General features: G+C 41.7%; 54 protein-coding genes (2 of these 54 running past the window's edge). 44 read left to right on the top strand and 10 right to left on the bottom strand.

Going from position 1 to position 57,671, the window contains the following annotated elements; genetic code table 11:
* From B1K52_RS17070 to B1K52_RS17035, 8 genes are all read left to right on the top strand, one after another.
* Nucleotides 1-4,932, top strand: the 3' portion of a protein-coding gene (locus B1K52_RS17070; RefSeq protein WP_077310412.1) for a lamin tail domain-containing metallophosphoesterase family protein. 921 nt of this gene lie to the left of the window's left edge; only the last 4,932 of its 5,853 coding nucleotides appear in the window; its start codon lies off the left edge, out of view; its stop codon occupies nucleotides 4,930-4,932.
* Nucleotides 4,933-5,244: 312 nt separating this feature from the next.
* Nucleotides 5,245-8,091 (top strand): 2-oxoglutarate dehydrogenase E1 component, encoded by a 2,847-nt coding sequence (locus tag B1K52_RS17065; protein WP_077310411.1) that lies wholly within the window; start codon nucleotides 5,245-5,247, stop codon nucleotides 8,089-8,091.
* Nucleotides 8,088-9,344 carry a 2-oxoglutarate dehydrogenase complex dihydrolipoyllysine-residue succinyltransferase gene (odhB, locus tag B1K52_RS17060; protein ID WP_077310410.1) on the top strand — a complete coding sequence of 419 codons (1,257 nt, stop codon included), beginning with the start codon at nucleotides 8,088-8,090 and terminating at the stop codon, nucleotides 9,342-9,344. The genes B1K52_RS17065 and odhB overlap by 4 nt, the downstream gene beginning before the upstream one ends.
* 114 nt (nucleotides 9,345-9,458) lie before the next feature.
* The gene (locus tag B1K52_RS17055) at nucleotides 9,459-10,952 is read left to right on the top strand and encodes a spore germination protein (protein ID WP_077310409.1); all 1,494 of its coding nucleotides are present in this window, start codon (nucleotides 9,459-9,461) and stop codon (nucleotides 10,950-10,952) included.
* A complete protein-coding gene (locus B1K52_RS17050; RefSeq protein WP_077310407.1) occupies nucleotides 10,942-12,048 on the top strand; it encodes a GerAB/ArcD/ProY family transporter in 1,107 nt (368 codons plus the stop codon). The genes B1K52_RS17055 and B1K52_RS17050 overlap by 11 nt, the downstream gene beginning before the upstream one ends.
* A complete protein-coding gene (locus B1K52_RS17045) occupies nucleotides 12,045-13,169 on the top strand; it encodes a Ger(x)C family spore germination protein (RefSeq protein WP_077310405.1) in 1,125 nt (374 codons plus the stop codon). Before B1K52_RS17050 ends, B1K52_RS17045 begins: the two co-directional genes overlap by 4 nt.
* An 81-nt stretch (nucleotides 13,170-13,250) precedes the next feature.
* A complete protein-coding gene (gene yhbH, locus B1K52_RS17040) occupies nucleotides 13,251-14,414 on the top strand; it encodes a sporulation protein YhbH (RefSeq protein WP_077310404.1) in 1,164 nt (387 codons plus the stop codon).
* A gap of 211 nt (nucleotides 14,415-14,625) precedes the next feature.
* On the top strand, nucleotides 14,626-15,699 hold the full coding sequence (locus tag B1K52_RS17035) for an undecaprenyldiphospho-muramoylpentapeptide beta-N-acetylglucosaminyltransferase (protein ID WP_077310643.1): 1,074 nt from the start codon (nucleotides 14,626-14,628) through the stop codon (nucleotides 15,697-15,699).
* A gap of 175 nt (nucleotides 15,700-15,874) precedes the next feature.
* Here B1K52_RS17035 and B1K52_RS17030 read toward each other — a convergent pair whose 3' ends face one another.
* Entirely contained in the window at nucleotides 15,875-16,444 is a 570-nt protein-coding gene (locus B1K52_RS17030) for a beta-class carbonic anhydrase (RefSeq protein ID WP_077310402.1), read from the bottom strand.
* Between the two features lie 508 nt (nucleotides 16,445-16,952).
* Between B1K52_RS17030 and B1K52_RS17025 the strand changes: the two genes are divergently transcribed.
* The 5 genes from B1K52_RS17025 to B1K52_RS17005 all read left to right on the top strand — a co-directional run bounded on the left by B1K52_RS17025 (nucleotide 16,953) and on the right by B1K52_RS17005 (nucleotide 24,672).
* Nucleotides 16,953-18,704: an ABC transporter ATP-binding protein gene (locus B1K52_RS17025; RefSeq protein ID WP_077310400.1), complete on the top strand. Its 1,752-nt coding sequence runs from the start codon at nucleotides 16,953-16,955 to the stop codon at nucleotides 18,702-18,704.
* Nucleotides 18,701-20,734 carry an ABC transporter ATP-binding protein gene (locus B1K52_RS17020; protein WP_077310398.1) on the top strand — a complete coding sequence of 678 codons (2,034 nt, stop codon included), beginning with the start codon at nucleotides 18,701-18,703 and terminating at the stop codon, nucleotides 20,732-20,734. Before B1K52_RS17025 ends, B1K52_RS17020 begins: the two co-directional genes overlap by 4 nt.
* Nucleotides 20,735-20,997: 263 nt before the next feature.
* A complete protein-coding gene (gene sigI / locus B1K52_RS17015) occupies nucleotides 20,998-21,729 on the top strand; it encodes an RNA polymerase sigma-I factor (RefSeq protein WP_077310396.1) in 732 nt (243 codons plus the stop codon).
* On the top strand, nucleotides 21,729-23,036 hold the full coding sequence (locus tag B1K52_RS17010; RefSeq protein ID WP_077310394.1) for an anti-sigma-I factor RsgI family protein: 1,308 nt from the start codon (nucleotides 21,729-21,731) through the stop codon (nucleotides 23,034-23,036). The genes sigI and B1K52_RS17010 overlap by 1 nt, the downstream gene beginning before the upstream one ends.
* Nucleotides 23,037-23,127: 91 nt before the next feature.
* Entirely contained in the window at nucleotides 23,128-24,672 is a 1,545-nt protein-coding gene (locus tag B1K52_RS17005) for a bifunctional GNAT family N-acetyltransferase/carbon-nitrogen hydrolase family protein (RefSeq protein WP_077310392.1), read from the top strand.
* A gap of 47 nt (nucleotides 24,673-24,719) precedes the next feature.
* Here the strand turns inward: B1K52_RS17005 and B1K52_RS17000 are convergent, their stop codons facing one another.
* Nucleotides 24,720-24,956 carry a YhdB family protein gene (locus B1K52_RS17000; protein WP_077310391.1) on the bottom strand — a complete coding sequence of 79 codons (237 nt, stop codon included), beginning with the start codon at nucleotides 24,954-24,956 and terminating at the stop codon, nucleotides 24,720-24,722.
* A gap of 160 nt (nucleotides 24,957-25,116) precedes the next feature.
* On the opposite strand from B1K52_RS17000, the gene B1K52_RS16995 reads away from it, so the two are divergent.
* The gene (locus tag B1K52_RS16995) at nucleotides 25,117-25,737 is read left to right on the top strand and encodes a YhcN/YlaJ family sporulation lipoprotein (RefSeq protein ID WP_077310389.1); all 621 of its coding nucleotides are present in this window, start codon (nucleotides 25,117-25,119) and stop codon (nucleotides 25,735-25,737) included.
* A gap of 30 nt (nucleotides 25,738-25,767) precedes the next feature.
* On the opposite strand, the gene ltaE is transcribed toward B1K52_RS16995, so the two are convergent.
* Entirely contained in the window at nucleotides 25,768-26,799 is a 1,032-nt protein-coding gene (gene ltaE / locus B1K52_RS16990; protein ID WP_077310387.1) for a low-specificity L-threonine aldolase, read from the bottom strand.
* 195 nt (nucleotides 26,800-26,994) lie between these two features.
* Between ltaE and B1K52_RS16985 the strand changes: the two genes are divergently transcribed.
* The 4 genes from B1K52_RS16985 to B1K52_RS16970 are packed head-to-tail and all read left to right on the top strand — an operon-like array spanning nucleotide 26,995 to nucleotide 30,182.
* Nucleotides 26,995-27,633 carry a class I SAM-dependent DNA methyltransferase gene (locus tag B1K52_RS16985; RefSeq protein ID WP_077310385.1) on the top strand — a complete coding sequence of 213 codons (639 nt, stop codon included), beginning with the start codon at nucleotides 26,995-26,997 and terminating at the stop codon, nucleotides 27,631-27,633.
* A 15-nt stretch (nucleotides 27,634-27,648) separates the two neighbouring features.
* Nucleotides 27,649-28,113, top strand: a complete 465-nt coding sequence (locus tag B1K52_RS16980) for an S-ribosylhomocysteine lyase (RefSeq protein WP_077310384.1) — start codon at nucleotides 27,649-27,651, stop codon at nucleotides 28,111-28,113.
* Nucleotides 28,114-28,122: 9 nt separating this feature from the next.
* Nucleotides 28,123-29,049 carry a PLP-dependent cysteine synthase family protein gene (locus B1K52_RS16975; RefSeq protein WP_077310382.1) on the top strand — a complete coding sequence of 309 codons (927 nt, stop codon included), beginning with the start codon at nucleotides 28,123-28,125 and terminating at the stop codon, nucleotides 29,047-29,049.
* A complete protein-coding gene (locus tag B1K52_RS16970) occupies nucleotides 29,046-30,182 on the top strand; it encodes a bifunctional cystathionine gamma-lyase/homocysteine desulfhydrase (RefSeq protein WP_077310379.1) in 1,137 nt (378 codons plus the stop codon). Before B1K52_RS16975 ends, B1K52_RS16970 begins: the two co-directional genes overlap by 4 nt.
* A gap of 16 nt (nucleotides 30,183-30,198) precedes the next feature.
* Here B1K52_RS16970 and B1K52_RS16965 read toward each other — a convergent pair whose 3' ends face one another.
* Entirely contained in the window at nucleotides 30,199-30,969 is a 771-nt protein-coding gene (locus tag B1K52_RS16965; RefSeq protein ID WP_077310377.1) for a type 1 glutamine amidotransferase domain-containing protein, read from the bottom strand.
* A 111-nt stretch (nucleotides 30,970-31,080) separates the two neighbouring features.
* Here B1K52_RS16965 and B1K52_RS16960 point away from each other — a divergent pair, with 111 nt between their 5' ends.
* The 7 genes from B1K52_RS16960 to B1K52_RS16930 all read left to right on the top strand — a co-directional run bounded on the left by B1K52_RS16960 (nucleotide 31,081) and on the right by B1K52_RS16930 (nucleotide 39,030).
* On the top strand, nucleotides 31,081-32,448 hold the full coding sequence (locus tag B1K52_RS16960) for a dipeptidase (protein ID WP_077310375.1): 1,368 nt from the start codon (nucleotides 31,081-31,083) through the stop codon (nucleotides 32,446-32,448).
* A gap of 405 nt (nucleotides 32,449-32,853) precedes the next feature.
* Nucleotides 32,854-33,729 (top strand): DUF4097 family beta strand repeat-containing protein, encoded by an 876-nt coding sequence (locus B1K52_RS16955; RefSeq protein ID WP_077310373.1) that lies wholly within the window; start codon nucleotides 32,854-32,856, stop codon nucleotides 33,727-33,729.
* Nucleotides 33,730-34,072: 343 nt separating this feature from the next.
* Nucleotides 34,073-35,005: an ABC transporter ATP-binding protein gene (locus B1K52_RS16950; protein WP_077310372.1), complete on the top strand. Its 933-nt coding sequence runs from the start codon at nucleotides 34,073-34,075 to the stop codon at nucleotides 35,003-35,005.
* A gap of 31 nt (nucleotides 35,006-35,036) precedes the next feature.
* Nucleotides 35,037-35,741 (top strand): DUF2705 family protein, encoded by a 705-nt coding sequence (locus B1K52_RS16945; RefSeq protein WP_077310371.1) that lies wholly within the window; start codon nucleotides 35,037-35,039, stop codon nucleotides 35,739-35,741.
* 128 nt (nucleotides 35,742-35,869) lie between these two features.
* Nucleotides 35,870-36,565 carry a response regulator transcription factor gene (locus tag B1K52_RS16940; protein WP_143588911.1) on the top strand — a complete coding sequence of 232 codons (696 nt, stop codon included), beginning with the start codon at nucleotides 35,870-35,872 and terminating at the stop codon, nucleotides 36,563-36,565.
* Complete coding sequence (locus B1K52_RS16935) at nucleotides 36,562-37,500, top strand: sensor histidine kinase (protein WP_077310369.1); 939 nt, start codon at nucleotides 36,562-36,564, stop codon at nucleotides 37,498-37,500. Before B1K52_RS16940 ends, B1K52_RS16935 begins: the two co-directional genes overlap by 4 nt.
* Nucleotides 37,501-37,620: 120 nt before the next feature.
* Nucleotides 37,621-39,030 carry a SpoVR family protein gene (locus B1K52_RS16930; RefSeq protein WP_077310367.1) on the top strand — a complete coding sequence of 470 codons (1,410 nt, stop codon included), beginning with the start codon at nucleotides 37,621-37,623 and terminating at the stop codon, nucleotides 39,028-39,030.
* Between the two features lie 28 nt (nucleotides 39,031-39,058).
* Here B1K52_RS16930 and B1K52_RS16925 read toward each other — a convergent pair whose 3' ends face one another.
* A complete protein-coding gene (locus tag B1K52_RS16925; RefSeq protein ID WP_077310365.1) occupies nucleotides 39,059-39,424 on the bottom strand; it encodes a thiol-disulfide oxidoreductase DCC family protein in 366 nt (121 codons plus the stop codon).
* A 169-nt stretch (nucleotides 39,425-39,593) separates the two neighbouring features.
* Here B1K52_RS16925 and B1K52_RS16920 point away from each other — a divergent pair, with 169 nt between their 5' ends.
* The 4 genes from B1K52_RS16920 to B1K52_RS16905 all read left to right on the top strand — a co-directional run bounded on the left by B1K52_RS16920 (nucleotide 39,594) and on the right by B1K52_RS16905 (nucleotide 41,815).
* Complete coding sequence (locus B1K52_RS16920; RefSeq protein WP_077310363.1) at nucleotides 39,594-39,899, top strand: MGMT family protein; 306 nt, start codon at nucleotides 39,594-39,596, stop codon at nucleotides 39,897-39,899.
* Nucleotides 39,886-40,485, top strand: a complete 600-nt coding sequence (locus B1K52_RS16915; RefSeq protein ID WP_077310361.1) for a nucleotidyltransferase family protein — start codon at nucleotides 39,886-39,888, stop codon at nucleotides 40,483-40,485. The genes B1K52_RS16920 and B1K52_RS16915 overlap by 14 nt, the downstream gene beginning before the upstream one ends.
* Complete coding sequence (locus tag B1K52_RS16910) at nucleotides 40,478-40,999, top strand: GNAT family N-acetyltransferase (RefSeq protein WP_077310359.1); 522 nt, start codon at nucleotides 40,478-40,480, stop codon at nucleotides 40,997-40,999. The genes B1K52_RS16915 and B1K52_RS16910 overlap by 8 nt, the downstream gene beginning before the upstream one ends.
* A 156-nt stretch (nucleotides 41,000-41,155) precedes the next feature.
* Complete coding sequence (locus tag B1K52_RS16905) at nucleotides 41,156-41,815, top strand: class I SAM-dependent methyltransferase (protein ID WP_179106595.1); 660 nt, start codon at nucleotides 41,156-41,158, stop codon at nucleotides 41,813-41,815.
* A gap of 32 nt (nucleotides 41,816-41,847) precedes the next feature.
* Here B1K52_RS16905 and B1K52_RS17765 read toward each other — a convergent pair whose 3' ends face one another.
* On the bottom strand, nucleotides 41,848-41,982 hold the full coding sequence (locus B1K52_RS17765; protein WP_101896434.1) for a small, acid-soluble spore protein L: 135 nt from the start codon (nucleotides 41,980-41,982) through the stop codon (nucleotides 41,848-41,850).
* 135 nt (nucleotides 41,983-42,117) lie between these two features.
* On the opposite strand from B1K52_RS17765, the gene B1K52_RS16900 reads away from it, so the two are divergent.
* The 4 genes from B1K52_RS16900 to B1K52_RS16885 all read left to right on the top strand — a co-directional run bounded on the left by B1K52_RS16900 (nucleotide 42,118) and on the right by B1K52_RS16885 (nucleotide 44,455).
* Complete coding sequence (locus B1K52_RS16900; protein WP_256855948.1) at nucleotides 42,118-42,873, top strand: C39 family peptidase; 756 nt, start codon at nucleotides 42,118-42,120, stop codon at nucleotides 42,871-42,873.
* An 80-nt stretch (nucleotides 42,874-42,953) separates the two neighbouring features.
* Entirely contained in the window at nucleotides 42,954-43,484 is a 531-nt protein-coding gene (locus tag B1K52_RS16895; RefSeq protein WP_077310355.1) for a mismatch-specific DNA-glycosylase, read from the top strand.
* Nucleotides 43,481-44,236 carry an SDR family NAD(P)-dependent oxidoreductase gene (locus B1K52_RS16890; protein WP_077310354.1) on the top strand — a complete coding sequence of 252 codons (756 nt, stop codon included), beginning with the start codon at nucleotides 43,481-43,483 and terminating at the stop codon, nucleotides 44,234-44,236. The genes B1K52_RS16895 and B1K52_RS16890 overlap by 4 nt, the downstream gene beginning before the upstream one ends.
* A gap of 81 nt (nucleotides 44,237-44,317) precedes the next feature.
* Complete coding sequence (locus B1K52_RS16885) at nucleotides 44,318-44,455, top strand: YjcZ family sporulation protein (protein ID WP_077310352.1); 138 nt, start codon at nucleotides 44,318-44,320, stop codon at nucleotides 44,453-44,455.
* Between the two features lie 49 nt (nucleotides 44,456-44,504).
* Here the strand turns inward: B1K52_RS16885 and B1K52_RS16880 are convergent, their stop codons facing one another.
* Nucleotides 44,505-46,139 carry a putative ABC transporter permease subunit gene (locus B1K52_RS16880; protein ID WP_077310351.1) on the bottom strand — a complete coding sequence of 545 codons (1,635 nt, stop codon included), beginning with the start codon at nucleotides 46,137-46,139 and terminating at the stop codon, nucleotides 44,505-44,507.
* Nucleotides 46,132-46,854, bottom strand: a complete 723-nt coding sequence (locus tag B1K52_RS16875; protein ID WP_077310349.1) for an ABC transporter ATP-binding protein — start codon at nucleotides 46,852-46,854, stop codon at nucleotides 46,132-46,134. The genes B1K52_RS16880 and B1K52_RS16875 overlap by 8 nt, the downstream gene beginning before the upstream one ends.
* A 144-nt stretch (nucleotides 46,855-46,998) precedes the next feature.
* Between B1K52_RS16875 and psiE the strand changes: the two genes are divergently transcribed.
* On the top strand, nucleotides 46,999-47,421 hold the full coding sequence (gene psiE, locus B1K52_RS16870) for a phosphate-starvation-inducible protein PsiE (RefSeq protein ID WP_077310347.1): 423 nt from the start codon (nucleotides 46,999-47,001) through the stop codon (nucleotides 47,419-47,421).
* Nucleotides 47,422-47,518: 97 nt separating this feature from the next.
* Nucleotides 47,519-48,274, top strand: coding sequence for a type I methionyl aminopeptidase (gene map, locus B1K52_RS16865; protein ID WP_077310345.1), 756 nt, complete (start codon nucleotides 47,519-47,521; stop codon nucleotides 48,272-48,274).
* Nucleotides 48,275-48,316: 42 nt separating this feature from the next.
* On the opposite strand, the gene B1K52_RS16860 is transcribed toward map, so the two are convergent.
* Complete coding sequence (locus B1K52_RS16860; RefSeq protein WP_077310343.1) at nucleotides 48,317-49,177, bottom strand: cation diffusion facilitator family transporter; 861 nt, start codon at nucleotides 49,175-49,177, stop codon at nucleotides 48,317-48,319.
* Between the two features lie 119 nt (nucleotides 49,178-49,296).
* Here B1K52_RS16860 and B1K52_RS16855 point away from each other — a divergent pair, with 119 nt between their 5' ends.
* The 6 genes from B1K52_RS16855 (at nucleotide 49,297) to B1K52_RS16830 (ending at nucleotide 54,176) form a co-directional block, all read left to right on the top strand.
* Entirely contained in the window at nucleotides 49,297-49,518 is a 222-nt protein-coding gene (locus B1K52_RS16855; protein WP_077310341.1) for a hypothetical protein, read from the top strand.
* A gap of 92 nt (nucleotides 49,519-49,610) precedes the next feature.
* Complete coding sequence (locus tag B1K52_RS16850) at nucleotides 49,611-50,873, top strand: MFS transporter (protein ID WP_077310339.1); 1,263 nt, start codon at nucleotides 49,611-49,613, stop codon at nucleotides 50,871-50,873.
* 82 nt (nucleotides 50,874-50,955) lie between these two features.
* Nucleotides 50,956-51,195 carry an IDEAL domain-containing protein gene (locus B1K52_RS16845; RefSeq protein ID WP_077310338.1) on the top strand — a complete coding sequence of 80 codons (240 nt, stop codon included), beginning with the start codon at nucleotides 50,956-50,958 and terminating at the stop codon, nucleotides 51,193-51,195.
* A 124-nt stretch (nucleotides 51,196-51,319) separates the two neighbouring features.
* On the top strand, nucleotides 51,320-52,159 hold the full coding sequence (locus B1K52_RS16840) for a M15 family metallopeptidase (protein ID WP_077310336.1): 840 nt from the start codon (nucleotides 51,320-51,322) through the stop codon (nucleotides 52,157-52,159).
* Between the two features lie 334 nt (nucleotides 52,160-52,493).
* The gene (gene fumC, locus B1K52_RS16835) at nucleotides 52,494-53,879 is read left to right on the top strand and encodes a class II fumarate hydratase (RefSeq protein ID WP_077310335.1); all 1,386 of its coding nucleotides are present in this window, start codon (nucleotides 52,494-52,496) and stop codon (nucleotides 53,877-53,879) included.
* A 90-nt stretch (nucleotides 53,880-53,969) separates the two neighbouring features.
* Nucleotides 53,970-54,176 (top strand): alpha/beta-type small acid-soluble spore protein, encoded by a 207-nt coding sequence (locus tag B1K52_RS16830; RefSeq protein ID WP_077310334.1) that lies wholly within the window; start codon nucleotides 53,970-53,972, stop codon nucleotides 54,174-54,176.
* Between the two features lie 146 nt (nucleotides 54,177-54,322).
* Here the strand turns inward: B1K52_RS16830 and B1K52_RS16825 are convergent, their stop codons facing one another.
* On the bottom strand, nucleotides 54,323-55,201 hold the full coding sequence (locus B1K52_RS16825) for a PucR family transcriptional regulator (protein ID WP_077310333.1): 879 nt from the start codon (nucleotides 55,199-55,201) through the stop codon (nucleotides 54,323-54,325).
* Nucleotides 55,202-55,293: 92 nt separating this feature from the next.
* Here B1K52_RS16825 and B1K52_RS16820 point away from each other — a divergent pair, with 92 nt between their 5' ends.
* The 3 genes from B1K52_RS16820 to B1K52_RS16810 form a co-directional block, all read left to right on the top strand.
* Entirely contained in the window at nucleotides 55,294-56,421 is a 1,128-nt protein-coding gene (locus B1K52_RS16820; RefSeq protein WP_077310332.1) for a DUF445 family protein, read from the top strand.
* A gap of 72 nt (nucleotides 56,422-56,493) precedes the next feature.
* Entirely contained in the window at nucleotides 56,494-56,847 is a 354-nt protein-coding gene (locus tag B1K52_RS16815) for a YlbF/YmcA family competence regulator (RefSeq protein WP_077310331.1), read from the top strand.
* Between the two features lie 111 nt (nucleotides 56,848-56,958).
* Nucleotides 56,959-57,671, top strand: the 5' portion of a protein-coding gene (locus tag B1K52_RS16810) for a metallophosphoesterase family protein (protein WP_179106594.1). The gene runs 517 nt beyond the window's last position; only the first 713 of its 1,230 coding nucleotides appear in the window; it begins with the start codon at nucleotides 56,959-56,961; its stop codon lies off the right edge, out of view.

The following is a 57,671-nucleotide window of genomic DNA, read 5'->3' as shown; positions in this document are numbered from 1 at the left end:
AAAGGCGGCGAGGATCTTACTATTCGGGCAGTTGTTGAGAATAGTGACGATGCGTCTGTAATCCTTACGTATACAACCGCACCAGGCATGAGCGAACAAACAGTGAATATGACGGATAAAGGGGACGGAAATTGGGAAGCGGTTGTGTCGAAACACGCACTTTGGAGCCCGGTTTTTCAATACAGCATTGAAGTGCAGGGGGCAGCGTCTGAAATGCGCTACCCAGAAGACGGCTATCAGCAAACGGAAATAGAGCAAACAGAAGCTGATCCGCAAAAACAGCCGCCAGTTCTTATTACCGAGATTACACCGGACAGTGATAATGTTGGTGGATCTGATGCATATGAGTTTGTTGAAGTGTACAACAACTCTGATCAACCGCTGAATTTACAAGATTATAAACTAGCTTATCAATATCCAAATGGTTCGTCTGCGGATTGGGATATTGATCGTGCAGTACAGCTGGAGCCAAAAGGGAAGGCTATTTTTTGGATTAAGAATGATGCAAACCAGTCATTAAACCTTGCTGATTTTAACAGCCATTATCATACCAGCTTGAGTGAGGATCAAGTTATTGAGCTTGCTAATAGCGGTATGGCCAACGGATCTGAACGGACAATTGCCTTTCAATCCGATAGCGGAGCAGAGCTTGTATCAGCAAGCTACAATGATGCAGAAGGAATCGATGATACAAAAGTGAATCAAGGTATCACATTTAAAGCCTCCGGGACGGCAGAGATGACAAAGGTTGGCTTACAGACATTTGCTTCTCCAGGAGAAGTGATTGACGGCCAAGTCCCTGCGGAAACTGTCAAAGTGGAAAAAGATGAGACTGCGCCTGCAATCTCACATGAAGCTGTAAAGAAGGTTACAGTCCCTAACCCTTTATCTATTAAAGCGAAGGTAACAGAGGAAAACTTTATTCAGCATGTAACGCTTTTCCTTAAGAAACAAGGCGACGCAGAATTCCAGCAGGTTAACATGCAGCAAGCAGGAGAGTTTTACGAAGCGGAAATTCCTACTGTTGGCTTAAAGGAAGGCACACTGGAGTATTACATTGAAACATCTGATGGTTTTAATAGTGCCAAAACAGACACATACAAAGTGAACGTAGAGGAGCCAGACACGGACTTCACTTCTTTGCCTGGACTCTTGGTTACAGAAGTTACGCCGGACTCTACTAATGTCAACGGTGCAGATGGTTACGAGTTTATGGAAGTATACAATAATACAACTGCTCCAATTGATATGCAGAACTATCATTTGACTTACACGTATCCTGATACGAGAGTGACAACGTGGGTTCCAGATGAATACCCAGTAATTCAGCCGGGAGAAACAGTCGTATTCTGGGTTGACAATGGTGCAAATAGTGATTTAACAGCAGAAGACTTTAATGCCAACTACCATACATCACTTACATTGGGTGAGAATTTATTCAAGGTCCAGACTGGGGGAATGGCAAACGGGAGCCAGCGCAGTCTGGGTGTGGCTACCAAAGCTGGCAGTCCGATCGTAAATGCCACATATAATGAAGTTGATGGTACGGATGATACAGTTGCTAATATGGGAATCAACTTTAAGTACCCGATGGATGACTCTGCAAATATGCTGAAGTTAGATGCTGGCACAAAGGTTGGAACTCCTGGAACTGTTACAGCAGATCAAGTCCCTGGAAGTCCAGTTCAAATCGAGGAAGACAAAGAAGTCCCAATAGTGACAGATTTGACGAATAAAGAAACAGTTAAGCAAACGGAAAACTTAGATATAACAGTAGAAGCTTCTGACGATAAAGCTATTAAGCGTGTAACGGTATATTATCGTACAGATGATCAAGCAGATTTTAATCAAACAGACTTAATTTGGAATGAGCAGTCAGGCAATTATCACCATACAGTTTATACGCCGGAACTGATCGGGAAAGATTTTGTAGAATACTATGTGACAGCTACAGATGGATTCAATCAGACAAAAACGGAAACGAAGCGCGTGACCATTGAACAGGAGCAAAAAGAAAGCAGTCCGCGTCTGAATGTAGAGGAAGGGCAGCTACTGTCTGGAACTTACAAACTGAAGGCTACTTCCGACAAAATGAAGCAACATGACATCTCTTTACTAATTGATGGTAAGAAAGTGGAGCAAACCGACAAAGCGTTAGAAACACAAGCATACTTTGCTTTTGATGTAAATGGTATCAATACGTATTTCCAAAATGCTGTCGTACAAGATGGAAAGGTCCTGCATGTATTTGATGACTGGATTGATACGTATACAACGATCACAGTACCAGTTGATCCAAATACATTAAATCCTGGTAAAAATACAATTAGTATCCACTCTGGAAACAAGGCATCTCCATTCCAGCTTGAATCTCCAGAGAATAGAGATGACTTTGATGCGAAAAATGTGCGGCTCGTATTAGGCGATGGAACTGTGCTCTATGATCCGGCGTTTGCCGACCCAGCTCAAGTAATAGATGTTGGGGATAACGGTAATTATCGCCCAGTACAGGATTTCACTTTTACCATTGATGAGGAGAAGTTCCAATCCAATGCTTATGAATGGGATACTGCAGCAGCAGAAGATGGCGTGCATACGATTGAAGCAAATGATGGACAAGCTACTGATAAAGTGTCTGTAACAGTAGACAATACAGCACCGNCTATAGAAGATGGGAAGTCATATAAAGGCGCATTTACTATTGACGGCAACGCTGAAGATGCTGGCAGTGGTTTGAGCGGCTTGTCTGCTGAATTGGATGGAGAAAAAATTGATCTTCCATATGAAACTTCATCGGCCGCATTAACTGCCGGAGACCACCAGCTTGTCCTGCGTGCAGTGGATAAGGCTGGAAATGAAGAAGTGCGTACAATCAAATTTGTTACTCCAGCAGAGCATCCTATCGCACCGCAATTAATCAAGCCGGAGGATGAAGCGGGAGATGTTGGAAGAAATCCGGAGCTAGAAGTGAAAGTAACGGACCCTACCGATGATGAAATGGATGTTACCTTCTATCAAGGGCATAAGTACAAAGTAAGCCAAGACAGTGACATAAAAGCATTCAAAAATGCTGCAGATTATGAACCGCCATCTGACTACGCGCCAAAAGGAGAACAAGCCTTCACAGATACGGACATCGACAAAGTTGCGAATGTGGACGACAAGTATCTGATCAATGATAGTACGGAACAATTCCCTTATCATCGGTTTGAGGTACCTGTTTCCAAAGATGTAGACAATAAAAATGTCGTTGAAGTTAATTGGAGCGGTAACTCGCTGCCAGGCCGGAAAGTTTCCATGTACGCATGGAACCATAAGGTAGAAGATTGGCAGCTTGTCAATTATAAAGTGGCCGGTGATGAAGACTTTGATTTGCAAGGAACAGTTAATGTGGATAATTTCGTGAGAGACTACAAAATTAATGTTTTGATCCAGGATGAGATCGCCATAGAGGAAGAAGATTATGATTACTCGTTCGTTTGGATGTCAGATACTCAATATTACTCAGAGAGCTACCCGCATATTTATAACGAACAAGTGAACTGGATTGCGGAAAACAAAGACAATTATAATATTGACTATGTACTCCATACTGGTGACTTAGTCAATTTCTCCAATCAGGAATATCAATGGGAAGTTGCAGATAAAGCGATGCAAGTTCTTGATGATGCGGGCATTCCTTACGGTGTATTAGCAGGAAACCATGATGTAGAACAAAAGAGCAACGATTACACGGATTATTACCGTTATTTCGGAGCAGACCGCTTCGAAGATAAGCCTTGGTACGGAGGTTCCTATAAGAATAATAGAGGACATTATGACTTGATCTCCTCTAATGGAAATGACTATATCATGGTCTATCTTGGCTGGGGTATAGAAGAAGAGGGTATTGCCTGGGCAGATGCAGTGCTGAAGGCCCATCCTGACCGGAAAGCGATTCTGAATTTCCATGAGTATCTATTATCTTCCGGAAATCGTCATCCTATTGGTGAGCAGCTGTATCAGGAGCTTGTCCTTGAGAATGAGAATGTCTTTGCTGTTCTTTGCGGGCATTATCATGCAGCGGATATGCTTATTGATGAAATTGATGATAATGGCGATGGCGTAACCGATCGAAAAGTATATCAAATGCTGGCTGATTATCAAGCTGGACCTGAAGGTGGACAAGGATACATGCGCATGCTGCTCTTTGACGCGGAGACAGACCAAATCAAAGTGAAGACATACTCCCCGTATATGGATGATTACAACTATTACGATGAAGAAGATTTCCCAGGCACTGATGAATTTACAATTGGACTGGAACTGGATGCACAGAAGAAGCGCGTAGCTACTAACTATGTGGAAGTAAATGTATTTGGTACAAAGGAAATTGGCACTGCAGATAATGTGAAAAGCGGTGATACAGCTTCTGTTACATGGGAAGGCTTAACTGACGACCATGCGTACGCTTGGTACGCTGTTGCAGAAGATGCTCATGGCGGAAAGACAAAATCTGATCTTTGGACATTCACGACAAGCGGTGGTGCACCGTCACCTGAAGATAATGGGAACGAACCGCCGGCAGATGACACGAATGGAAATAATGAAGAGCCAGATCCAGAACCAATTAGCGGCGGAGAGACCCCGCCAACAGGCGATGATAACACGAATGATGGAGTTACGAATCCAGGCGATGATAATAAAAAGCCTACAGGTCAACATGACGATGGAGAAGCGCCTGTTAATACGGTGCCGCAGACACCTTCAGGAATCGATGATGCAGCAAGTATAAAGCCTGTTTCGAGTGATAGCGGTAAAACGACAACATTCGGCAGTATTTTACCGCAAACAGCAAGTCAGCTGTTTAATTACCTCTTGGCTGGAGCTGGACTTTTAGTTCTTGGAGCAGCGTTATTCTGGGTAAACAAACGTAAGGCAGCAAGCAAATAAATAGTTGGCGGATAACTGGAAAAAAGATCTTCCGGTTATCCGTTTTTTAATTAAAAAAAGCAATGATTTTTTCTTATAAAAAGAAAAATGTAAAAACGCTTTCAAAATGTTGATATTTATGTAAAGTACTTGTACAAATCCTTTTAAATCAATGAAGAAAGCGTTTTAAAAATTTTCTCATTTTAGTTGTAAGTTTCGTTTCGTTACGGTATATTGAGAGTGTAAATTCATAATAAGTTACTTAAAATAATTTCCAATTCAAAAAGCCTTTTCGATTTTAAAAAAAGTTACTTCTATTGGGGGGGAACAGTCGTGGGACAAAAGGAATCTAGTGAAAGATTCTGGGAGAACTTCCATGGCCCAAACATGGGTTATGTAGAAGAGCAATACGACAAATACAGGCAAAATCCGGAATCAGTGGAAGCTTCATTGAAGGAATTGTTTGAAACGCATGGAGAACCGCGCCTGATGCAGCGTCAAGGGGAAGACGCTCCATCCGCACAGTCGGCGCACGCTCCAATCAAGAAAATCACAGCAGCTATACAGCTTGTAGAAGCAATCCGCCGCTATGGTCATCTGGAAGCAGATATATATCCGGTCGGCGGAGATAATGGAGAATCATCTGTACTTACGAAAATGGAAGATTTCGACTTGACGGAAAGTGACTTACGAGATATACCAGCTAACTTCGTCTGGGAGGAAGCGCCGGGTAATGTGCATACGGCACTGGATGCCGTACAGCTTTTGAAGGAAAGGTATGCAGGAACAACTTCTTTCGAATATGACCATGTTGGCAACCATGATGAGCGCAAATGGCTGCAGGAGCAAATAGAAACTGCTTCCTATGTGCCGAGATGGAGCGACGATGATAAAAAAGCAATTCTAAAACGGCTTACAGATGTGGAGGGCTTTGAATCATTTTTGTCTCGTACTTTTGTTGGCCAAAAGCGTTTTTCCATTGAGGGTGTCGAATCAATGGTGCCGATGCTTGATGAAATTATTAAAGAAGCATGCCTTGCAGATACAGACAATGTAATGCTTGGTATGGCACATAGAGGAAGATTATCCGTTCTGGCGCATGTTTTAGGCAAGCCTTTTGATCTCATCTTCTCCGAGTTTAATCATACGGGAGAAAAAGCACTTCTGCCTTCAGAAGGCTCTAAAGGATTGCATGGCGGCTGGGCTGGGGATGTAAAGTATCATTTTGGTGCGGTAACAGAGCATCACGAAGGACAAGAGAAGCATACAACCGTCACGTTGGCGAATAACCCTTCTCATCTTGAATTCGTTAACCCGGTCGTAGAAGGTTTTACAAGAGCAGTTCAGGATGACACTTCAAAGCCAGGCTATCCGGATCAAGACCCATCCAAGGCGCTAAGCATACTCATCCACGGGGACGCTGCTTTTATCGGGGAAGGAATTGTAGCTGAAACGCTCAATTTAGGTGATTTGCCGGGATATAGCACTGCCGGTACCGTTCATATAATCGCGAATAACCAGGTTGGGTTTACGACGAACCGCCGTGATGGGCGCTCTACTCGATATGCAAGTGATTTGGCGAAAGGTTTTGAAATTCCGATTGTACATGTAAATGCTGATGATCCATTGGCCTGCTCCGCTGCAGCGCTGCTAGCATTCCAATACCGTCAGCGTTTCCATAAGGATTTTCTAATTGATCTTGTCGGATACCGCCGTTATGGACATAACGAAATGGATGAACCGCGTTCGACGCAGCCAATTCTTTATCAGGATATTGACGCACATGATACAGTTGCGAAAATATTTGCTGCTAACTTGGAAAAAGAGAAAGTCATCTCTGACCAGGAAGGCTATGATACACTCAGTGCTCAAGTAGGTGATCATCTCAAAGAAATCTTCCAAAATATGAAAGAGGAAGAGATGAAAGAGAAAATGCCAAAGGATGAGCCGGAAGCATTGCGTTGTGATTTGCCACAGATGCAGACTTCTGTTCCAGCTGATACGCTGTTTTCGCTTAACAGACAGCTGCAAAAACGGCCGGAAGGATTCCAGGTGTTTAAAAAACTGACAAAGATTATTTCTAAACGCCACCAAGCATTTGAGGAAGAAGGAAAAGCAGACTGGGCTGTCGGTGAAATTCTAGCGTATGCCAGTATCCTGCAGGAGGGTACGCCAATTAGATTGACAGGTCAGGATTCCGAGCGAGGCACGTTTGCTCACCGCCATATGGTGCTGCATGATGTGGAGACGGATGCCACTTATTCACCGCTGCACGGACTGGAGGATGCAAAATCGTTTGCTTTACACAATAGTCCATTATCAGAAGCAGGCGTAATAGGCTTTGAATATGGCTACAGTGTCCAAAACCCGGATGCTTTTGTACTATGGGAAGCGCAATTCGGCGACTTTGCCAATACTGGACAGGTTCTGTTCGACCAGTTTATTGCTGCGGGCCGAGCAAAATGGGGAGAAGCATCTAATATGGCAATGCTGCTGCCGCACGGGTATGAAGGTCAGGGCCCGGAGCATTCAAGCGGCAGAGTAGAGAGATTCCTGCAGCTTGCAGCTGAGAATAACTTAATTATCGCGAATGTAACAAGCTCTGCCCAGCTGTTCCATCTGCTGCGCAGGCAGGCTAAACTTGGTGGAAGAGAAGAAGCAAGACCACTTGTTCTAATGACACCGAAAAGCTTGATGCGAAGTGCGCGCTTGGCTAGCAAACTAGAAGAATTTACAGAAGGAAGTTTTTCTTCTATACGTGTGCAGCCGAATAACGAAGCAACATCAGAAACAGCAAAAACACTCGTATTAGGCAGCGGGAAAGTGATGGTCGATATCGAAGAAGCGATGGAGAAAGAAGCGGGTGCATTTGAAGCGCTGCATATCGCTCGCGTTGAACAGCTTTATCCATTCCCGGCTCAGAAGATTAAGCAGATTCTAGCAGATTATCCTTCTATCCGTGAAGTGAAATGGGTGCAGGAAGAACCGCGAAATATGGGGGCGTGGACATTTGTTCGTGACAGAATCGAAGCAATTCTTGCAGAAGATCAGACACTAGAATACATCGGGCGTCCAGATCGTGCATCACCTGCAGTAGGTAAGCCTGACATCCATAAAACAGAACAAAAGCAGATTATCAATCAAGCCTTAAAGTTGTCTAAGGGAGGAGTAAGCGTATGAAGGAACTAAAGGTACCAGAGCTGGCAGAATCAATTACAGAGGGAACAATCTCCGAGTGGTTAGTCAATCCGGGTGAACGTGTTGAAAAAGGGGATCCTGTTCTGGAATTGGAAACAGATAAGGTAAATGTTGAAGTGAATGCAGAATACAGCGGTGTGCTCAAAGAAATCTTAAAGGATGCTGGTGACGACGTGGAAGTAGGCGATATTATCGCTACGGTTGATGAAAATGGGGAAGCTGGCGAAGAGTCAAAAGATTCATCTGCTGCAGAAGAGACAAAAGCAGAAGCAGCGGCTGTAGCAGAAGCTCCGGCTGAAGAGAAGAAAACAGAAACCGCTGAACCGGCAGCTTCTAATAAGAATACACTAGCTTCTCCGGCAGCACGTAAACGTGCTCGTGAGCTTGGCATCAGTCTTGATGACATTACAGCACGCGATCCATTTGGACGTATTCGTCCAGAAGATGTTGAGGAAGCAGCGAAACCAAAAGAAAAACCTGCTAAGCAGGCAAAGGCTGATAAGCCGAAACAGTCGGAGAAGACGGAATTTGAGAAACCGATTGAGCGTGTGAAAATGACTCGCCGCCGTCAGACGATTGCCAAGAGGCTAGTAGAAGCGCAGCAAACTTCCGCGATGCTGACTACTTTTAACGAAGTCGACATGACAGCAGTTATGAAACTTCGCAGTGAACGGAAAGATAAATTCCTAGAGAAGCATGATGTAAAGCTTGGTTTTATGTCTTTCTTCACGAAAGCAGTTGTGGGTGCGCTGAAGGAATTTCCTTACATTAATGCCGAAATCCAGGATAACGAGATTGTCTTGAAGAAATTCTATGATGTCGGTATTGCGGTATCTACGGATGATGGACTTGTGGTTCCAGTAGTCCGAGATGCGGACCGTCTTGATTTTGCTGGTATTGAAAGTGAAATCTCCCGCTTAGGTAAGAAAGCTCGTGATAAAGACTTGAGCTTGGATGAGTTGAACGGTGGTTCCTTCACCATTACAAATGGCGGGATTTTCGGCTCACTTGTATCCACACCAATCTTAAATACGCCGCAAGTCGGTATCTTGGGAATGCATACGATCCAAAAGCGACCAATCGCTATGCCGGATGATACCATCCAGATTCGCCCAATGATGTATCTTGCCTTGTCATACGATCATCGTATCGTTGATGGAAAAGATGCGGTCCAGTTCCTCGTTCGCATCAAGCAGTTACTTGAAGACCCATATGATCTCTTGTTGGAAGGTTAATTCATATATAAACGTCCTCACTTTTGAGGGCGTTTTTTTTGTGCTTACTTCTCCTACATATTTTGCCATAAAATGTACAAACTAACGGAAATGATTTAGTAAAGGTGCGTAGATATGGGATTTTTCAAACAGAAAAAGGAAGAAGCTGTACAGGAGACAGTCATACGGGAAGATAAGGTGCCGCCGCATCAATCCACAACTTCTTTGGAAAAGAACATTGCTTATATTAAGGAAGAAATGCGCAACTCAGCAGACTTAAAAATTCGCTTGCTGCCAGACAGTAAACAGGCGTTGATTTTCTTGGATGATATAACAGATCCCGATAAGATGCAGCGATATATATTTGAACCGTTATTGAAAACAGACGGAGATATTCGAAGGATTAAAGATCGTGAAGAAAGCAATGACCTAAATAAAGCCGTAGCAGCACTTATCGAAGGAAAAGCCGTCTATTTAGTAGAAGGTAATGCCACTTGCTATCTATTCAATGTCCAGATGGATGCAAGCAGAACAATCATGGAACCTGTCAATGAGAAGGTCATTAAAGGATCGCATGATGGCTTTAACGAGGATATAAAGACTAATATAAATTTAATTCGACGCCGTATCCAACACCGCAGTCTTACCGTAAAGAAAATGACAATCGGCGATTACACAGAGTCTGAGATAGCGATGGTTTATGTCGATGGTGTAGTGAACCAGGATGTTGTAAAAGAACTAGAAAAAAGAATTAGCAGTATAAACACGGATGCACTTCTCAGTGCAGGAGCCTTTACCGAGTATATTGAAGACCGGACGTACAGTATTTTTCCGCAATTTTTAAGTACAGAAAGACCAGACAAAACAACGGCATTACTCATGGAGGGCAGAATTGCCATTCTGTTTGCAAATAACCCGACTTGTCTGATTGCTCCGGTTACATTCTTTGCTTTTTATCAAACGCCGGATGATTATAATACACGCTGGATTGTTGCTACTTATCTTCGGTTGATACGTTTATTCAGTTTTATCTTATCTATTACTTTGCCATCTTTTTATATTGCAGTTATCGGTTTCCACTATGAAGTAATTCCTGAACAGTTAATTTCTCCTGTTTTGGGAGCAATCAGAGATATCGCTTATCCGCCGCTAGTAGAAGCGGTTCTCATGGTTATTATATTAGAGGTCATACGAGAAGCAGCTATTCGTCTGCCTTCTCCAATCGGCTCTACAATTGGTATTGTCGGGGGTCTCGTTATCGGTGATGCTATTGTAACAGCAGGTTTGGTTTCTAACTTAATGGTAATTGTGATTGCTCTTACATCATTAGCTTCTTATGTGGTTCCATCAAATGAGATGAGTGATGCGCTGCGTCTATTAACGTTTCCGCTCTGTATGATGAGTGCTGTTCTGGGGTTTATTGGCATCGGATTCGGTCTGCTTTTTCTGCTAATTCATCTGTGCAGAATGGAGTCATTAGGCCTAAGCTATTTTACACCAATTCAATTCCGAGATATAAAAGACACGATTATTCGCGTTCCACAGTTTTTAATGAAGCGCCGACCTGAGCAGCTTAATTCGCCCCGACCTTATAAATCAAATAAGCTTGGTGAAAATAATGGCAAGTAATATGAATCAGAAAATCACATTATCTCAATTTGCTTATATTTATATCCAGAGTCAAATTGGCGTAGATATTTTAAATCTTCCCACGGTATTGCATAAATCAGCGGGTGCTGACGGTTGGATTACATTAATTATCGGCGGATTGATTTCCATCGTTTTTGTATTGATGATTACCCATACGAGCAAATGTTATCCTGGTGAAGATTTATTTGGCATTTTGAAAAGTAGCTTAGGTAAGAAACTCGGAAGCTTAGCAGGGTTCGGTTATTATGTTTATTTTCTTGTTGTTGCCATTTACCTCCTGACATCATATGGAGAATTGATTAACCAATGGCTGCTCCCAGAGACGCCGGTTCTGCTGTTGTATTTGCTGCTTCTATTAAGTGCGCTCTACACCATTTCGGGAGGGCTCACAGTCATGGCGAAGGTTTTCACCTTTTTTGCGCTTGTTTTATTTTTTATTTCTGCATTGTTTCTATTTGGGTTTATTAATTCTAAACTCATTTACTTACAGCCAATGGGTCAAGCAACGATTTCGGGTTATCTGGATGGAATCAGTGTCAGTGTTTATTCGTTAAGCAGTTTTGTCCTGCTATTCTTATTCCTTCCTTTTACACAAGGCAGCTACAAACAGAAGAGGCGTGTAGCGATTGGAGCTAATATAGTCGTTGCGATGTTTTACCTTTATACTGTTTTAATTTCGTTCTGTCATTTTGGTTCCGAACAGTTGGAACATATTTCGCAGCCAATTCTTTATATGCTGCGGACTGCCGATTCTATTCTTATTACAAGGATTGATATTTTTGTCCTCTGCTTATGGACTGTGTTCGCGATGACAGCATTTGCTTCTTATCTTTATGCAGCAGAAAAAGCATTTGCAAAACTTCCTAAGCCCCAAAAGAAAATGATCAATGTGTATACCACTTCGCTTATTGTACTGGGAGTTTCGGTATGGGGAGGATTAAACGAAAGAAACTTAAGAATCATTATTGATTTTCAAGATAAAATTACCGAATATTTCACACTTGTTATTCCTATTTTATTGTTTCTTTTATCCTTTCTCCGCAGAAAAGATAAACAAGGGGGGGCAGCATCATGAAAAGATTAGTTGTTGTTGTTTTGTTAAGCTGCACACTAGTATTGTCAGGATGCTGGGATACAAGAGAATTCAAGGAAGTTAAACTTGGTATTACGGCGGCATATGATTTAACAGAAGATAACGTATATACAAATACGATTTTAATTCCAAACGTCCAAAACAGCAGCTCCGCCGGACCAGGCCAAGAGTCAGTCCAATTTCTTACTGCTACTGGAGGCACTCCGCAAGAAGCGCGAGCTAATATAGACAGGCGGTTATCTTCCTCTTATAGTCCTTCTCAGTTGGATGTCTTACTTCTCGGTGAAAACCTAGCTAAAAAAGACATTTATCCGTATATAGATGCTTTTTATCGTGACCCGCGTCTGCATTTGGATGCAGTACTGGCTGTGGTGAAGGGAAATGCAGAGCAGGCATTAAAGGTAGTTCCTGAATCAGAGATGCGTCCAAGTGAATATATAGAAGGAATACTCGAATCAAATGTAGAAACAACAAGGTCTATGGAAGTGAATTTGCAAACAATGGGAGCTGAGATTTTTGAGAATGGACAAGATTTTGTCGTGCCGGCTATGCAAGTAGGAGATGGAGGCAAGACAGTCTCCTATGAAGGGTTAGCGCTTTTTCATAAATCGAGTTATACCGGTAAAGACATACCATTTGACCACACGACTTTATTCTTATTAATGAAGAATGTGAAAGGAAAAGTGGCCAGCATGACAACAAAGCTTTACGATGGGAAGGAGCCACAACCTAATAATTATGTATCAGTACACGTTGAGGATTACACTAGTAAAATCAAATCGAAACCGAGCAAAGAACATAAAGTAAGAACGGATATTAATCTTGAAATGACTGTGATGATTGAGGAATATCCGACAGATGATCTTTCGCTCTCTGTCTTACCGAGACTTACAAAAGATATAGAAAAAGCATTAACAAAAGAGGCATCAGATATAATAAAAACCACTCAGGATGCTGATTGTGATGTATTTGGTATTGGCAGAAGCATCTACGGTCACTATCCCGACTACTGGAAAAAACTTGACTGGGATAAGATTTACAAGGATATAGAAATTGTTCCGCATATTAAAGTAAACGTCCGAACACGTGGAATTTTCAGATAATTTAACGCTTTTCTGGAGTTTGTTTAATCAATGCCGGCTGTCCTGCATAAGATAGACTAATTATCTTAAGGAGGCTGGCGAATGACTGATTCCAACCATTTTGCAGTGTCAGAAGAAGACTGGTCCCTCCATCGAAAAGGATATGATGATCAAAAGCGGCATCAAGATAAGGTCCAGGAAGTATTAAGAAATAAATTGCCCGATTTGATAACTGAAGAAAATATCATCATGTCTAATGGAAAAGATTTGATTAAAATTCCGATCAGATCATTGGATGAATACAAAATCCGTTATAGTCAGGATAAAAACAAACATGCAGGTCAAGGAAAAGGGGACAGCAAGGTCGGAGATGTACTTGGACGCGCCGGTGATCAGCAGAAAGCTCCAGGTAAAGGACAAGGGGAAGCTGGCGACCAGCCGGGTCACGATTACTATGAAGCAGAAGTCTCGTTTGAAGAGCTTGAAGAGAATTTTTACAGCCAGCTGGAACTGCCTAATTTAGAACAAAAAGATGAAAAACAAATGATTGTGACAGATATTGCATTTAATGACATCCGCAAGACGGGTCTGACCGGAAATATCGACAAGAAAAGAACGATGTTGGAAGCATTTAAACGTAATGCACTTGGTGGAAGTTCCTCATTTGCACCAATTTATCCAGAAGATGTTCGTTATAAGACGTGGGATAACATTGAAAAGCCGGATTCCAAAGCAGTAGTGCTTGCTATGCTGGATACGAGCGGCAGTATGGGGAATTGGGAGAAATACGTTGCAAGAAGCTTCTTCTTCTGGATGACTCGATTTCTTCGGACAAAATATGAGACAGTGGAGATTGAGTTTATAGCGCATCATACAGAAGCGAATGTTGTCGATGAAGAATCCTTTTTCTCGAAAGGAGAAAGTGGTGGTACGATTTGCTCTTCGGCTTATAAAAAAGCACTGCAGTTAATAGATGAGAAATATCCGCCGTCTGCTTACAATATTTATCCATTCCATTTTTCGGATGGTGATAACTTGACTTCAGATAACAGCAGGTGTGTCGGGTTGATCAATCAGCTGATTGAAGTGTCCAGTCTTTTCGGCTACGGAGAAGTCAATCAATATAATCGCCATTCAACATTAATGCAAATTTTTCGGAAACTGGAACATCCCAAATTTCGGTATTATGTACTTCGTAAGAAAACAGATGTGTTCTATGCGATGCAGCAATTCTTCTCGAATGAGAAAGCGCAAGTTTCCGTCTGAACAGCAGGGGTTTTCCTGCTGTTCTTTTTTTATTGTGGCAAAATATGGACTGAAAAAGCATATATTGGTCATGTGACAAAAAGCCCTTTCTTTTTTTTGCAATATACATTAGGATAGAATAGGCGATGAAATGTTTCGTTTATATTACAAATAAATTACATTTATATTAAATAGAGAAGTGCTTTTAATGGGAAAGGGAAGGATTTACAACATGAAGGAAAAACGGATTCTATTTACGGGAGGCGGCACAGCTGGCCATGTAATCGTGAATGTGGCTTTGATCCCTGTTTTCTTGCAGGAGGGGTGGAAGATCGATTATATCGGTTCAAAGAATGGTATTGAACGAGATTTAATTGAGCCGTTAGAAGGCGTAACGTACCACAGTATATCCACTGGAAAACTGCGGCGCTATATGTCTAAAGAGAATTTTAAAGATCCTTTTAAAGTGATGAAGGGAACGATGCAGGCTTACCGAATTATGGGGAAAGTGAAGCCGCATGTTATCTTCTCTAAAGGTGGATTTGTATCGGTTCCGGTTCTATTTGCTTCCTGGCTCCGCAACTTGCCTGCTGTTATTCATGAATCTGATATTACACCAGGATTAGCGAATAAGCTGGCAATGCCGTTTGCGAAGAAAATTGTTACTACCTTTGCTGAAACTGTTTCTCATGTGTCTGCTAAGAAAGCGGAGTGGGTCGGAGCAGTAGTTCGGGATGAACTAATTCAAGGAAATCGGCGAGTAGGGTTGGAGAAGCTAGGTTTTTCGCCTGATAAATCGGTTCTGCTTATCATGGGCGGCAGCGGCGGCTCTCAGATTATCAATGAATCAGTTCGTTCGAGCTTGGATACGCTATTACAGGAGTTTCAGATTGTCCATATTTGCGGAAAGAACCAGTTGGATGAATCCGTCAAAAGAGAAGGGTATGTACAGTTTGAATATGTGAATGACGGGCTGAATGACTTGTTTGCAGCATCTGATTATGTTCTGTCACGGGCAGGATCAAATGCTATATTTGAATTTCTTGCATTGCGCAAACCGATGCTGCTCATTCCATTATCTAAGAAGGCAAGCCGCGGTGATCAGCTGTTGAACGCCAGCTCGTTCAAAAAACAAGGCTATGCAGATGTATTAGAAGAAGAAGATCTAACCAGTGCAACCTTGATTCAGCATTTACAGGATCTCAAAGAGCATAGAAATGAAATACTGCGCAATATGAGCCATTATGAAAGCCAAGAAGCAAAACAACGTGTAATTGAAATTATAAAAGAACATGCTAAAAAATAATTGAAAACTCATGTTACAGGGTAGTTAGTCCATTGGGGATAACTATCCTTTTTTATGTCAAAACAGAACCTGAAAAGAATTATTCGTTATCCAACTAAAAGAATTTTAGAAAAAGAAAAGGATCACGCATATTAGATATGTCTAATTGTGTGATCCTTTTCTTTCATTTCAACAATTAATTATTTGTTTTCTCATATCCATTCCGGATTGTAGTCAATTCACCAGTAGCCGGATCAATGACGAGCGCGTGCACCGGAACGTCATGTGGGAGAAGGGGATGATTTGCAATTAGTGATGCACTGCTTTCCACCGATTCTTCCACACTGTTAAATCCATTAAACCACGTATTGGCAACATCTTCACTCTCTGCTTGGCGCAAATAGGTTTCGACATCTCCGCCTTGCTTGCCGATTTGTTCCAGCAAGTCTGCTCCATGAAGGTGATGCATGCCACAGTCTTTATGACCGATTACAAATACTTCTTCTCCTTTTAGAGCATGAACGGCTACTAAAATACTCTTCATCGCACTATCGGAAGTGTCAACGAGCATAGCGCCTGCGTTCTGAATAATCTTCGCATCGCCATTCTTCAAATTAACTGCTTTAGGCAGCAACTCAAGTAAACGCGCATCCATACAAGTTAGAATGACAGCCTTCTTGGAAGGAAACTTGTCTGTTTCATATGGTGTATATGCTTTGTCTTCAACGAATTTCTGGTTATAAGCTAAGATGTCATCTAATAACATAGATTGAGCCACTCCTTTATTACATTGTCTGTTCTAGTTTACCACATCAGCACAACTGTTTACATATTGTTTATTATGCAAATTGTTTGAAAATATATTGACCATTTAGAAACGGTATGTATATACTTATTATGCATAAATTAACAGTGGAGAGGAGGAACCCAAGATGAATAACCGGAAACTAGTTTTATTCAGCCAATTTCATACTGGGCAGTTCCTCCTTTGTTCGGATTCTTGATCATTTGTATTATCATTTGAAGGGGTCTGCCGCAATCGCTTGCTGCATACTTTAGGAACGTGTACGTCTGCGGGCGTACACGTTTTTTTATGCCCAAATTGCAAGATAATTGATACAGGCTGAACATCTTAATCAGCTTTTTATCATAAAACAAAACTTGAGGAGGGATGGATATGTGTATTGTTCAAACAAGGCAGTGGGTGGAAGATTGGAATGATGATGGTTAGCTGAACTTCAGCGGGAAAATTGATAGAGAAGGTTGGGGAAAGTATGTTTGATGTATTAAAGAAGTTAGATTGGTTTTTCTTGAAATATTGGAAGCGATATACCATTGCGGTTGTCGCCCTTCTGTTGGCTAGTTTAATCGGGCTAGTACCACCGAAGCTAATTGGTTTGACAATTGACGAGATAAGTTATAATTCCCTCACATCAGAAAGGCTTTGGCAGGTAATTGGGCTATTCGTTTTGTTAATTGTCTTACATTATGTCATTTCCTATGTGTGGGATTATACACTTTTCAGCGGATCGGCTATTTTGGAGAGATTGATGCGCTCCAAATTGATGGGGCACTTGTTCCGAATGACACCTACCTTCTTTGACAAGAAGAAAGTGGGCGACCTGATGGCTCAAGGCACTAATGACTTGAGAGCTATTTATATGACAAGCGGCTTTGGCGTTTTGACCTTAGTGGATTCAAGTATTTTTATGATAATGATCATTGCCGTCATGGGTATAACAATTAGCTGGCAGCTAACATTGGTAGCCTTAATTCCGATGCCAATCATGGCCATTGTTATGCATAAGTATGGCAATGCAATCAATGAGCGCTTTACGGAAGCACAAGAAGCGTTTGGGAATCTGAACAATGAAGTGCTGGAATCCATCCGTGGTATCCGTGTTGTCCGGGCTTATGTGCAAGAAAAGCAAGATGAGCAACGATTCCAGGATATGACGGAGGATGTTTATCAGAAAAACATCAAGGTAGCAAAGATTGATGCCTTGTTTGAGCCAACGATGAAGGTTTTGGTCGGGCTTTCTTACACAATTGGAATTGGGTATGGTGCATTACTTGTTTTCCAAAATCAAATCACGCTCGGCAATTTGGTTGCTTTTAACATGTACCTTGGAATGTTAATTTGGCCCATGTTTGCGGTAGGAGAATTAATCAATGTCCTGCAGCGCGGAAATGCATCTCTGGATCGGGTGAATACGACGCTCCATTATCCAGCTGATGTTACAGATCCCGAAAAACCAGTCAATCAACAGAAGCCAGGAGACATCGTTTTCGAATCGGTGAGCTTTCGCTATCCTGGTAACGACATCGAGCGTCTTCAAGCTGTAAACTTAAAAATCCAGCAAGGCAGTACGCTAGGTGTCGTCGGAAAGACGGGGGCGGGCAAGTCGACGCTTTTCAAGCAGCTGCTGCGCCAGTATCCCCCAAGCGAGGGGCGCTTGCTATTAGGCGGAATCTCGATTGAACAGTTTACTTTAGAAACGACGCGCAGCTGGATCGGCTATGTACCGCAAGAACAGATTCTTTTCTCAAAAACGATCCGAGAGAATATCCAATATGGGAAACGCGATGCAACAGATGAAGAGATCTTTCGTGTAATGGAATTAGCGCATTTTCTCACCGATATTCAAAGTCTTCCTGAAGGATTAGATACAAAAGTAGGCGAGAGCGGAGTAACCTTATCAGGCGGTCAGAAGCAGCGGGTGGCGCTAGCGCGTGCGTTTATTAAGAACCCGGAGATATTAATTCTCGATGATTCGATGAGTGCGGTGGATGGCAATACGGAAGCGAATATAATTGAACATTTAAAACAAGAGCGTCAAGACAAGACGACAATCATTGCCGCTCACCGACTATCTGCCGTTAAACACGCAGAGCAGATTGTTGTGCTTGAGGAAGGAAAAATCACAGAGCGAGGAACTCATGAAGAACTGCTTGCAGCAAATGGCTGGTATGCGAGCCAGTATTATTTGCAGCAGCTCGAGGATAAGGAGGGAATATCCTCATGAAAAAAAATACGACAGAACGAAGGCTGTTTCGTTATGCATTAAGTAACAAACGAACAATTAATATTGGACTTGTATGTCTGCTTATTGCTGTAGTGTTGGAACTGGCTGGTCCGCTAATTGCTGCCCGTATTATTGATCACCACATTCTAGGTATTGAGTCTACGTGGTATGAAGTAGAGAATGAGACAGATAAGACGGTCCAGTTTAAGGGTAAGACATATATCCGTTCTGATGAATTAGCATCAGATGAAGCTGCCCTAGGAGAAGCCACCATTCTGCAGATTGGCAAGCATTTTTATTTTACAGAAGCTGTTCTGCCGCTAGATGGTTCCAGATCATATGAAAGCGGTACGATTAAGGTGGATAGTCAGCAAGGTATAGAGGAAGCTGCCGGTACCAGACTATCAGCAGGCGAACTTTATGACTTTTTCCGTCCGCAGTTCCAGCCGATTATTATTTTGCTGATTGTGTATGCAGCATTGCTTTTCATTGCAGCAATATTTCAGTTTTGGAAAACGTTCTTGCTGCAGCAAGCTTCCAATAAAATCGTCCGCACGATGCGGAATGATATATTCGCACATACACAGCGGGTACCGATTAATTATTATGTAGACAGACCTGCAGGTACTATTGTTGCGCGTATTACAAATGATACAGAAGCAATTCGCGATTTGTATGAAAGAGTACTGGCTACGTTTGTGACAAGTTTTGTTTATATGGGCGGTATTTTCGTGGCGATGTTCATACTAAATGCTAGACTTGCTGCGATTTGTTTGCTGGTCATTCCAATCTTTTGGGCTTGGATGAAGGTGTATAAGTATTTTGGTACCAAATACAACAAAGTCGTCCGCAAAACAGTAAGTGAAATTAATGGCAGCATCAATGAATCGATCCAAGGGATGCCAATCATTCAGGCATTTAATAGAGAAAATGAGACAGAAAAGGAATTTGAGATACTGAATAAACGGAATTTTATTTATCAGCGGAAACTGATGAAGCTAAGTGCGCTTACTTCTCATAACCTTGTAACAGTGCTGCGCAATTTAGCATTTGTGGCTTTTATCTGGTATTTCGGCGGCGCAGCTATTGCGGGAGGCTCTATCGTTACTGTTGGGGTACTGTATGCCTTTGTCGATTACCTGAATCGCTTATTTAATCCAATGACAGACGCGGTAAACCAGCTGCCGCTTTTAGAACAGGCGCGTGTAGCTGCTTCTCGTGTATTTCAGCTGCTTGATGAAAAAGGCGAAGATGTGGACTTGGAGGCGAAGCGCGAAAAAAATCGCGGTGAAGTCGCATTTGAAGATGTCAGCTTTGCTTATAACGAGAAAGATTATGTATTAAAAAATCTTAGCTTCAAAGTAAAGAGCGGACAAACGGCAGCTTTTGTCGGTCATACTGGATCTGGTAAAAGCTCTATTATGAACTTGCTGTTTCGTTTTTATGATCACCAAAAAGGTAACATTACAATCAATGGTGTTGACACCAAGGAAATTTCACGCCAGCAAGTACGCAGCAGTATGGGAATCGTATTGCAGGATCCATTCCTTTTCACAGGGACAATTTTGACGAATGTAACGATGAACAATCCAGATATTTCTCGGGAAATAGCTATAAAAGCTTTACAAGCAGTAGGAGCGGAACAATTTATCTCCAAACTGCCGAAACAATATGATGAGCCAGTGAAAGAAGGAGGAGCAACACTTTCCATGGGAGAAAGGCAGCTTGTCTCCTTTGCGAGAGCTTTGGCTTTCAACCCATCTATTTTGATTTTGGATGAAGCAACAGCGAATATTGACACAGAAACAGAAGCGATTATCCAGCGTGCCTTGGAAGTGCTGAAAGAGGGCAGGACGACACTCGTCATTGCGCACCGGCTTTCCACCATTATGCACGCTGATCAAATATTCGTTTTGGAACATGGTGAGATATTGGAAAAAGGGAATCACCATTCTCTGTTGGAGAAACAAGGACAATATTATCAGATGTATTTGATGCAGCAGAGCGGTATCAAACAATCTGCGGGGTAAATTAGGCCGTCCTGGTAAACAGGGCGGTCTTTTTAAGGGTGACAATTGTTGCAGAGATTTAATTATTTTGTAATTGTTTTGTGAAGCGACTCTCTTGTGTAATGATGTATGATAGGCATATTGGTGAAGTATTGGAGTAAGTCATATGTCATATAAAAAAAATACACATAAATATATACGAACTTTACAAATGAAATTAAAACGTCACACCCGAAAATTACAATTATGTTACGAAAAATATAGAAGGCTGGAGGTGTTAGGTCTTGTATCTACGCCAGTCTAATGATCCTAAGCGCGGGAAATTAGAAGAACAAGTCAAACAAGTGCAAGCTGGTGATACTGACAAACAAAATGAGCTGATTCAGAAGTATCAGCCGTTTATTGCAAAGTCAGTTTCAGAGGTATGCAAAAGATTTATTGATCCTGTTAAAGACGAGGAATTCAGTGTCGGTCTTTCTGCCTTTAATGAAGCAATGCTGTCATATGCAGATGACAAAGGCAGTTCTTTCTTATCATTTGCCAAGCTCGTCATTAAACGGAAGACGATTGACTATATCAGACGTGAACGAATTCGTCTTCCTGCGGCGTCATTGGATGAATTATTTGAGGATGACAGTGAAAATCCGCGAGAGGCAGAAGCTGCGCAGACAGCTTTTATCCAAGAAACAGAATCTTGGTACCGCCGAGCAGAGATCGAGGAGTATGATAAGAAACTGAAAGAATACAAGCTGTCATTCCAGGAGTTAATTAACGTTGCTCCGAAACACCGTGATGCCAGAGAAACGGCAATCGAATCAGCTAAGATTCTGCATGCTGATCCGGACTTGCGGAATTATGTAATTCGGAAAAAGAAGATTCCGATCAAACAGCTTGTGGAAAAGGTTTCTGTTAGTAAAAAGACACTGGAAAGGAACAGAAAGTACATTCTCGCTGTATTTATTATCTTTAGCGAGGATTATATTTACCTGAAGGATTATATGAAGGGGGTGAGTTAGTGAAAAGAGGAGTCGTCGTGAAGCAAAGCCGACGGAGCACCATCGTGCTGACCAGTGAAGGCACATTCCTGGAAATCAGTGCAAAAGGTAAAACAGAAATTGGACAGGAAGTTGAATTTACTGCAGAAGAAATGATTCGCAGAACGCAAATCAGACAATGGACCCCATCTGTGAAAAATCTTATGAGAGTAGCAGTATTGGTGCTTGTGTTTGTGTTGGCATTATTCCCTATGTATTCCTGGTACGTTGGTAACAAAGCGTACGCGTATGTCAGTCTGGATTTCAACCCAAGCATCGAATTAAAAGTAAATAACCGGATGGATGTTGTTTCTATCACAGGTTTAAACGAACAAGCAAGAACGGTTATTGCTAATCTTGATGATTGGCAAGGAGAAGCTGTTGAAGATGTTGCAGCGAATATTTTGCGTAAGTCGAGTGACTTAGGTCTTTTAGCTGACTCGGAAAGTATTATTATTGGAGTTAATTATATTGATACGAGACAAGATGATAAAAAGCTGACGAACATTCTGGAGGGTTCTGTAAACAAATTCAACAACTCCCTACATATTGCATCCTTCCAAGTGCCGGACAAGGTACGTGAAGTTGCACAGAATAAGCAAAAATCAATGAATGAGATTATGGCGCAGTCTATTTTAGAAGGGAATTATTTGTCTACGTCTGTTCCGTCGCTAACACAATCAGATTCAGCCATTATTAAAGATTTCTATAAAGATGATGTGGAAGTAGACAGGAAAGCACAGGACGAGACTTCCCGAAAACCGAAAGATAGCGTTGATCCTAAACCTGCTTATGCTGTGAAAGAAGAATCAGTAAAAAAAGAAGAGAAAACTGTAAAGAAGGAAAACGCTGTTAATGGGAGTGTAAAGCGCTCTGTAGAAAAAGATCAGGATCGTACAACAGGTCCCATTAAGAAGGCGGACGAGGAGCAAAATCATATAACCGTTTCTAATCAGAAAGAAGTAAAACAAAATGTGAAAGGTGCTCCTCAAACAAGTGAGTCTGGCGGGAAGTCGAAGGAAGAAAGCAAACGATCGATGCAGACACCACATAATCATGATGCGGGAAAGCATCAAAAAGAACATAACCCGAATAAACACCATTCGCAAGGATATGAGCATGCGTCGGAAAAGGCAAAAGAGAAAGTGGCTCGTGCGCAGGAACAGGGTAATAAATATGGCCATGACAAACAAAAAGAGAAGAAGCATGCATCATCTGATACGCAAAAGGACGATAAGGAGAGTCGGGGATGGCATGGCAAAGGCCATAATTCTGATTCGAATGAATAAAAATAGGGCTGTCTGTGGCTAATAACAGGACTATATGCGCAATATGAAGGGTAAGTACGAAGTGAACTTTTCAATAGAGAGGATACCGCCTATGTCTGAACTTGATTTGTCGCAGTTTGAGAAGAAAGTGGTTTTGCGCAACATTACAGAAGCCGATATTGATCAAATCCTGGATATGCAGAAACTTTGCTTTCCAGGTATGAGTCCATGGAAAAAGAGTCATTTGAAAAGTCATATTGACATCTTTCCGGAAGGCCAATTCTGTGTAGAAGTGGATGGGAAAATCATCGGCAGCTGTTCCAGCTTAATTGTTAATTTCAATGAATATGATGATCAGCATACATGGGATGATATTACAGATGAAGGGTATATCACCAACCATAATCCGGATGGGTTCAATTTGTATGGAATTGAGGTAATGGTTCACCCAGACTACCGGGGTATGAAAATAGGTAAGCGTCTTTACGAAGCGAGGCAGGAACTGGCTGCAGAAAAGAACTTAAAAAGCATCATCATTGGGGGAAGAATCCCGAATTACCATAAATACAGTCATGAACTGACTCCAAGGCAATATGTGGAGGAAGTCGAGGCACAGAATATATTTGATCCGGTGCTGACTTTCCAGGTTATGAATGGCTTCCGAGTCATGCGAATCAATCGTGACTATTTGCCGGATGATAAGCAATCAGCAACCTTTGCAACGCTGATGGAATGGAATAACATTGAATACCATGCAAAGTCAAAAAGGCACTATAAAACGTCTTATCCAGTACGTATCACTGTTATTCAATACATGATGAAGCAGATCGAGTCGTTTGAGGAGTTCGCCAGACAAGTAGAGTATTATGTGGACGTAGCATATGATTTTGGTTCGGACTTTGCCGTATTCCCTGAGATCTTTACAACCCAGCTCATGAGCTTCTTGGAAGAAAAAGTACCGTCTCAAGCAGTTCGGAAATTGTCTGAATTTACAGAGCAGTATATAGAACTGTTTACTGCTCTGGCTGTTCGTTACAATGTTAACATTGTCGGCGGTTCCCATTTCGTTGAAGAAGATGACCATATATATAATATCGCTTATCTATTCCGTCGAGATGGCACGATTGAGAAGCAGTATAAGATTCATGTGACACCAAACGAGAAAAAGTGGTGGGGTATTCAGCCCGGTGATGCGGTGCAGGTGTTTGATACTGATTGCGGACGTATTGCAATTCAGATTTGCTATGATATTGAATTCCCGGAGCTTGCACGCTATGCAGTTGACCAGGGTGCCAATATTATTTTCGTCCCGTTCTGTACTGACGATCGTCAAGGTTATTTGCGTGTCCGTTATTGTGCGCAGGCACGAGCAGTGGAGAACCAGGTCTACACTGTTATTGCTGGAACTGTCGGGAACTTAACTCAAGTAGAGAACATGGATATACAATATGCACAATCCGGGATCTTCACACCATCTGATTTTGAATTTGCACGCGATGGTATTGTCGGTGAATGTCCGCCAAATATTGAAACAGTCGTTGTTGGAGATGTAGACTTGGAAATTTTACAGCGGCAGCGCAAAACCGGTACAGTTCGCCATTTACGTGACCGCCGCAAAGATTTATTTGAGTTGCGGTATAAAAAGTTTGAAAAATAAGAAGCGGAAATAAAGAAGGCTCGAGCTAAAGTGCTCGAGTCTTCTTTTTATACATCCAAGGCATATAACGATGTATGCCCAAGGGCATGATCAATATATTGAAGCAATTCTTCGTGTGAACTCACTACAGCATGCTGTTTGGAGGGATAATGGAATGCATGCAGGAAAATCTCAATCCGTTTGGAAAGCAAGTCATCATTCGTACGCACCATAAGAACAAGCAGGTCATCCCACTGTCCCCAAATCGTGAACATTAATGCTTTTTCATAATCCTGGATTTTCATTCGGCATCCCCTTCCTGCCAGGGTACATATAGTATCTCTCCAAAGAGCGGGATAATCACTGGCAGATATAAGAAGCGAAGGCCTCATCTTCATCTGTATAAGGTGATTGAATCCGTACATACTAAGCGCAGTATTGCACTTCTAAAGGAGGAAACATCAGATGAAGAAATGGAAATTGTTAAGTATGGCGGCACTAGCTGCTATCACCCTTACAGCATGTCAGAATGACGATAATAATGAATCGGGTATGGGGCGTAATGTGGAGCCTACCAGATTTAATAATACGGACAATAATCTTGTTCATCGTAATAGTGACGATACGATGGATGTAGATGACCGTCAAAAAAATGGAAATGACCAGCAGCCGCGTTATCAAGTTGCAGATGATATTTCAAAAAAAGTTAAAGAAGTAAAAGGCGTAGACAATGCGTATGTATTTACAACGGATAACAACGCTTTTGTTGCAGTTGACATGCAGAACAACAACGATGACAATGACAATTCTGGTAATAATGGGATGGGTAACATCAGTACTGGAGATACCCAAAACACTGGGGATAATAAAAATAATGATGTAACAGATGAAATGAAAAAAGATGTAGAAAAAGCGGTTAAGTCAGTAGATGAAGACATCGATAATGTGTATGTATCAGCTGACCCGGATTTCCTGGGAATGGCAGAGGATTATAATAACAAAATCGATGAAGGACAACCGGTTAAAGGATTCTTCCTTGAATTTGGCAACATGCTGAATCGCGTATTCCCGAATAACGAAAGATAAAAAGGGGCTCCCACAATGATGGGAGCCTCTTTAATTTGGCTGTTTGGTTAAAGATGTTGCAATAGATAGCGCCTTTTTAATCGCGCCTTTTCCAACATCATAATGTGTTACGAAACGAACGATATATGGCCCAAAACTATTTGCTAACACTTGCTGCTCCTTCAAAAGCTGCACATACGCATCAGCAGTCATACCCGTAGCTTGCACATCAGCGAGTACAATATTTGTTTCCACTCTGTTTATAATTTCAATTCCGTCAATCTCGGCTAGTCCATCCGCTAAGAGTCTGGCATTATCGTGGTCCTCGGCTAGCCGGTCCGCATTGTCACGCAGCGCAACAAGACCAGGAGCAGCTAGAATGCCTGCTTGCCGCATGCCTCCTCCGAGACGTTTTCTCCACTTCCGGGCTTTATCTATAAATACCTTTGAGCCAGCGATGACAGAACCCACTGGGGCACCGAGTCCTTTCGAAAGACAGATTTGAACCGTGTCAGTCAGCTGCGCGTATTTTGCCACACTAATACCGGACGCAGCGGCTGCATTGAAAAGACGTGCACCATCCAAATGAATTGGTATATGGTGTTCACGTGCAATTTGCGCAATTACCATCATGTTCTCAATCGGTATAACAGCGCCGCCAGCTTTGTTATGGGTATTTTCAAGACAAATCAAGCCGGTCTCCGGGAAATGGATATCGTCCTGGCGAATAGCAGAAGCCAAATCTTCTGGACAAATAGCGCCTCGCTCGCCCTTCATTGTACGTGTCTGCACGCCTGCAAAAATGGATGCAGCAGCACCTTCATAAAGGAAGATGTGTGAATCTTCCTGCAGAATAATTTCATTACCTGGGCTGCAATGAGAAAGTATGGCGATTTGATTACCCTGGGTACCGCTAGGCACGAATAGTGCGGCCTCTTTTCCGAGTAAATCGGCAACCGTTTCTTCTAACTCATTCACAGCAGAATCTTCTCCGTATACGTCATCTCCGACTTCTGCTTCATAAGCTGCCTTGCGCATCGCTTCCGTTGGTTTGGTGACTGTATCACTGCGTAGATCAATCATGGCGAACACTCCTCTCTTTCCTATTATATAGCAAGAATTTATAACTTTTCCACTTTTTTTATAGTTTAAAACAGCGACACTGTCGGTATATGTTTTCATTGAATATATTGCGATACTATGGTATTCTTCTAACATAAACATGATAATTCTTATTAGTTTACTCGGATATAAGAATATAACACTTGAGGTGATGAAATGGGTCGCGAATTTATCGATATGTTCGATGAATGGGCAGAATCATATGATGATACAGTTACTGGCCAGGATCCGCAATATAAAGATGTGTTTGAGAAGTATCACGAGATATTACAGTCAGTTGCTGATGCAGCAGAAGGAAATACATTGGAATTCGGTGTAGGCACCGGTAACCTTTCCGCGAAACTGCTTGCAAAGGGGTTGAAAGTGTCTGGTATTGAACCATCTAAAGAAATGCGAGAGCATGCATCAAGGAAGTTTCCGGAGCTTTCCATTACCGATGGAGACTTTCTGTCATTTCCAGAACCGGCAGAGCAGGTTTCTTCTATAGTGAGTACGTGGGCGTTTCATCATCTGACCGACCATGAAAAAGACCAGGCAATTGGCAGCTATGCAGCGCTTTTGCCAAGAGGCGGGAAGATTATCTTTGCGGACACTGTTTTTTCAAGTGAAGATGGCCGTGATAAGCTCATTCAGAATGAGACAGAGAAAGGCTATGACCGGCTTGTTAAAGACTTGACGACAGAATATTATACGACAATAGAAATACTCAAGAGTATTTTTCAAGCTCACGGATTCTATGTTACATTTAAGCAAATGAACCGCTTCGTCTACTTAATCACAGCAGAGAAAGCGTAAGAGGAGAGATATTAAATGACTAAAAAAATGAATGTAGAAAGTTTTAACCTTGATCATACAAAAGTTGCTGCGCCGTATGTGCGTCTTGTCGGTATTACAGAGGGAACACAAGATAAAGTATACAAATATGATATCCGCTTCAAACAGCCGAACCAGGAGTATATGGAGATGCCAGGACTGCATTCTTTGGAGCATCTGATGGCTGAGAATATCCGCAATCATATTGAAAACATCCTTGATATCGGACCGATGGGCTGCCAGACAGGCTTCTACGTATCAATTCTGAACAATGACAGCTATGATGAAATCTTGGCTGCACTAGAAAAGACACTGCAAGATGTGCTAAATGCAACAGAAGTACCAGCATGTAATGAAATACAGTGCGGCTGGGCTGCTAACCATAGCTTAGAGGGTGCACAAGAGATCGCAAAAGAAATGCTATCTAAAAAAGATGAATGGCGTCAAGTTTTCGCTGAATAGAGGGAGAAAATGGCTGTTTACAAATCTGTACATGAACTGATTGGAAATACACCAGTTGTGCAAATTACGAACTTCTCTCTGCCCGAGGGAGTTCGTTTATTTGCGAAGCTGGAGTTTTATAACCCAGGTGGAAGTGTGAAGGACCGGCTTGGCGTTCATTTGATAGATGAGGCTGTCCGCACAGGCAAACTAAAGGAAAACGGCACAATTATTGAGCCAACTGCAGGTAATACTGGAATCGGCCTTGCACTTGCTGCGCAGCAGCGCAAAGTATCCGTTATCTTTTGTGTTCCGGAGAAATTCAGTCAGGAGAAGCAGGAGCTAATGCGAGCGCTGGGTGCAAAAGTGATCAATACACCGACATCGGAAGGGATGACGGGTGCTATTAAGAAAGCGGAAGCGCTGTTGGATGAGATTCCTGACAGCTATTGCCCGCAGCAGTTCGCAAACCCTGCCAATCCAGAAACATATTATAAAACGCTCGGTCCGGAGCTATGGCATGACCTCGAAGGCGAGATCAATATCTTTGTGGCAGGAGGAGGTACGGGCGGTACCTTTATGGGGACAGCTCGTTATCTAAAGCAACAGAATCCAGCGATAAAGACGGTCATCGTAGAACCAGAGGGTTCTATCTTAAACGGCGGAGCGCCTGGCTCACACCGGACGGAGGGAATTGGTATGGAATTTTTGCCAAGTTATATGGATACCGCTTATTTTGACACTATTCATACCATTACAGATGATGATGCATTTTATTATGTGAAAGAGCTGGCCGCAAAAGAAGGTTTGCTTGTCGGGAGTTCATCCGGGTCGGCTTTCTGTGCCGCTCTGAAAGAAGCAGAAAATGCAAAGCCGGGAACGACAATAGTAACGATTTTCCCGGATAGCAGCGAACGCTACCTCAGCCAGCAGATTTACCAAGGAGGGTTAAAATGAGACGGAAAACGAAAATGATTCACGGCGGAATTACAACAGATGAAAAGACGGGGGCCGTAAGTGTTCCGATTTATCAGGTGAGTACGTATAAACAGCCAGGACCAGGTGAACATACAGGTTACGAATATTCCCGGACAGGTAACCCAACACGACATGCGCTAGAAGAAACAATTGCTGCGTTGGAGAATGGGAAAGCAGGATTTGCCTTTAGTTCTGGTATGGCTGCAATCACTTCCATTATGATGATGTTTGAATCTGGTGATCACGTAGTAATGACAGATGATGTATACGGCGGCAGCTACCGTCTTATCACAAAAGTGCTGACACGTTATCAGTTAGGCCATACGTTTGCTGATACAAGTTCACCAGAGGCAGTGGAACAAGCAATTAAGCCGGAAACAAAAGCAATATATGTAGAGACACCAACGAATCCATTATTGAAAATTACAGATATAAAGAAAATGGCGGAAATCGCAAAGAAACATAATTTACTGTTAATTGTAGACAACACGTTTGCAACACCTTACTGGCAAAATCCAATTGATTTAGGAGCCGATATTGTGCTGCACAGTGCTACCAAATATATCGGCGGCCATAGTGATGTAGTGTCTGGTCTAGTCGTCGTGAACAGTGACAAACTAGCAGAAGAACTGCACTTTATCCAGAATTCAGCTGGTGCTGTACTTGGACCGCAAGACAGCTGGCTGCTTCTGCGTGGCATCAAGACGCTTGGTATCCGAATGGAAGCAATTGAAAAGAACAGTTCAAAGCTGGTAGAGTTCCTTAAAGAGCATCCTAGTGTGAGCACAATTTATTATCCAGGATTAGCTGAGCATCAAGGGCACGATATCGCTGCAAAACAGGCGGAAGGGTTTGGCGGTATGATCTCCTTTGACGTCGGCAGCGGAGAAAAAGCTGACCAAGTATTGCGGAAAACCAAGTATTTCGTATTGGCGGAAAGTTTGGGAGCAGTAGAAAGTCTCATTTCGCTTCCTGCTAAAATGACACATGCATCTATTCCGAAAGACCGCCGAGAAGAATTAGGCATTACAGAAGGATTGATCCGAATTAGTGTTGGTATTGAAGACAGTGAGGATCTTATCGACGATTTAAAGCAAGCGTTGACAGAATAAGCAAAGCCAGTCCCATTTAAGGGGCTGGCTTTCTTCTTAATATTTGATCCTCAACTGAAATGCGCAAAACAGCACGGAAAGAATCTGGGTGCTCAGCGAATGCTTTCTGTTCTAATCGGTTAATAACTGCTTTAGCTACACCTTTCACGCTGGCTGGATTCTGTCCAGTAATCACTCTGTCGTCTTCTTCTACATGTCCTTTGAATGGAATCTTGGCTTTATGGTAAGTAAGAGCACGATTTTTTAGCTGTTCCTCTAACGAATAAGGAATTTCATGCTTATTAAAGCTGGCTGTTTCTTCGCGGTCCGAATAACCTGTGACTGTTTTATTTTGTATTAAGTATGTTCCGTCTGACAATTTGACGTTTAACAATGCTGCCGGACCATGGCAGACTGCAGCGACAACGCCGCCATTTTCATAAATCTCTCTTGTAAGCTGCTGCAGCTCTTTGCTTTCTGGAAAGTCCCACATGGTCCCGTGACCACCAGTGAAGTAAATGGCATCATAGTCAGCAGCTTTTACGTCTTTAGGTGAAAGACTTTCTTGCAGCAGTCTTTGAAATCCTGGGGCGCGATAATATTTGCGCAGTTTGTGACTCTTGAACAAGCCTGTCAGACTGCGATGATCAATCGGTATATTGCCTCCTTTTGGACTGATAACGGTCATATAATGACGGGTTTTCAGCTTGTCATAAAAGTTCGTCAGCTCACTGAACCAGAGACCGGTCGTTTCAGGTGTCTGCTTCAAGCTGTCATGATTGGTTGCAACAATTAATACCTTACCCATAGGTAACCTCCTGCAATGTCATATTTCTTTTACGATTCCACTAGGAGGTGCAAGCTAAACAAGAAGCGCAAGAATTGTGCTAAACTAGAAAGAAAAGAAAGGGTGGCACACATGACCAATCAAGTAGTCGCTTATTTACAGGAAAATCGGGAGAAGCTGCTGGAAAAGCTGTATAGCTATCTGCGTATCCCAAGTATCAGCACAGACAGTACATATAAAGAAGATGTTGCGAAGGCAGCTGCCTTTACAGCTGATTATTTAAAAGAAATTGGTTTTGATAAAGTGACCGTTCAACAGACAGAAAAACACCCAATCGTAACAGGTGAATGGCTTGGTGCAGGTTCTGATAAACCGACAGCACTTTTCTATGGACATTACGATGTCCAGCCAGCCGACCCGCTTCCGCTTTGGGACAGTGAGCCATTTGAGCCGGCAGAGCGCAATGGACGCATTTACGCTCGCGGTGTGAGTGATGATAAAGGACAAGTGTTCATGCATCTAGCTGTTTTTGAAGCTTTCATGAAAACAGAAGGAGCACTCCCAATCAATATGAAAGTATGTATTGAAGGAGAAGAAGAGATCGGCAGCACGAATTTGCATGCGGTTCTGCATGAACAAACAGAGCAGTTCCAAGCTGATTTTGCGATTATCAGCGATTCGGGCATGGTGGAAACAGGACAGCCAACAATGCTTTATGGTTTAAAGGGAGCAGCTGCACTCGAGTTCTCGGTTTACGGACCAGACCGAGATTTGCATTCCGGCTTGTATGGGGGAGCCGTCCGTAATCCGCTGCAAGCGATGACGCATATCTTAAGTTCTCTAAAAGATAAAGAAGAAGTAGTCCAAGTGGAAGGGTTTTATGACGGCGTTGAGGAACTGCCGGAAGAAGAACGCAAGCTAATGGCACAAGCCCCAGGAGAAGACTTTACCAAAACAGTCGGCGTTCCGGAAGCAGTTTCGGAAAAAGGCTACACAGCGAAAGAACATACAATGGCCCGCCCAACATTAGAGGTTAACGGCATGTATGGCGGTTATCAAGGAGAAGGAACGAAGACGATTATTCCATCCGAAGCAACTGCGAAAATAACGAGCCGCCTTGTTCCAGGTCAGGATCCAGCGGACATTGTGGAGAAAATAACAGCACATATCAAGAAGCATACGCCAGCTGGGGTGCGTGTCGAGGTTAGACCGGAACCGTTCAAAGCAAAAGCGTATAAAGTAGATCCAAATCATCCGCTGATACAAAAAGCAGCGGACAGTTTAACACAAGCCTTTGGCAAAGAAACTGTCTTTGTTCGTATGGGTGGATCCATTCCAGTTGTGGAGTGGATTGATACTGTCTACCAAATGCCTGTCATCTTGCTTGGATTTGGCACGCCAGAAGACAGACTGCACTCCCCGAATGAAAGCTTCCCGCTGGAAAGCTTTGATAAAGGGATGGAGACATTGGTTTATTATTATGAAAAAGTAAGTGAATAAGGATTATTCAAATTCCAGTAGCTGGCGGCTTAATTATGTCTCCTGTTTTTGCCTGATGGTCTGGTTTTTGAAATCAATTTAAACAAGCGGTTCTCTATTTTGAGACTGCTTGTTTTTTTATGTTTTCAAAAAAACAAATCTATGGACTTCTGCTACTCCATCTCTCATGGTGCACAGAAAAGTAACTTAAGAAAGTATTAAGAAATTAGTAAGAGGAAAGAAATCTTTATTTTTTAGAATGGAAATATAAATCGGAGGAGGAGAGCAAATGGATAAGAAACAGTTAGTCCAAGTTAATGGGAATTGTTTATTCAAGATGTCAATTTGTATCTAAAGGTAGAAAGTAATGATGAATATACATTAAAACCTGAAACCGCATAAATCTATCAATTAGGAGGAAGCAAAATGAAAAAAGTTATATCAACTGCAGCAGCATTTGTTGTAATTGGCGGACTTGCTTTTGGTGCCTATAGCTATCGTGCAGAGGGTAATAATTTTGAGAAGAATGAGTCTTATAACACAGATAATATTGAAAGTATAAAAGTAGATAGTGATTCGTGGGAGGTAAGATTTAAAAAGAGTGAATCAAATAAGTTAACTATATTTGCTGAAGGGAATCAAAAAGATGATGATCCTGTTACATTCAAGAGAGAAGGAGAAGCAATAGTAATCAAACAAAGTAAATCAAAACAGGGTAGCTTTTTTGGAGGATTTACTTTTGGGAAGAAGGGGACAATCCGTATTAATATGCCTGAATCAGGTATAAATAATATTGAATTAACAACTAAAGATGGTGATATAGAAATGAGCAAAATCGCAGTTGGTAATATTGTTGTTAAAAGCAATGCTGGTGATGGGAAAGTGGAAGGTGTTTCGGCTAAATCAGGAAAGTTTTCATCTATGGATGGAATGTTAAGTGTGGAAGATAGTTCCATTGATAAGTTGGATATAACTTCTGCTAGCGGTGACAACTACATGGAAAATGTAACTAGTTCTAAGGCAAAGGTTACTTCAGTAGATGGGCTGATCTCAATAAAAGAAGTAAATGAAGGGAAATCTTTAGAAGTGAATACAGAATCGGGTGACATAAAAGTGTCTTATAAGAAGGCACCAACTTCTCTATCGGTTACTGCTGAGAGCGCATCTTCTGATATAGATCTTGATATAAAAGGACTTGAGGAAAGCGAAGATACTGAAAATATTAAGAAGGGAAAGGTTGGTCAGGGGACTAATAAGTTAAGTCTAACAAGTGATGATGGACTAATACGTGTAACAGATTAATTAAAATGAGATGTGATTGAGATTACCAATTTCAAATATAACTATGAATTTTCAAATTAGATGCTGTCTTAATACTCTTTTAAGAACAGCATTTTTTAATGTGCTATTAGCAACAAGTTAGTTGAGAGAAATGGAGTAACTCGAAACAACCTTCTATCCCGTATGTCTAGGGACGTATCATTGCAGTTTCTTTAAAATATTCACAAGCTTAAGTGTTTGGTAAACATCATACCTTTGCTTCTTCATTCTGCCAGTTCGAACTTAAGGAAGAATTAAGAATTTAGTAAGAGAAAAGAAAAAACCGATTTGTATAATAGCTATAGAAACAGAGAGGAGAGATCAGATGACATACATCTTGCAAACATACCAGCTTACAAAATCTTACGGCGGAAATGATGTGGTATCGGGTGTGGACATGCACGTTAAAGCGGGTGAGATTTATGGCTTCTTAGGACCGAATGGAGCCGGAAAGACAACAATCATGAAAATGATTACAAATCTTATCAAACCTACAAGCGGGGAAATTGAATTGTTTGGAAATAAATTAACAGCGACATCTGTGGAAGTATTAAAAAGAATGGGGACAATTATCGAATACCCCGTATTTTATGACAGATTGACTGCTAAAGAAAACTTGGCACTGCACTGCGAATATATGGGCTATTATGATAAAAAGGCAATCGAGCAAGCATTGGAGCTTGTTAAGCTACACAATGTCGGAGAAAAGAAAGTAAAGGACTTTTCTTTAGGAATGAAACAAAGATTAGGCATAGCGAGAGCAATCTCAACTAAACCTGAATTACTTGTATTGGATGAGCCGATTAATGGTCTTGACCCAGTAGGTATAAAAGATTTAAGAGAATTATTCAAATTACTTTCCAGGGATTTTGGTGTCACTCTTATAGTGTCAAGCCATATTCTTGCAGAGATGGAACAAATGGCCGATACAATAGGAATTATTCAAGACGGCAAGTTAGTGAAAGAAGTGGCAATGAAAAGCATCAGCGGCGAGCAAACAGAATATATCGAAGTTCATGTACAGAACGTTAAGCGAGCAGTATATGTTCTTGAGGAGAAACTGAAAGCACGAAACTATAAAATATTTGATGAGAATATAATTCGAATTTACGATGGTAAATTAACGCAAAGTGAATTAACGAAAGTATTCGTAATAGAAAATATTGAAATAGATAGTATTAATAAAAAACATAGTTCGTTAGAAGAGTATTTCATTAATACGATGAAGGAAAAGGAGATACAGCTTTTAGAAACTTAAAAAGATAATGTAAAAGTAAAGGAGAATTAAGATGTTTAAACTAATGAAGCTAGAATACAAAAAGCATAAACTGTTTGGGTATTTTCCAGTTGTAATAATGTGTATCGCAGCCACTTTTGCAGTAGTTGCTCTCATGGGGTGGGGATCCAGAAATGAAATTGAACCAATGTTTCCCGATTTTCAAAGTTTTATGTCATTAGCTGATATTTTTATCAGGACGGTCTTTCTCATCTTTTCTAGCGTGATTTTAGCCAAGATTGTTATTGAAGAATTTCGAACAGGCACTATTCAGTTGCTGTTCACTTACCCAGTACAACGCAAGCAGCTGATGAAAGCAAAATTAATTGTAGTTTTTGCCTTCTGTTTCTTTAGTATCGTTCTGGCAACGCTTATTACGTATTTGCTTGCTTATTTGATAAGTCCGCATCTGTTTCTGTTTGAGGCTCCTTTAGAATGGAACGATATAATGTTAATTTTCCCAGCAACACTTATAAATGCATTAATGACTGCTGGAGTCAGCTTAATTCCCTTATTTTTCGGTATGAAAAAGAAATCAGCCGCTGCTACGATTACATGGGCTGTTATCATTGGTATCTTAATTAACGGAACAATATCAAATGGAAGTGAAGCAGTTAGTTTATTCCAATTTATTTGGATACCATTAGCATTAGGATTACTTGGTTTGGCCATTGCTTACCAATCTTATCGCCATATTGACAAACGAGATGTTGCCTGATTTCAGGCAGCATTTTCTGTATTCTATAAAAAACTTCTATATCTCTATTGGTGGAAAAAAATGTGATTCTTCTATATATATGTTATAAGAATGTAGAGGCGCTATTTCTAACGTTAGGAGTGTTTATTGTGATTGCAAGCGTTTTGGTTGTGGAAGATGATTTCTATATAAACAAGATGGTTCAGGAGAGCTTAACTAAAGAAGGCTTTGATGTGACAGCAGTATATGATGGGGAAGAGGCTTTAGTAAACTGCAGAAATCATCAATATGATGTAATTTTGTTGGACTTGATGCTTCCAAAAATTGATGGAATTGAATGCTTAACAAGAATTCGTTCTCGAAGTATGGTGCCAGTTCTTATCATGTCTGCTAAAGGAGAAGATACAGATAAAGTGATAGGGCTGGGGTTAGGTGCTGATGATTATATTTCCAAACCGTTCTCTATTGCTGAATTGACGGCACGGGTCAAAGCAACATTGCGCAGAGAACAGCATTATATGAGGACGACAGAAAAGAAAGCGCAGTATTTGCGAATAGGCGACTTGCTGGTTGATATTGATAACTACTCAATCAGGAAATTTGGTCAAGAAATCAGCCTTACTGCTAAAGAATTCAGTATTCTGAAACTATTCGTGCAGCATCCTTCTAATGTATATACTAAAGCACAGCTTTATCATTTGATTTGGAAAGAAGATTATCATGGAGATGAGAATGTCATCAACGTGCATATTAGGCGACTAAGAGAGAAGATTGAAGATGACCCATCCAACCCAAGATATATAAAGACTTTATGGGGGATTGGTTATAAGTTAGGTGAGATATGAATACAGTCATAGTACTTACAGGGTTGCTAGTTGTATCGTTGTTTATTAATCTCCTGCTTTTCAAAAGTAAGCGAAGTGTAGAAGATGAACTGAAATACATAGAAAACAAACTGCGTCAAATAACGTATGTCGATGAGAGAGAAAGGATCTTGCAACATACGAGTAATCAAGCAGTCAAAAATCTCTTAATTCAGTTAAATATTTTACTTGATCGGAATCACCAAATTGCTGCTGATTATATGCATATAGAACGTTCTATGCGAAAGATGCTGTCTAATATATCACATGATCTTAAAACACCTCTCACGGTAATATTAGGCTACATTGAAATAGCGGAAAGTGATCTAAATTTGGAAGACGAAACACTTGTTAGCACGCTAGCGACACTAAAATTAAAATCTACAGAAGTGCTGCGTCTAATTGAACGTTTTTTTGAGCTGGCGAAGCTGGAGTCAGGAGACAAAGATATTCAACTTAGGAAATTGGATATTTGTGAAATAAGCAGAAAGGTCATATTGGACTTTTCGAGTATCCTGGAGAAAAAGCAATTCGATGTAATAATTGAAATTCCGGAACATTCCTTCTATGTAATGGGAAATGAAGAAGCAATCATAAGGGTTTTAAATAATCTGTTATCCAACGCAATTACTTATGGAGCAGAAGGAAATATGATTGGATTTAAGATAAGCAAGAAAAAGGATACGGTATGTATGGAAGTTTATGATAAAGGCAAAGGCATCCATGAATCGCACCAAAATGACGTATTTGAAAGAATGTACACGATGGAAGACTCTAGAAACAAGCATTATCAAGGAAGCGGCTTAGGTTTGACTATATCCAAGCGATTGGTTGAGCAGATGGGCGGTTCGATTTCATTACATAGCGTTCCGTATATTAAAACAACATTTAAAGTCAGCTTGAAACTTATCAAGTAGGATTCCAGTCTTATAACGTTAGTTTTTCCTTTTTCATGGTCTGTCGCCAAATGAGCTGGTCTCTTTTCTGCCTCCTTTGCATAAGTATAAATACTATTACGTACAAAGGAGAGAAAGCCCGTGCAGCTATCCGACACGCAGGCATTGGAAAGGGCTATTGGAGAAATTACTGAGATTGCCAAAGGATTTGGACTTGATTTTTACCCTATGCGCTATGAAATTTGTCCGGCAGATATTATTTATACATTTGGTGCTTACGGTATGCCGACGCGGTTTACACACTGGAGTTTCGGCAAGCAATTTCATAAAATGAAGCTGCAATATGATCTAGGGCTAAGTAAGATTTATGAGCTTGTTATCAACTCAAATCCTTGCTATGCTTTTCTGCTTAACTCTAACAGTTTAATTCAGAATAAACTGATTGTTGCACATGTATTGGCTCATTGTGATTTCTTCAAAAATAATGTCCGCTTTCAAAATACGAATCGCAATATGGTTGACAGTATGGCAGCAACAGCAGAGCGGGTAGCAGCTTATGAGAAGGAACATGGGAAAAAGGAAGTAGAAGATTTCCTCGATGCAGTGCTTGCGATCCAAGAGCATATTGATCCGTCTCTGTTGCGGCCAAAGCTAGGGTGGGACGCTGAAGACACAGGAGATGATGAGTTTCCAGAAAGAGCAACAGAATATGATGACATCTGGTTTGTTGATCAGAAAAAAACGAGCGAGAAAAAAGACAAGAAAAGAAAGACTTTCCCTCCTCGCCCGGAAAAAGATATCCTGTTGTTTATCGAGGAATACAGCCGTAATTTGGAGGATTGGCAGCGCGATATCCTTACAATGATGCGGGAAGAAATGCTGTATTTCTGGCCGCAGCTGGAAACAAAAATCATGAACGAAGGATGGGCATCCTTCTGGCATGCACGTATTTTGAGAGAGATGAACCTGACAAGTGATGAAGCGATTGAATATGCAAAATTAAATGCAGGTGTCGTACAGCCTTCACCGACGCAGATTAATCCATATTATTTAGGCATAAAGATTTTTGAGGATATCGAAGAACGTTTTGATAACCCCACGGAAGAAATGCAGCGGTATGGAGTTAAGCCGGGATCAGGCAGAGAGAAGATGTTCGAAGTCCGAGAAATTGAATCTGATATTTCCTTCTTACGAAATTATTTAACCAAGGAATTAGTTCACCGTGAAGATATGTACCTTTTCCAAAAACAAGGGAATGAGTATAAAGTGACGGATAAAGACTGGGAGAAAGTACGCGATCAGTTAATAACAATGCGTGTGAATGGCGGTTTTCCATATCTGACAGTCACAGATGGTGACTATTTGTCGAACGGAGAGCTGTATCTGAAGCATGAATATGAAGGTGTCGAATTAGATTTGACGTATTTAGAACGAACATTACCTTATATCTACCAGCTTTGGGGCAGATTTGTTCATATGGAGACAGTTGTGGAAGGTAAAAACGTACTGTTTAGTTATGAAGGGCAGCGCGTCATGAAGAAATATCTATAAATAAAAACGGGCAGAGGTGCCCGTTTTTTTATATGGCTTTCAATTGTTTTGTACCAAACCAGTCATGGCGGTTATCTGATATCCACTTATATAAAGATTCCAAATAAGGGTCTAAGAATGGCAGATACAACAGCCAACCTAATGCTGCAGTAGCAGGCAGCAATGTCAATATTTTTTTGACGGTTTCATGTCCTTTGTAAATATCACCTTTGAAAGACATCATATGGATGCGGTCGTATACATCCCCTTTGGCAAGAAAACGGAAGCGTTCATAATTCTCGATATTTTGTGCTGGTATCCATTTCACATTATCCAGCCAATCCAATTTTTGGATCACTTGCTTTGCAGTGGAACATAGGGGACAGCTTGCATCAAAGAACACAATATGTTTCATTATACATTCTCCTCTCGTTTACTACATAGCCCGTTCAGCAAGATGTTAAACAGGTGATGACCTATTAGACTATTTAATTAGAGTCTATCATATTCTATTTGGCTTATCATAGCGACAAGATGTTCTGCTATACTAATTGACAGATAGTTCTAAAAAAAGGAGGGGTACGGTGGATTCATTCACGGAGGAAGTAATCCGTATCATTCGGTCAATTCCCGAAGGTAAAGTGATGACATACGGCCAAATTAGTACAGCTGCAGGGCGAGTGCGCGGAGCAAGACAAGTATCAAGGATTTTACATAGCATGAGTCAAAAACACGAACTCCCATGGCACCGCGTGATAAGTGCTGACGGAAAACTGAAAATACAAGATCAAGAAACACGGAATGAGCAACTGGAACGATTGCATGAGGAAGGGTTGGAAGTACAAAACGGGCGTGTGAATTTGGAGGAGTATCGCTATGAACCTAGATAACCCTCACGCTTGTCAGCTGCAGACGGAAGCTGACTTACTAGAAGCAATCAAACAAGATATATGGATGATGTCAATACTGGAAACAGCAGCCAAGCTAGAGCTTCCTGATTACTGCATAAGTGCAGGGTTTGTCAGAGCAAAGGCATGGGATGTGCAGCATGATTACATAGAACGAACGCCGCCTACAGACGTGGATGTTGTTTATTTTGATGCAGCAGATACAGACAAAGCAGCCGAGAAAGAACTTGAAAACATGCTTGCAAAAGTGATGCCTGGTGTACCATGGTCCGTGAAAAACCAAGCGAGAATGCATCAAATCAATCAGATGCCTGCTTTTCGTGATACAGCGCATGCAATTGCTTGCTATCCAGAAACAGCTACAAGTATTGGGGTGAAATTAGAGGATGGCGAACTACAATTAATTGCACCATTTGGGGTAAATGATCTGCTCGCTTGTCGTATTGCGCCGACGCCTCTTTATGTGAAAAGCGCACCGTATCATTCTATCTACCTTGAAAGAGTTAACAAAAAGAATTGGCAACGGTTGTGGCCGCGTGTCCGAATGGAGGAATATATAAATGACTGATGTGAAAATTAGACCGCCAAGAGAAGAAGAAGGAGCCCTTTTATGGAAACTGAAATATGGAGAACAGGAACCGGAATGGAAAAAGTGGGATGCTCCCTATTTTCCGTTGACGCACAAAACAAAAGAGGACTTTTTGGCTAGCTACCAATTTGGTGAGCACTCGCCAGATCAATGGGTGATAGAGACTAACGGAACAGTCATTGGGACTGTCAGCTATTATTGGGAACACAAACCGTCCAGATGGCTGGAGATGGGTATAACTATATTTGATCCAGCTTACTGGAATGGCGGCTACGGAACAGCAGCATTTGAACAGTGGATCACTCATTTATTCGACACCATGCCAATTGTGCGAGTAGGGTATACAACATGGTCTGGAAATAAACGTATGATGCGGCTGGGAGAAAAGCTTAACATGACATTGGAAGCTCGGATGCGGAAATGCCGATATTACAACGGTGAATACTATGATTCTATTCGGATGGGGCTGCTTCGAGAAGAATGGTATAAGTGAAAAAGTGCACAAATTGTAGTGATTATTTCTTTACATTTTTTTTCAGAAAATAACCTTTAAACATTGTCTAAACATGTTACACTATGTCTAGTAAATTCTTTGTAAAGTAATTTACTGAAACAATGTATAACACTCTATGCTGGGGGAAATGGCACTGTGGGTATAACGTTACAAACCTATTGGAATAATCGTTTTGAAGCAGGGGACATTTGGGGAACGGAAGCAACACCATCAGCAGTGATGGCATATCCATATTTTGCAGCAGACCAGGCAAAGCGGCTGTTCGTACCAGGCTGCGGGTATGGAAGAAACAGTAACTTCTTTGGAGAATATGCTTTCCATGTAACAGCTTGCGATATTTCAGAAGTGGCAATTGAACGTGCCAGTAATCATGCAAAGGCAGTTGGATTGTCCAATGTAAAGCATTTTGTCGGAGATTATTTGAATTTACCTTTTCCTTCGACAGAAAGATTCGATGGCATTTATTTATCAAACATACTTCATATGTATACAGGGGAAGAAAGAGAAAACCTTTTTCATCATTTCACTTCTCATTTGCGTAAAAATGGACTTTTGATATTCTCCTGTTTGTCAGCGAGAGATGAAAAATACTATGGCGCAGGTGTGGAATTGGAGAAAGATACCTTCCTAGTGGAGAATCGAATCATGCATTTCTTCCATGAAAACGAATTGCAAGAGATGCTTCAAGATGATTACCAGATTGTTGAAATGACACTTCATAATCAGCGAATTGATTTTGAGCGAGGTGCAGAGAAAGATGTGCAGTCTTGGTTTGTCGTTGCAAGAAAAAAATAATGTACACAGCCTCATGTTGAGGCTGTGTTTTTTTATATTTTTGTATTCTTTTTCTTGGCACGCTGTTCAAGCTGGCTTTTCGGCTCTTGATTGGCTGTGTCTTCCGTAAGTCCTTGCTTATTTACGCTTGTAGCCGCATTTTTATTACGGCTGTTGTTTTTTGGCATCGTAATCACCTCAAGCATTAGTATGTGGTGCATCGTAATTTTTTATTAAACATAATTCATGTATATTGTTCCGGCGGTATAGGTTAATTTATAATAGATAGTAAACCTGGTGATCCTTTTGACAGGAGAGAATATATGAAAAACAAATATGTAATCATGCTTGGTACACTGGCAGTGATAGCGCTTGTTCTGGCAGTGCTTACGTACCAAAACAGATCAGACGAATTGCGGGCGGAAGCAACGGATATTGCTGCTAGAAAGTATAAAGCAGCTATTAAAGAGGAAGTACCAGAGCTTTCTGCGGTTAAAGACGGACCTTTAGATGTTCCGCTTTTAAACCAAATGGATGCGCCGCGTTTATATAATGGGTGTGAAGTGACGAGTTTAGCAATGATTCTCTTATATGCGGGTTATGATGTGACAAAGAATGAATTAGCTGAACAAATCCCATATGTCCCGCTGCAATATGATAACGGGCTTCGAGGAAACCCGAACAAAGGATTTGTCGGTGACATGCAGAATGGACCAGGGCTTGGTGTTTATCACGGACCTATCATGGATCTTGCTAAAAAAATAGCGGGTGACAAAGCTGTTGATAAAACGGGAGAGACAGTAAAAGAAGCTATTTACGAACCGCTCGATCAAGGTAACCCGGTATGGATTGTTACCACCGTAAATTTCACACAGACTGGTGATATGGAGACTTGGGAAACACCTAATGGGGAAGCAGATGTCACATACAGTGTTCATAGTGTGGCAGTCACAGGCTATACGGAGGATACGGTATTGCTTAATAATCCGTATGGACAGAAAAACCAAGAAGTAGACAGGGAGAATTTTGAAAAGGCTTGGAAACAGCTAGGCAGCCAGGCTATTTACATTGATAAGTAAGAGGCACAGCTGATAAGCTGTGCTTCTTTTTGCGTCTGCAAGTAGTCAAAGCTACAATGTAGGAAGATGGAGGTGCTGAGATGAAGCTTGAACCAATACCGGATCATTTAAAGAAGGGGCTGCGGCTTTTATTTATTGGATTCAATCCAAGTGTACGATCTGCGGAAACTGGTCATCATTACGCAAATCGCAATAACCGCTTCTGGAACATTCTCTATCAAGCGGGTATTACAGATCGTAAATATGAGCCTTACGAAGATCGGGAATTGCTTGAAAAGGGAATAGGCTTTACAAATATCGTGGCTAGGCCGTCGAAGGCAGCCGCTGATATTACGAAAGAAGAATACATAGAAGGTGCAGAGCTGCTTCGGGAGAAGTTAGCTCACTACCAGCCGAAGATCGCATGCTTTGTCGGAAAAGGTGTTTATCAGCAGTATGGAAAAGTGAAACAGACGAACTGGGGCTTACAAAAGTCTTCGGTTACTTCTAATGTAGTTGAATTTGTTGCTCCATCTTCAAGCGGACTTGTACGAATGCCGATGGCTGACATTGTGCACATTTATGCGGAATTACCAGCTGTCCTAAAGGATATAGAGGAGGAGATTAAATGAAAACAGCAGTAGTGACAGGAACATCCCGCGGGTTGGGAGAAGCAATTGCGAAGCATTTAATGGATAAGGAAATCAGCGTGATTGGTGTCGCGAGAAAAGACAGTAATACGCTTCCTTCCTATGAAGGGAAGGGAAATGCTAGTTATGCATATCGTTATGGAGACTTACAGGATACAGCGGCGTGTGCGCAAATTTTTGAGGACTTAGCCGCGAACATATTTTCAACCGCTAAGGACACAGTGTACTTAATTAATAATGCTGGTGTGGTCGGTCCTATAGCAACTGCTGATGCTTATAGTCTGCAGGAACTGGAAGCGCATCTGGCGATTAATCTGACGGCGCCGATACTTGCTTGCTCCATTTTCTTAAAGTATGCAAAAACATATAACATACCGTTAGTAATCGTAAATGTCACTTCTGGCGCAGCTGAACGTTCGGTACATGGCTGGAGCGCTTATAGTACATCGAAGGCTGGATTGAACCGTTATACGGAAACGGTTGCCTTGGAAGAAAGTGAGGCAGACTCCGGTAATATCGCCATTGCTTATAACCCAGGAATTATGGATACAGATATGCAGGCTGATATTCGGTCCAGTGAGCCGGAACAGTTTCAGGATGTTCAGAAGTTCAAAGACTATGTCACGAACAAGTCATTACGTGACCCAATGTTTGTAGGAGGCGTGCTTGTGGATATTCTCACAGGAGAAAGTATAGAAAATGGCAAACGATATGCTGTGAAGGATTATGTTTAAGCTGAACTGGGTATCCGCCCTTTCCTTTTCTAGGTGGTGTACATACGATACATTATCCTGTAGGAAAAGGGGGAAGTACTGATGTCCAAAGAAAATGGAAATGAAGGTTTCGGTTTCGCATTTCTCGTTGTATTGTTTATTCTTTTAATTATCGTTGGTTCTTGCTATGTAGGTGGCAACAATTACGATTATGGATACGGCAGTGGCTGCTGTTATTAATATATAAACAAAAAAGAAGCTTTGCATGAAATTATGCAAAGCTTCTTTTTTACTTTGTCAGCGTTGTGCGATTTGCAGACCGCAGCAGCCGGCTGACAGTGTACAATAATGCAGCAACAAGCAAGCTGATATATAAAACTGTGAAAAGCAGCGAAACAAACATCTGCATGTTCAGTACAAGCAACAATGCAATCAAAATACCTAAGGAGCCAACAGAAAGAACAATGGCAATGAGGCTTGCGAGTCTGTTTTGGAACAATTCTGTCTCCTCTGACCAGCCTAGTTTAGGATAAAACAGATCACTGAGCATCCCGATAATTGTCACAGCTGCATTTACTAACAAAGCGAGAAACAGCCAAAGCATGGCTTGCCAAATAGTCAGCTGCAAAACAAAAACGGCAACGAGGAACATGACGGTGATCGGTAAAAGATTGATTAAAAAGGCGGCTTGCAGCTTGGCCAAAACAATTTGCCACATTTTCAACGGCAGGAAAAGATGGGCTTCCCAGCTGTGACCGTCTTTTGAAAAGCTCACAATACTTACTGGATTTAGTCCTATTGTAAGAATGTTTACTGCTAGTATGGCAACGTAAAGGCCGCTGCCGTCCAAGCTTTTTGCCAAAGAAGCGGCAGAAGTAAAATCACCCATGAAAACAATGACGACTAATAAAGCCGGCATAATAAGTGTGCCAGCGACACATTGCAGAAAGAATGTTGGTGTGCGAAAGATAGTCTGTATTTCCTTTTTGCGGTAAGCGTGAACAACTGAGGTTTGTTTGCGGTACAGTCCTTTGCCGTTAAATTGTTTACCTGATCCAGTATTCAGCCCTAACGCACCTTTCAAATATAGCTTTTGTGATGCTGCATAAAACAGCCAAAACGAAACTAAGGCAATCACTAGAACGATAATCAAGTACAACAATCTCATCCACAAGCTGTCTGTTGTCAATTGGTTTGTCATGAGCCATGCAGGAGGATAATACATAGTAGCCATTTGCAGCATCCCGCCACCTTCTGCACTGGAAGCAATAGTTTCGGCAACTTTTTCTGGATCGTGCTGTAAGCGAAGTACTATATTTAACAAAATCAGCAAGATAAAGCCGAGAATCCCGCCGATTACTTTGCTTCTATCTTTGTTCTTTCCTTTATTTACAAACTGCATCGCAAACATGACGATGACGGATGCCAGTGAATAAGGAATAATTGGAATAACGAAAAATAGGAGCAGTGCGAAAATAGAATATACGATTCCTGCACCAGACAAAACACCATAGTACATGCTGACAGGGAAATACGTCGCCGCCGTAACTAGGTAAACATAAACAAGCGGGTTCACTGATTTAGCGATTAGCAATTGATAGGAATGTACAGGAAAGTGCAGGAAAGAGGTGATATCTTCGGTAAAGTAAAAACCATTCATAATTAAAGTTAATGACAAAAGAAGCACAACGATGAAATTCATGAGAAATAGAGAGCCTAAAATAATATCCGAATTTCCTGACGGTTCGAGCATTGTGTAAATTAAATCAATTACTTGCAGGACAAATCCGCCTAACATGAGCCCTAAAAAGAGTATTCCTAATAACCCGAAAACGAAGCCGATGATGACGCTCGGTTTTTTAAATACATTGTGATACTGCATTTTCAACTGAATACGAATGAGCGCACGAATCGGTTTATGCATCTTGTGTCAGCTCCAGGAAGATATGCTCCAAGCTTTCATCAGAGTGGAATTTTTCTCTCATTTTCGGCAATGTACCATGAAACAACAGTTCTCCTTTACGGATAATAGCCACTTCATCACATAACTGTTCGACAACCTCGAGCACATGAGAAGAGAAGAAGACGGTATTTCCTTTTGCTGTGTGCTGCCGCATTAATTCTTTCAGCTGATAAGAAGACTTTGGATCAAGACCGGTCATTGGTTCATCAAGAATCCAGACAGATGGCTGCTGAACGAGCATACCGGTAATGAACAATTTCTGCCGCATGCCGTGTGAATATGTTTTAATCTGATCGCTAAGTGCTTCATAAATGCTGAACATATTGGCATATTCCTCAATTCGTGCAGTTCGATCGTCTGCTGATATTCCGTATATATCCCCAATAAAATGTAGATAGTCAATACCATTCAGCCGTAAAAATAAATCAGGACTATCCGGCACATAACCAAATTCATGCTTTGCTGCTATCGTATTGGTCGAGATGTCTTTGCCGTTTATTGTGATAGAACCTGAATCAATAGGCAGAATACCTGTCACCATTTTAATGGTAGTGGATTTGCCAGCACCATTGGGTCCGAGAAAACCGAAAATCTTTCCGCTTGGAATGGTTAAATGAATGTCGTTGACAGCTTTCTTACTGCCGTATTGTTTATGGACGTGATCAAGTTGTATCAATGCTTCAACCTCCTGTCTGATACTTCCATTCTGTCTGTTATCTTCCAATTGTTCAAGCGTATTTTCTATAAAAAAAGCTTATATGACTTCGCATATCCTATCGTGTCAGTCAATATATTTAAGACAAGCTCAGGGGGGATAGCTATGCGGGAGTTACAAAAGAAGACTGCATTGATTGCCGTTTTGCTACAGACAGTACTTAATATCACATTAACCATCCTTGCGATGATTTTGGTTGTCTTTCTATTAAAAAAGACAGTATTTATTTTTGATGTGCTGCTAATTCGTAACGAAGAAGTTACGTATTTTTATCTCGCAGAAGGAATTATAGTTTATTTCCTTTATTTTGAGTTTATCAGTTTGATAATTAAATACTTCACACATGACTATCATTTTCCGCTTCGATACTTCATTTACATCGGTATCACAGCCATCATCCGCTTAATTATTATTGACCATGAAAACCCGTTGACAATTTTGTTGTATGCGATGGCTATCGTACTTCTTGTTTGTGCACTGCTCATTGCCAATCATTCCAATATAAAGGGAAATGAGGAGCTGGACTGACTAAAATAAGCAGCGTAACAATTTAACCGTATTGGCATAATATGATACACTCTATAATGGATTAGGAAGCATTGTCGTCAGAAAGGAAGAGAAACGAATGATTAATCGTAAGAGTGCGCGTGAAATAGAAATGATGCGAGCAGCGGGCAAGCTGCTTGCTGCTATTCATAAAGAAATTCGCAATATGATTAAACCCGGTATTACAACGATGGAAATCGACCAATTTGTAGAGAGCTATTTGGAAAAGCATGGTGCTACTGCTGAGCAGAAAGGCTACAATGGCTACGCTTATGCAACATGTGCTTCCATCAATGATGAAATCTGCCACGGATTTCCGAGAAACGAGCCATTGAACAATGGAGATATTGTAACAATTGATATGGTTGTAAACTTGAATGGCGGATTAGCTGATTCTGCTTGGACTTACGCGGTTGGAGAAGTAAGTGAAGCAGCGGAGCGTTTGCTTGAAGTAACGAAGAATTCTTTATACAAAGGAATTGAGAAGGCACTTCCTGGTTCTCGCATTGGGGATATTGGTCATGCAATCCAGCAATATGCAGAAGCAGAAGGCTACTCTGTCGTACGTGACTTTACTGGTCATGGTATTGGGCCAACTATCCACGAAGATCCGCATATCCCGCATTTTGGCTTGCCGAATAAAGGCCCGCGCTTGAAAGAAGGCATGGTTATTACAATCGAACCGATGCTTAATATCGGGGAATGGGGCAGTCAAATGGATGATAATAACTGGACAGCGCGTACCGTTGATGGGTCTCTGTCTGCTCAGTACGAGCATACGATTGTCATTACGAAAGATGGTCCTGTTATCCTGACAGATCAAGATGAGGAATAAAGATATGGAAAGCCTATACCAGTAAACGGTATAGGCTTTTTTCTATGGTTCGATATGAATCAATGTATGGAAAATATCATGCTTCTTAGCGAGCAGCTTTTCCAGTCTTTCAGTTATGGCATGTCCTTGGGCAACATTGAGGGAGGCATCTACTCGGATAATTACATCAACGAGAGATTGATTTCCATGCAATCTCGCCTTTATTTCTACGACCTCCAACACATCCTCATCCTGCACAATCGTATGACGTATTTGTAATAACCTGTCCACATCATAACCATCAGTAAGGGAGTACGTAGCATCATAGAAAATATCCCATGCTGTTTTACAAATTAAAACCCCAACGATGAATCCTGCCAGTGGATCTAGCCAATAATAACCGAACTGGGCTCCAAAAATGCCGATAAACGCGCCAATACTAACCATTCCATCCGAACGGTTGTCTTGCGCTGCAGCCATTAAAGCTGGACTTTGAATACGCTTTGCTAACGCAAGATTGTAGCGATATACCGCCCACATGACCATTGCTGATCCTATAGCAGTCCAGCCTGTCAGCATATCCGGCTGCACGTAGTCGGGTTGCATTAGCCGCTCAAGTGTATCAAGTAATACATGAAGACCTACAGAAATCATAATAAATGCAGCAACAAGTGAAGCAATCGTTTCTGCACGGAAATGTCCATACTTATGATCCAAGTCAGGTGGTTTACGTGAGATTCTTAATCCGGCCAGTACAGCGACAGAAGCAACAACGTCGGTTGTGTTATTCAGGCCATCTGCCAGCAGGGCATCTGAATCTCCGATGTAGGCAACGAGTAATTTAATAAATGAAAGCACCAAGTAAGCCGCGATGCTAAGCATTGCTCCTCTCTCGCCTGCTTTAAGGTTATCATACTGGCCCATATGTAAAGATTCCTCCGATCTCATTCCGGGGCAGGAAAGATTACTGCATGTCCAGAATGGGTACAAGATAATACATTATATTCTTCATTTACATCAATATACGAAGGGGTTGGAAAAAAATGAACCAGGAAAAAGTTATTATTGAAGGCAGCTTGGAAGGGATGCGTTTTTACAAAGAACTGGATATTATTATCGACCCCGGGAAAGTTACTCCCGAGCAAGCAATCATTCGTTTCTATGGGAGTGATGCAGAGAGTTTTGACATGCTGGCCAGGGAGCAGGGCTGGCGCAATTGTTATTGGACTTATCTGGATAATGCTGAACTGCTGCAGGCAAATTAATCCCAGCCACCGTGCAGGGATTTTTTATTTGGATAAAAAGTGCATGCTTTGCAAACGATAGGAGTAGTTTGCGAAAGGCAGGAGACAAGTTCATGGCAACAACCAAAAAGACATCGAACAGCAGTTCACCAAAAAACATGCGCTGGGCAATAGTTGCGCTGGCATCCATTCCACTGATTATGACACTCGGAAATTCCATGCTGCTTCCAGTCCTTCCATTAATGGAGGAAGAGTTGGGGATAAGCAAGTTACAATCAAGCTTTATCATTACATTCTATTCAATTGTAGCCATCATTTTCATCCCAGTTGCTGGTTTTTTATCCGATCGATTTGGGCGTAAGGTCGTGATTTTGCCTTCCCTGATAATTGCCGGGGCCGGAGGGCTGATTGCTGGGATATTTTCGGTAGGCAGTGAAAACCCGTACCTTTGGATTATGATTGGCCGAATACTGCAAGGGGTAGGCGTGGCTGGGGCAGCGCCAGTTGTACTGCCGCTTGTTGGAGACATGTTCGAAAAAGAAGAAGATGTCAGTGCTACACTTGGTATAGTCGAAACTGCTAATACTTTGGGAAAGGTGCTGAGTCCTGTACTGGGAGCGCTTCTGGCAGGTTTTCTCTGGTATCTGCCTTTTTATGCAATTCCTGTATTCTGCGCTATTTCTTTTGTCCTCGTTCTCTTTCTCATTAAAAAGCCGAAAGATGACAAGAAGGGAAATGACTTTAAAACGTTCCTTAAAAGCACAAAAGCAACGTTTCATAAGCATGGCGGCTGGTTAACAGCGATTTTCCTTATAGGCGCGATTCTTATGTTTATTCTTTTTGGTATTCTATTCTACTTGAGTACAGTTCTAGAAGAGAAATATGGAATGCATGGTATCGTGAAAGGGGCAGTACTGGCAATTCCGCTTGCTGCGCTATGTCTAGCATCATATTTGACAGGGAAGTGGATTAAAAGCAACGGCAAACTGATGAAGTGGATTACGTTTACCGGCATTGTTTGTGCAGGAGTAGTTACAATCGCTTTATACTTTTCAAAAGGAGTCGTCTTCATGATGGCTGTGTTCCTTATTGCTGGTATTGGAATTGGCGCAGGCCTACCTTGTCTGGATTCTCTTATTACAAGCAATATGGAAAAAGACGTACGAGGAACAGTTACTGCCCTATTTAGTGCGATGCGTTATGTCGGCGTAGCTGCTGGCCCGCCAGTCGTTGCTTTGCTCTTAAAAACAGACCTTATTTGGCTGATTGTTACTTTTAGCGGTACAGCTTTTCTTGCAGCATTATTAACATTGAAATTCATTAAACCCCCTGATCCAAAGAATCATAAGCACCAACCAGTTCCGCATTTACATTAATTTAACGAACAAGTCAGAAAATTGTTGCAAAATTGATGTATATCCAGCATAATGAAAAAAAGGAACCAGGGGGAATCGTTCCATGAAAAAGCATAAAGTTGTCTACCGTCTGCAAAGAACGAACAGAAAGCGTTCTTATGTAACTGCTAAACGAGAGATTGCGTTTGAAGTGAAACTTGCTGCTAAACTTATGCTGGATGAATTTCTTTTTACTTGGAACAAGAACAGACTGGAAGCCCAAATTAATGACAGTATTGATCAAAACAACCAAGTGCTGTTTAACGAATTAAGTGCCGCGTACCGACCTTACACATTAGAATGACTATATAAAAACTAAGAAGACCCGTTTTGCAGTGGACAAGACGGGTCTTTTTGTGTGCGAAATAAACGTATGGCTATGCTATAATTAATTTTATAATAGAAGTAACACAGAGGAGAAATTCGAAATGAAGCGTTTGATGTTGTTTGCTGTACTAGGTGCCGTGCTCGTAGCAGCTGGCTGTCAAGACCAGCAAACAAGCCAGAAAGAAAATACGAACGAAACGAAAATAACAGAGAATCAGACGGAGAATCAACAAGCAGAGCAGCCAAAGGAAGAGGAAGCAGCTGTTGAGGAAGAACCTGCAGAAGCGAAGCCGGATCAGCATCAGAAGGAAGCAGACGATGTTATTGGCACAATTGAAAAACCAGTAACAGTTGATAATCCGGATAGCATAGAAGTGGTTGTTAACAAAACAAGACAGTTCCCGGATGGATGGGCACCAAAGGATCTCGTGGAGCCGAACGTACCATTTTACTTTAACGAACATCTGGAGAAAAGAAAGATGCGTAAAGAAGCTGCCGCTGCCCTGGAGGAACTATTCGCTGCTTCAGAGAAAGATGGAATGGATCTTGTAGCAGCAAGCGGATATCGCTCAGAAGCGAGACAGAAGCAGATTTATGAAAATAACGTCGCTACACAAGGCCAGGAAGAAACAGATAAAGTGTCATCAAGACCAGGCCGCAGTGAGCATCAATCTGGTTTGGCGATCGATTTAACATCAGCGGAGATGGCACTTGCGCTGGAAGAGACGTTTATTAATACGGATGAAGGAAAATGGCTGGCGGATCATGCTTATGAACATGGTTTTATCGTGCGCTATCCGAAAGGGAAAACAGACATTACAGGATACAGCTATGAACCTTGGCATATCCGCTACGTTGGAAAAGATCTTGCAAAACAGATACAGGAAGAGGGCGTAACATTAGAGGAACATTTTCAAATGAAATCTGACTTAAAGAGCTGAAAAAGAGCCACTGCCTTGAAGAAGGCGGTGGCTCCATATTTATGTGATGGGAGGTCACATACTAATTTAGCGGCATAAGGATGCCTAAAACTTACTTGTCCATTTGTGCTTGTAAATACTGCACGTGATTAACTAATCTGTGTACTAATTCAATTCGATTTTAACACATTGTAAGAAAGATGGGTAGGGAAATTATTAAATTTTTTCAAAAATGAAAAGATACACAACCTTGTGTCGCAGAAGCCGCAAAAATGCAGATTATTTGATACAATAAGGATGTCTGATGAAGAAAGTAAGAGACTTAAAATCAAGTTCTGGAGAGGGGAAAGTAATAATGGAATTTCGTGTAGAAAAAGATACGATTGGTGAAATCCAGGTACCAGCTGATAAATTTTGGGGAGCGCAAACGCAGCGAAGTAAAGAGAATTTCCCGATTGGTACGGAAACAATGCCGAAAGAAATTGTATACGCTTTCGCTTTGCTAAAAAAAAGTGCTGCAAAAGCTAATTGTGCACTCGGTCTCTTAGAGGAAGATAAAAGCGATGCAATTGGTTATGCGGCTGATCAAATTATATCTGGCGAGCTGGATACCCATTTTCCGCTTGTTGTTTGGCAGACGGGCAGTGGCACGCAGTCTAATATGAACGTGAATGAAGTTATTGCATTTGTAGGCAATAAGTGGCTGGAGGAACAAGGCAAGGATACAAGGCTTCATCCGAATGATGATGTTAACAAATCGCAAAGCTCCAATGATACGTATCCGACAGCATTACATATAGCTGCTGTGACGCAGTTGGAAGATACAGTTCTGCCTGCTCTGAAACAGTTGAAGACGACATTAAAAGAGAAGTCTGATGCGTACCAGGATATTGTCAAGATTGGACGTACCCATTTACAGGATGCAACTCCACTTACACTTGGACAGGAAATTAGCGGATGGCATCGAATGCTGGAAAAATCGGAGCAGATGATTCGGACAAGTCTCCCGTACATCCAAGAACTGGCTATTGGCGGAACGGCTGTGGGTACGGGATTGAATGCACATCCGGAGTTTTCAGAAAAGGTGTGCCAAGAATTGGCTGCTGCTACAGGAAAAGATTTTCGCTCTGCTGAAAACAAGTTCCATGCACTAACAAGCCATGATGAAATCGTTTTTGCACACGGTGCACTGAAAGGTTTGGCTGCCGATATGATGAAGATTGCCAATGATGTCCGCTGGCTGGCGAGCGGCCCACGCTGCGGTATTGGTGAAATTGAAATTCCGGCTAATGAGCCTGGAAGTTCAATTATGCCAGGAAAAGTGAATCCAACACAGAGCGAAGCAGTTACAATGGTAACGGTGCAAGTGATGGGGAATGATGCAGCAATTGGATTTGCAGCAAGCCAAGGTAATTTCGAATTGAATGTATTCAAGCCTGTTATTGCTTATAACTTCATTCAATCTGCACAGCTTTTAGCGGACAGTATGCTTTCCTTTAATGATCGTTGTGTCGTAGGATTGGAACCAAATCGAGATAAGATCGCGAAGAATTTGCAGGATTCCTTAATGCTTGTAACTGCTCTCAACCCGTATATTGGTTATGAGAATGCAGCTAAAATCGCCAAAAAAGCTTTTGCGGAGAATACAACGCTAAAAGAAGCGGCTGTGGCAAGCGGTCTTTTGACAGAGGAACAATTCGAATCTTATATCAAACCAGAAGAGATGACGTACCCGAAATAAGAATTGCCATGTTTGGCCAGTAGTTCCATTATATAAGCCTGATAAAAAACACCTTCTTGCTCAAACTATAGGCATAGGAGGTGAACAAACATGGCGAACAACAACAGCTCAAACGAATTGCTAGTACCTGGCGTACAACAAGCTCTTGATCAAATGAAATTCGAAATCGCACAAGAATTTGGTGTTTCTCTAGATGGTAACGAAACATCCCGTGCAAACGGTTCTGTCGGTGGAGAAATCACGAAACGTCTTGTAGCTACTGCGCAGCAGCAGCTTAACGGCGGACAACAATTCTAATTTCATATCGAATGGCTAAAGGGGCACCTAATAGGTGTCCCTTTCTTGTGGGGTACACCTGCTTACTTTTCTGTGCGAAACTGCATGAAGACTTTGCATGTGTGGTGGCAGTGTCATCTAAAGAGCTTTCTAAACAACCGACAATTTTACATATTCTGAATGGCGAAGTAAAGAGCAAATGCATCTTGAAATTTTCGAATATCAAGTCCGGTGCGTTCTGTTAGTTTATCTAATCTGTAATGAAGACTATTTCGGTGAATAAACAGCTTTTTAGCAGTCAAGGTAAGATTTTGGTTGCAGGCGAAATACATTTTTATTGTCCGCAACAGTTCCTCATCTGCATCTAAACCTTGCAGAATATGCTGCATGATGTAATTTCGATCTGCATTTGGCAGCAGCGTACTTATAAGCTGCGGAATGCTATCGTGAAAGTGAAGGACATGTTTGGCTGCGTGAAGCGGTATCTGTTTATAAGCCGAATGCAGCCACGTATATTGAGCAGGTGCATCTTCCAAAGAAGCAAGCCACGGACTCACAAAGAGGCGGAGAGAAACGGATAAATCATACATCACCATATCCACCACTTCCTCATACGAGATAGACTCTTTTTGGCGGCTTTCAATCAACATTCCGGATTGGCGATTATACCAAACGCATGCAAGCGGATAATCGGTCAGACTGTCCATCGCTTCTCTGAAAACATCAGCACCAATGTAGCCATCAATATGAAAGAAAATAAACCGGCAGCCATTAGCATACAGCGGGTCTGCAATAAAGTTGTTTGTGTCTTTTATGCCGTGAAGCAGGTTGTACCAGTCTGTATCTCTGCTTGATCCTCGCGGAATGGTAATGGGAGAACCGAGATGATGAAGTAAAGCGAGTTCTCGTTCGTTCAGCTGCTCAACTGGGAAACCAATACTTTCACCATCTTCCAAACGAAACCAATGATAATTTTCCATATCAAGCATTTCCGTACTAGCAGCTCTTATGATGCCCGAAATCATTTTTTCCAGTTCATCCAGCATATGTACCTCTCCTATTCATACAGACAGTTTCTTTGTAATTGGTGTTAATTGTATTATACTAAAACCGAAGAAAACAGAAAGGTCGATAAAACATGAATAGTGGAGATATTTGGTTGATATTATCTATGGCGGTCGTGGGAGCACTGATTGGGGGAATCACAAATCATTTAGCGATCAAGATGCTGTTCAAGCCTCATCGCGCCATTTATATAGGGAAATGGAGACTTCCGTTTACACCGGGATTGATTCCGAAACGTAGGGATGATTTAGCGCGTTCCCTAGGGAAAACGGTCGTGGAGCACCTGCTTACACCTGCAGGCATGCAGGCGAAGCTGCGCGATAAAGATTTTCAAAACAAAGTGGACGCAGGGGTGCAGCGAGAGGTTCTTCGCTTCCTTCGTTCCGAAAAGACCATCAGACAGCTGCTTGCAGATATCAACGTCGAGCTAAAAGCTGAAACGCTCTATACAAGTGCGGCAAAACTTGTAAGTAAACAGCTGTATCTGCATGGTGACCAGGAGCTGAGCAGTTTACTTCCTGAAGAACTAAAGCAAAGGAAAGAAGCTGCAGCAGCCCACGCTGCTTCTCATATTCAACAAATGCTGCTTTCCTATGTAGACAGCTATGATGGCCGCAGAAAAATACAGGAACTTGTTCGCAGCTTCTTGCAAGGAAGAGGGTTTCTCGGCAGTATGCTATCTTCCTTTATGGACCCTGAAAGTGCCGCAGATAAAATCCAGCCTGTTATTACAGAGTCAGTTGGGTCTGAGGGCACGAATCGCTGGCTGCAACAGTTGCTAGCCGGTGAAATGGATAAACTGCTAAACAGAAAGATAAATGATGTAACGAATGTAATTGGACAAGATACAGTGGAAGAAGGGATAAAGCAGCTGCTTGCGCACGCTATTCCATTGGACCGGTTACTTAATACACCGGTTTCCGTGTATACAAAGCCAATTCAAGACAATGTGTTATCAGAAAAAGTGTCGCTGCTCGTTCAACGATTGCTTGAGCGTTTAGCAGGACAGGTGCCAGTTCTTATGGGGCAGCTGGAACTTGCCAAGATGGTTGAACAAGAAGTGTCTGGTTTTCCGCTGGATCGTGTCGAAGACCTTGTGCTGGCGATTTCCAAGCGGGAGTTCAAACTAATCACTTATCTTGGTTTTCTGTTAGGCGGTATTATCGGCATTGTCCAAGGCATTATCGCGCTGTTTGTCTGATAGCTTGAACTATACAGCGGTTCGCTTGTTTGTTATAGTGGAACTTGAGTAAATTTGAGGAGGTACGTACCCATGGCTAATATGTACGATCATGCGTATGAACTAGAGAAAGCAATTCGTGAAAGTGAAGAATTCCAAGGCTTGAAAGCCGCTTATGATACGGTAATGAACGATTCTTCTTCTAAAGAGATGTTCGAGAACTTCCGTAATGTTCAGCTGGAACTTCAGCAGAAGCAAATGCAAGGACAAGAAATCACAGAAGAAGAAGTACAGCAAGCACAAAGCGTTGTACAAGTCGTACAGCAAAACGAATCCATTGCAAAATTGATGGAACAAGAACAACGTTTGAATGTTGCAATCAATGATATCAGCCGTATTATTACAAAGCCGCTTGAAGAGCTTTACGGTCAATCAGAAGAGCAATAATGTAAAGAGCTCCTTACCAAAACGGTAAGGAGTTCTTTTATATTTACAAACCGAACGTGCATTCGCACATTGTGCATGCTACTATAGAAATAAAAACGGAGAGGGATGTCTATGCCGCCAAAATTATCGTTTATCCATGCCGCTGATCTGCATCTGGATAGCAAAATGGAAGGATTGACTGCTGCGCACCCTGAGATGAAAACGCGTCTTCAAGAAAGTACATTTGAAGCGTTACAACGACTTGTACAATATGCTATATCGTATAAAGTTGATTTTATCTTATTGGCCGGAGATATTTTTGATTCTAACAGGCAATCGCTGAAGGCGTTGGTTGCATTGCGTGAAGCATGCAAGGAGCTGCGTGCTGCTCAGATAGATGTGTACATGCAATACGGCAATCATGATTATACAGGGAATAAACCGGTGATGATGTATCCGGACAATGTGCATATATTTCAATCAGAGCAAGTAGAAACGTTCATCCATTCGAAAAACAAAGTACCCGCAGCAGCTATTCATGGCTTCAGTTATACAGCCCGCCATGTGAACACGAGGGTCAGCAAACAGTACCAATCTGTGGGAGATAATATGTATCAGATTGGCATGCTGCATGGGAGCATTATGACAGGCGGCCCAGAAGATGTTTATGCACCTTTTACGATAGAGGACTTAAAACAAGCCGATTTTGATTATTGGGCGCTGGGTCATATACATAAACGAGAAATACTGACAGAGCAGCCGCCAATTATTTATCCGGGTAACATCCAAGGTAGACATCGTAAAGAGACAGGCGAGAAAGGCTGTTATTTAGTCGAATTGGAAGG

Source organism: Terribacillus halophilus, from assembly GCF_900162685.1.
Classification (GTDB): Bacteria; Bacillota; Bacilli; order Bacillales; family Amphibacillaceae; genus Terribacillus; species Terribacillus halophilus_A.
Note: the sequence above shows the minus strand (reverse complement) of the source record. Positions and strands in the feature narration are given on the sequence as shown.

What these genes read in the sequence shown, in the direction of transcription:
- B1K52_RS16825 (WP_077310333.1), bottom strand. Translation starts at nt 55,201, where the DNA reads ATGCTGGATGAACTGGAAAAAATGATTTCGGGCATCATAAGAGCTGCT.
- B1K52_RS16830 (WP_077310334.1), top strand. Translation starts at nt 53,970, where the DNA reads ATGGCGAACAACAACAGCTCAAACGAATTGCTAGTACCTGGCGTACAA.
- B1K52_RS16910 (WP_077310359.1), top strand. Translation starts at nt 40,478, where the DNA reads ATGACTGATGTGAAAATTAGACCGCCAAGAGAAGAAGAAGGAGCCCTT.
- B1K52_RS16850 (WP_077310339.1), top strand. Translation starts at nt 49,611, where the DNA reads ATGGCAACAACCAAAAAGACATCGAACAGCAGTTCACCAAAAAACATG.
- yhbH (WP_077310404.1), top strand. Translation starts at nt 13,251, where the DNA reads ATGACTGATTCCAACCATTTTGCAGTGTCAGAAGAAGACTGGTCCCTC.
- B1K52_RS16840 (WP_077310336.1), top strand. Translation starts at nt 51,320, where the DNA reads ATGAAGCGTTTGATGTTGTTTGCTGTACTAGGTGCCGTGCTCGTAGCA.
- B1K52_RS16985 (WP_077310385.1), top strand. Translation starts at nt 26,995, where the DNA reads ATGGGTCGCGAATTTATCGATATGTTCGATGAATGGGCAGAATCATAT.
- B1K52_RS17030 (WP_077310402.1), bottom strand. Translation starts at nt 16,444, where the DNA reads ATGTTATTAGATGACATCTTAGCTTATAACCAGAAATTCGTTGAAGAC.
- B1K52_RS16960 (WP_077310375.1), top strand. Translation starts at nt 31,081, where the DNA reads ATGACCAATCAAGTAGTCGCTTATTTACAGGAAAATCGGGAGAAGCTG.
- B1K52_RS17000 (WP_077310391.1), bottom strand. Translation starts at nt 24,956, where the DNA reads ATGAAAATCCAGGATTATGAAAAAGCATTAATGTTCACGATTTGGGGA.
- B1K52_RS16950 (WP_077310372.1), top strand. Translation starts at nt 34,073, where the DNA reads ATGACATACATCTTGCAAACATACCAGCTTACAAAATCTTACGGCGGA.
- B1K52_RS16980 (WP_077310384.1), top strand. Translation starts at nt 27,649, where the DNA reads ATGACTAAAAAAATGAATGTAGAAAGTTTTAACCTTGATCATACAAAA.
- B1K52_RS16975 (WP_077310382.1), top strand. Translation starts at nt 28,123, where the DNA reads ATGGCTGTTTACAAATCTGTACATGAACTGATTGGAAATACACCAGTT.
- B1K52_RS16890 (WP_077310354.1), top strand. Translation starts at nt 43,481, where the DNA reads ATGAAAACAGCAGTAGTGACAGGAACATCCCGCGGGTTGGGAGAAGCA.
- B1K52_RS17020 (WP_077310398.1), top strand. Translation starts at nt 18,701, where the DNA reads ATGAAAAAAAATACGACAGAACGAAGGCTGTTTCGTTATGCATTAAGT.
- B1K52_RS16895 (WP_077310355.1), top strand. Translation starts at nt 42,954, where the DNA reads ATGAAGCTTGAACCAATACCGGATCATTTAAAGAAGGGGCTGCGGCTT.
- map (WP_077310345.1), top strand. Translation starts at nt 47,519, where the DNA reads ATGATTAATCGTAAGAGTGCGCGTGAAATAGAAATGATGCGAGCAGCG.
- fumC (WP_077310335.1), top strand. Translation starts at nt 52,494, where the DNA reads ATGGAATTTCGTGTAGAAAAAGATACGATTGGTGAAATCCAGGTACCA.
- B1K52_RS16925 (WP_077310365.1), bottom strand. Translation starts at nt 39,424, where the DNA reads ATGAAACATATTGTGTTCTTTGATGCAAGCTGTCCCCTATGTTCCACT.
- B1K52_RS16815 (WP_077310331.1), top strand. Translation starts at nt 56,494, where the DNA reads ATGGCTAATATGTACGATCATGCGTATGAACTAGAGAAAGCAATTCGT.
- B1K52_RS16955 (WP_077310373.1), top strand. Translation starts at nt 32,854, where the DNA reads ATGAAAAAAGTTATATCAACTGCAGCAGCATTTGTTGTAATTGGCGGA.
- B1K52_RS16860 (WP_077310343.1), bottom strand. Translation starts at nt 49,177, where the DNA reads ATGGGCCAGTATGATAACCTTAAAGCAGGCGAGAGAGGAGCAATGCTT.
- B1K52_RS16915 (WP_077310361.1), top strand. Translation starts at nt 39,886, where the DNA reads ATGAACCTAGATAACCCTCACGCTTGTCAGCTGCAGACGGAAGCTGAC.
- psiE (WP_077310347.1), top strand. Translation starts at nt 46,999, where the DNA reads ATGCGGGAGTTACAAAAGAAGACTGCATTGATTGCCGTTTTGCTACAG.
- B1K52_RS16885 (WP_077310352.1), top strand. Translation starts at nt 44,318, where the DNA reads ATGTCCAAAGAAAATGGAAATGAAGGTTTCGGTTTCGCATTTCTCGTT.
- B1K52_RS16820 (WP_077310332.1), top strand. Translation starts at nt 55,294, where the DNA reads ATGAATAGTGGAGATATTTGGTTGATATTATCTATGGCGGTCGTGGGA.
- B1K52_RS17055 (WP_077310409.1), top strand. Translation starts at nt 9,459, where the DNA reads ATGGGATTTTTCAAACAGAAAAAGGAAGAAGCTGTACAGGAGACAGTC.
- odhB (WP_077310410.1), top strand. Translation starts at nt 8,088, where the DNA reads ATGAAGGAACTAAAGGTACCAGAGCTGGCAGAATCAATTACAGAGGGA.
- B1K52_RS17765 (WP_101896434.1), bottom strand. Translation starts at nt 41,982, where the DNA reads ATGCCAAAAAACAACAGCCGTAATAAAAATGCGGCTACAAGCGTAAAT.
- B1K52_RS16970 (WP_077310379.1), top strand. Translation starts at nt 29,046, where the DNA reads ATGAGACGGAAAACGAAAATGATTCACGGCGGAATTACAACAGATGAA.
- B1K52_RS17025 (WP_077310400.1), top strand. Translation starts at nt 16,953, where the DNA reads ATGTTTGATGTATTAAAGAAGTTAGATTGGTTTTTCTTGAAATATTGG.
- B1K52_RS16845 (WP_077310338.1), top strand. Translation starts at nt 50,956, where the DNA reads ATGAAAAAGCATAAAGTTGTCTACCGTCTGCAAAGAACGAACAGAAAG.
- B1K52_RS17050 (WP_077310407.1), top strand. Translation starts at nt 10,942, where the DNA reads ATGGCAAGTAATATGAATCAGAAAATCACATTATCTCAATTTGCTTAT.
- B1K52_RS16995 (WP_077310389.1), top strand. Translation starts at nt 25,117, where the DNA reads ATGAAGAAATGGAAATTGTTAAGTATGGCGGCACTAGCTGCTATCACC.
- B1K52_RS17035 (WP_077310643.1), top strand. Translation starts at nt 14,626, where the DNA reads ATGAAGGAAAAACGGATTCTATTTACGGGAGGCGGCACAGCTGGCCAT.
- B1K52_RS16935 (WP_077310369.1), top strand. Translation starts at nt 36,562, where the DNA reads ATGAATACAGTCATAGTACTTACAGGGTTGCTAGTTGTATCGTTGTTT.
- B1K52_RS16900 (WP_256855948.1), top strand. Translation starts at nt 42,118, where the DNA reads ATGAAAAACAAATATGTAATCATGCTTGGTACACTGGCAGTGATAGCG.
- B1K52_RS17005 (WP_077310392.1), top strand. Translation starts at nt 23,128, where the DNA reads ATGTCTGAACTTGATTTGTCGCAGTTTGAGAAGAAAGTGGTTTTGCGC.
- B1K52_RS16880 (WP_077310351.1), bottom strand. Translation starts at nt 46,139, where the DNA reads ATGCATAAACCGATTCGTGCGCTCATTCGTATTCAGTTGAAAATGCAG.
- B1K52_RS17045 (WP_077310405.1), top strand. Translation starts at nt 12,045, where the DNA reads ATGAAAAGATTAGTTGTTGTTGTTTTGTTAAGCTGCACACTAGTATTG.
- B1K52_RS16855 (WP_077310341.1), top strand. Translation starts at nt 49,297, where the DNA reads ATGAACCAGGAAAAAGTTATTATTGAAGGCAGCTTGGAAGGGATGCGT.
- B1K52_RS16965 (WP_077310377.1), bottom strand. Translation starts at nt 30,969, where the DNA reads ATGGGTAAGGTATTAATTGTTGCAACCAATCATGACAGCTTGAAGCAG.
- B1K52_RS16945 (WP_077310371.1), top strand. Translation starts at nt 35,037, where the DNA reads ATGTTTAAACTAATGAAGCTAGAATACAAAAAGCATAAACTGTTTGGG.
- ltaE (WP_077310387.1), bottom strand. Translation starts at nt 26,799, where the DNA reads ATGATTGATCTACGCAGTGATACAGTCACCAAACCAACGGAAGCGATG.